At 41.9% G+C, this 57671-nt stretch carries 48 protein-coding genes, 1 tRNA gene, 1 other RNA gene and 1 pseudogene (2 of these 51 cut by a window edge); 10 read left to right on the top strand and 41 right to left on the bottom strand.

Annotated elements, in window-relative coordinates:
* On the top strand, positions 1-2323 hold the 3' portion of the coding sequence (locus tag NKI27_RS08850) for a LuxR C-terminal-related transcriptional regulator (protein ID WP_265049299.1). It extends 386 nt beyond the left edge of the window; the window shows 2323 of its 2709 coding nt (coding positions 387-2709); its start codon lies beyond the left edge, outside the window; the stop codon is at positions 2321-2323.
* A gap of 242 nt (positions 2324-2565) precedes the next feature.
* Here the strand turns inward: NKI27_RS08850 and dinG are convergent, their stop codons facing one another.
* From dinG to NKI27_RS08810, 8 genes are all read right to left on the bottom strand, one after another.
* Positions 2566-4734, bottom strand: a complete 2169-nt coding sequence (gene dinG, locus NKI27_RS08845; protein ID WP_265049298.1) for an ATP-dependent DNA helicase DinG — start codon at positions 4732-4734, stop codon at positions 2566-2568.
* A 53-nt stretch (positions 4735-4787) separates the two neighbouring features.
* Positions 4788-5768 (bottom strand): general secretion pathway protein GspB, encoded by a 981-nt coding sequence (locus NKI27_RS08840; RefSeq protein WP_265049297.1) that lies wholly within the window; start codon positions 5766-5768, stop codon positions 4788-4790.
* Between the two features lie 19 nt (positions 5769-5787).
* A complete protein-coding gene (locus NKI27_RS08835; RefSeq protein ID WP_265049296.1) occupies positions 5788-7473 on the bottom strand; it encodes an ExeA family protein in 1686 nt (561 codons plus the stop codon).
* A 252-nt stretch (positions 7474-7725) separates the two neighbouring features.
* On the bottom strand, positions 7726-9192 hold the full coding sequence (locus NKI27_RS08830; RefSeq protein WP_265049295.1) for a DUF3336 domain-containing protein: 1467 nt from the start codon (positions 9190-9192) through the stop codon (positions 7726-7728).
* Between the two features lie 178 nt (positions 9193-9370).
* The gene (locus NKI27_RS08825; RefSeq protein ID WP_265049294.1) at positions 9371-10120 is read right to left on the bottom strand and encodes an MlaA family lipoprotein; all 750 of its coding nucleotides are present in this window, start codon (positions 10118-10120) and stop codon (positions 9371-9373) included.
* 124 nt (positions 10121-10244) lie between these two features.
* Complete coding sequence (locus tag NKI27_RS08820) at positions 10245-11366, bottom strand: beta-ketoacyl-ACP synthase III (protein ID WP_265049293.1); 1122 nt, start codon at positions 11364-11366, stop codon at positions 10245-10247.
* Positions 11367-11479: 113 nt separating this feature from the next.
* Positions 11480-15376 carry an ATP-dependent RNA helicase HrpA gene (hrpA, locus tag NKI27_RS08815; protein ID WP_265049292.1) on the bottom strand — a complete coding sequence of 1299 codons (3897 nt, stop codon included), beginning with the start codon at positions 15374-15376 and terminating at the stop codon, positions 11480-11482.
* A gap of 99 nt (positions 15377-15475) precedes the next feature.
* Positions 15476-17152 (bottom strand): AMP-binding protein, encoded by a 1677-nt coding sequence (locus tag NKI27_RS08810; protein WP_265049291.1) that lies wholly within the window; start codon positions 17150-17152, stop codon positions 15476-15478.
* Between the two features lie 368 nt (positions 17153-17520).
* Between NKI27_RS08810 and NKI27_RS08805 the strand changes: the two genes are divergently transcribed.
* Together NKI27_RS08805 and NKI27_RS08800 are read left to right on the top strand one after the other, a co-directional pair.
* Positions 17521-18444, top strand: a complete 924-nt coding sequence (locus tag NKI27_RS08805) for an alpha/beta hydrolase (protein ID WP_265049290.1) — start codon at positions 17521-17523, stop codon at positions 18442-18444.
* Positions 18445-18702: 258 nt separating this feature from the next.
* Positions 18703-19188, top strand: coding sequence for a MaoC/PaaZ C-terminal domain-containing protein (locus NKI27_RS08800; RefSeq protein WP_265049289.1), 486 nt, complete (start codon positions 18703-18705; stop codon positions 19186-19188).
* 54 nt (positions 19189-19242) lie between these two features.
* Here the strand turns inward: NKI27_RS08800 and NKI27_RS08795 are convergent, their stop codons facing one another.
* The 11 genes from NKI27_RS08795 to NKI27_RS08745 form a co-directional block, all read right to left on the bottom strand.
* Positions 19243-20205, bottom strand: coding sequence for an AgmX/PglI C-terminal domain-containing protein (locus tag NKI27_RS08795; protein ID WP_265049288.1), 963 nt, complete (start codon positions 20203-20205; stop codon positions 19243-19245).
* A gap of 1 nt (position 20206) precedes the next feature.
* The gene (locus NKI27_RS08790) at positions 20207-20716 is read right to left on the bottom strand and encodes an ExbD/TolR family protein (protein WP_265049287.1); all 510 of its coding nucleotides are present in this window, start codon (positions 20714-20716) and stop codon (positions 20207-20209) included.
* Positions 20713-21231 carry an ExbD/TolR family protein gene (locus NKI27_RS08785; protein WP_265049286.1) on the bottom strand — a complete coding sequence of 173 codons (519 nt, stop codon included), beginning with the start codon at positions 21229-21231 and terminating at the stop codon, positions 20713-20715. The genes NKI27_RS08790 and NKI27_RS08785 overlap by 4 nt, the downstream gene beginning before the upstream one ends.
* A 57-nt stretch (positions 21232-21288) precedes the next feature.
* Complete coding sequence (locus NKI27_RS08780; protein ID WP_265049285.1) at positions 21289-21933, bottom strand: MotA/TolQ/ExbB proton channel family protein; 645 nt, start codon at positions 21931-21933, stop codon at positions 21289-21291.
* A 101-nt stretch (positions 21934-22034) separates the two neighbouring features.
* The gene (locus NKI27_RS08775; RefSeq protein WP_265049284.1) at positions 22035-22391 is read right to left on the bottom strand and encodes a hypothetical protein; all 357 of its coding nucleotides are present in this window, start codon (positions 22389-22391) and stop codon (positions 22035-22037) included.
* Positions 22388-23101: a tetratricopeptide repeat protein gene (locus NKI27_RS08770; RefSeq protein ID WP_265049283.1), complete on the bottom strand. Its 714-nt coding sequence runs from the start codon at positions 23099-23101 to the stop codon at positions 22388-22390. Before NKI27_RS08770 ends, NKI27_RS08775 begins: the two co-directional genes overlap by 4 nt.
* Positions 23076-25967: a tetratricopeptide repeat protein gene (locus NKI27_RS08765; protein WP_265049494.1), complete on the bottom strand. Its 2892-nt coding sequence runs from the start codon at positions 25965-25967 to the stop codon at positions 23076-23078. Before NKI27_RS08765 ends, NKI27_RS08770 begins: the two co-directional genes overlap by 26 nt.
* A complete protein-coding gene (locus tag NKI27_RS08760; protein ID WP_265049282.1) occupies positions 25967-27862 on the bottom strand; it encodes a tetratricopeptide repeat protein in 1896 nt (631 codons plus the stop codon). The genes NKI27_RS08765 and NKI27_RS08760 overlap by 1 nt, the downstream gene beginning before the upstream one ends.
* Before the next feature lie 10 nt (positions 27863-27872).
* Positions 27873-28472: a hypothetical protein gene (locus NKI27_RS08755; protein ID WP_265049281.1), complete on the bottom strand. Its 600-nt coding sequence runs from the start codon at positions 28470-28472 to the stop codon at positions 27873-27875.
* A 367-nt stretch (positions 28473-28839) separates the two neighbouring features.
* The gene (locus NKI27_RS08750) at positions 28840-30018 is read right to left on the bottom strand and encodes a vWA domain-containing protein (protein WP_265049280.1); all 1179 of its coding nucleotides are present in this window, start codon (positions 30016-30018) and stop codon (positions 28840-28842) included.
* An 88-nt stretch (positions 30019-30106) separates the two neighbouring features.
* Positions 30107-30949: an AAA family ATPase gene (locus NKI27_RS08745; RefSeq protein ID WP_265049279.1), complete on the bottom strand. Its 843-nt coding sequence runs from the start codon at positions 30947-30949 to the stop codon at positions 30107-30109.
* 273 nt (positions 30950-31222) lie between these two features.
* On the opposite strand from NKI27_RS08745, the gene cysK reads away from it, so the two are divergent.
* The gene (gene cysK / locus NKI27_RS08740; protein WP_265049278.1) at positions 31223-32185 is read left to right on the top strand and encodes a cysteine synthase A; all 963 of its coding nucleotides are present in this window, start codon (positions 31223-31225) and stop codon (positions 32183-32185) included.
* 95 nt (positions 32186-32280) lie between these two features.
* On the opposite strand, the gene NKI27_RS08735 is transcribed toward cysK, so the two are convergent.
* From NKI27_RS08735 to NKI27_RS08675, 13 genes are all read right to left on the bottom strand, one after another.
* Positions 32281-33051, bottom strand: a complete 771-nt coding sequence (locus NKI27_RS08735; RefSeq protein WP_265049277.1) for a class II glutamine amidotransferase — start codon at positions 33049-33051, stop codon at positions 32281-32283.
* A gap of 32 nt (positions 33052-33083) precedes the next feature.
* Positions 33084-35633 (bottom strand): VWA domain-containing protein, encoded by a 2550-nt coding sequence (locus NKI27_RS08730; RefSeq protein WP_265049276.1) that lies wholly within the window; start codon positions 35631-35633, stop codon positions 33084-33086.
* A gap of 180 nt (positions 35634-35813) precedes the next feature.
* Positions 35814-36065: a DUF1653 domain-containing protein gene (locus NKI27_RS08725; RefSeq protein WP_265049275.1), complete on the bottom strand. Its 252-nt coding sequence runs from the start codon at positions 36063-36065 to the stop codon at positions 35814-35816.
* A 14-nt stretch (positions 36066-36079) separates the two neighbouring features.
* Positions 36080-36424, bottom strand: a complete 345-nt coding sequence (locus NKI27_RS08720; RefSeq protein WP_265049274.1) for a hypothetical protein — start codon at positions 36422-36424, stop codon at positions 36080-36082.
* Positions 36421-36876, bottom strand: coding sequence for a YcgN family cysteine cluster protein (locus NKI27_RS08715; protein WP_265049273.1), 456 nt, complete (start codon positions 36874-36876; stop codon positions 36421-36423). The genes NKI27_RS08720 and NKI27_RS08715 overlap by 4 nt, the downstream gene beginning before the upstream one ends.
* Entirely contained in the window at positions 36877-37185 is a 309-nt protein-coding gene (locus tag NKI27_RS08710; RefSeq protein ID WP_265049272.1) for a YcgL domain-containing protein, read from the bottom strand.
* On the bottom strand, positions 37178-38332 hold the full coding sequence (gene rnd / locus NKI27_RS08705; protein WP_265049271.1) for a ribonuclease D: 1155 nt from the start codon (positions 38330-38332) through the stop codon (positions 37178-37180). The genes NKI27_RS08710 and rnd overlap by 8 nt, the downstream gene beginning before the upstream one ends.
* 22 nt (positions 38333-38354) lie before the next feature.
* Entirely contained in the window at positions 38355-38957 is a 603-nt protein-coding gene (gene recR / locus NKI27_RS08700) for a recombination mediator RecR (protein ID WP_265049270.1), read from the bottom strand.
* Positions 38958-39066: 109 nt separating this feature from the next.
* Entirely contained in the window at positions 39067-39393 is a 327-nt protein-coding gene (locus NKI27_RS08695) for a YbaB/EbfC family nucleoid-associated protein (RefSeq protein ID WP_265049269.1), read from the bottom strand.
* 62 nt (positions 39394-39455) lie between these two features.
* Positions 39456-41621, bottom strand: a complete 2166-nt coding sequence (gene dnaX, locus NKI27_RS08690) for a DNA polymerase III subunit gamma/tau (protein WP_265049268.1) — start codon at positions 41619-41621, stop codon at positions 39456-39458.
* Between the two features lie 139 nt (positions 41622-41760).
* A complete protein-coding gene (locus NKI27_RS08685) occupies positions 41761-42801 on the bottom strand; it encodes an aldo/keto reductase (RefSeq protein ID WP_265049267.1) in 1041 nt (346 codons plus the stop codon).
* Between the two features lie 407 nt (positions 42802-43208).
* On the bottom strand, positions 43209-44198 hold the full coding sequence (cydB, locus tag NKI27_RS08680; RefSeq protein ID WP_265049266.1) for a cytochrome d ubiquinol oxidase subunit II: 990 nt from the start codon (positions 44196-44198) through the stop codon (positions 43209-43211).
* 1 nt (position 44199) lies between these two features.
* Entirely contained in the window at positions 44200-45600 is a 1401-nt protein-coding gene (locus NKI27_RS08675) for a cytochrome ubiquinol oxidase subunit I (RefSeq protein WP_265049493.1), read from the bottom strand.
* A gap of 324 nt (positions 45601-45924) precedes the next feature.
* Here NKI27_RS08675 and NKI27_RS19410 point away from each other — a divergent pair.
* The 3 genes and pseudogenes from NKI27_RS19410 to NKI27_RS08665 all read left to right on the top strand — a co-directional run.
* Positions 45925-46581, top strand: a pseudogene (locus NKI27_RS19410) (histidine kinase N-terminal 7TM domain-containing protein); the annotation flags it as partial.
* Positions 46582-47124: 543 nt separating this feature from the next.
* A complete protein-coding gene (locus NKI27_RS19405; RefSeq protein ID WP_406803139.1) occupies positions 47125-47838 on the top strand; it encodes a sensor histidine kinase in 714 nt (237 codons plus the stop codon).
* Positions 47838-49226: a sigma-54-dependent transcriptional regulator gene (locus NKI27_RS08665; protein WP_265049264.1), complete on the top strand. Its 1389-nt coding sequence runs from the start codon at positions 47838-47840 to the stop codon at positions 49224-49226. The genes NKI27_RS19405 and NKI27_RS08665 overlap by 1 nt, the downstream gene beginning before the upstream one ends.
* Before the next feature lie 527 nt (positions 49227-49753).
* Here NKI27_RS08665 and hmpA read toward each other — a convergent pair.
* Entirely contained in the window at positions 49754-50992 is a 1239-nt protein-coding gene (gene hmpA / locus NKI27_RS08660) for an NO-inducible flavohemoprotein (protein WP_265049263.1), read from the bottom strand.
* Positions 50993-51096: 104 nt separating this feature from the next.
* On the opposite strand from hmpA, the gene NKI27_RS08655 reads away from it, so the two are divergent.
* Positions 51097-51531, top strand: coding sequence for an RrF2 family transcriptional regulator (locus tag NKI27_RS08655; RefSeq protein ID WP_265049262.1), 435 nt, complete (start codon positions 51097-51099; stop codon positions 51529-51531).
* A gap of 277 nt (positions 51532-51808) precedes the next feature.
* On the opposite strand, the gene NKI27_RS08650 is transcribed toward NKI27_RS08655, so the two are convergent.
* The 4 genes from NKI27_RS08650 to rlmJ form a co-directional block, all read right to left on the bottom strand.
* Positions 51809-52180: a hypothetical protein gene (locus NKI27_RS08650; RefSeq protein WP_265049261.1), complete on the bottom strand. Its 372-nt coding sequence runs from the start codon at positions 52178-52180 to the stop codon at positions 51809-51811.
* A gap of 161 nt (positions 52181-52341) precedes the next feature.
* Positions 52342-52743: a hypothetical protein gene (locus NKI27_RS08645; protein WP_265049260.1), complete on the bottom strand. Its 402-nt coding sequence runs from the start codon at positions 52741-52743 to the stop codon at positions 52342-52344.
* A 240-nt stretch (positions 52744-52983) separates the two neighbouring features.
* An RNA gene (ffs, locus tag NKI27_RS08640) (signal recognition particle sRNA small type) lies at positions 52984-53080 on the bottom strand.
* A gap of 106 nt (positions 53081-53186) precedes the next feature.
* Positions 53187-54029 carry a 23S rRNA (adenine(2030)-N(6))-methyltransferase RlmJ gene (gene rlmJ, locus NKI27_RS08635; protein WP_265049259.1) on the bottom strand — a complete coding sequence of 281 codons (843 nt, stop codon included), beginning with the start codon at positions 54027-54029 and terminating at the stop codon, positions 53187-53189.
* 207 nt (positions 54030-54236) lie between these two features.
* Between rlmJ and NKI27_RS08630 the strand changes: the two genes are divergently transcribed.
* Positions 54237-54324 (top strand) — tRNA-Ser (locus tag NKI27_RS08630).
* A 28-nt stretch (positions 54325-54352) separates the two neighbouring features.
* On the opposite strand, the gene NKI27_RS08625 is transcribed toward NKI27_RS08630, so the two are convergent.
* Genes NKI27_RS08625 through NKI27_RS08610 form a run of 4 tightly spaced genes read right to left on the bottom strand, consistent with a single transcriptional unit; the run spans position 54353 to position 56866 of the window.
* A complete protein-coding gene (locus NKI27_RS08625) occupies positions 54353-54721 on the bottom strand; it encodes a putative zinc-binding protein (protein WP_265049258.1) in 369 nt (122 codons plus the stop codon).
* A gap of 43 nt (positions 54722-54764) precedes the next feature.
* Positions 54765-55265 carry a YqiA/YcfP family alpha/beta fold hydrolase gene (locus NKI27_RS08620; protein WP_265049257.1) on the bottom strand — a complete coding sequence of 167 codons (501 nt, stop codon included), beginning with the start codon at positions 55263-55265 and terminating at the stop codon, positions 54765-54767.
* Positions 55266-55303: 38 nt separating this feature from the next.
* Complete coding sequence (locus NKI27_RS08615) at positions 55304-56440, bottom strand: PQQ-dependent sugar dehydrogenase (protein WP_265049256.1); 1137 nt, start codon at positions 56438-56440, stop codon at positions 55304-55306.
* A gap of 30 nt (positions 56441-56470) precedes the next feature.
* Entirely contained in the window at positions 56471-56866 is a 396-nt protein-coding gene (locus NKI27_RS08610) for a hypothetical protein (RefSeq protein WP_265049255.1), read from the bottom strand.
* 224 nt (positions 56867-57090) lie between these two features.
* On the opposite strand from NKI27_RS08610, the gene NKI27_RS08605 reads away from it, so the two are divergent.
* Positions 57091-57671: the 5' end (the start) of an acyl-CoA dehydrogenase family protein gene (locus NKI27_RS08605; RefSeq protein ID WP_265049254.1), read on the top strand. Its footprint extends 1186 nt past the window's final position; only the first 581 of its 1767 coding nucleotides appear in the window; its start codon is at positions 57091-57093; its stop codon lies off the right edge, out of view.

Raw genomic sequence — 57671 nt, 5'->3', positions numbered from 1 at the left:
TGATGACTACCACCGTATAACAAATACAGAGATTCATCAGTCCATTACATTTTTGATTGATTATTTACCTCAAAACATACAAATGGTAATAACCAGTCGTGTTGAGCCAGCACTGCCTATTGCACGTTGGCGTGTGAGAAATATAGTCGATGAAATTCACGCCCATGACCTTGCCTTTTCGATAGACGAAAGCAGGCTTTTCTTTAATGAATATATGAGCCTGAATTTATCAGATGAAGATATTGCGCTTGCAAGAGAAAAATCAGAAGGCTGGGTCGCTGCCATGCAACTCGCAGCCATATCTACTCAGGGTAACCCGACTGCAGCATCTAGCAGCGATGTATTTAGTCATTATTCGGGCGAGCATAAGTTAATTAGCGATTATGTACTTAGTGAGATACTTGATTCACAGCCAGATAACATCAAGTCTTTTTTACTTGAAACCTCTTGCCTGATCAGACTGAACGCTCAGCTATGTGATGCACTACGCCAAAGTAATGACAGCCAGAGCTACCTAGAAGAGCTCAACCGAATTAATTTATTTATTATTCCTCTAGACACTCAAAATAACTGGTTTCGATATCACGACTTATTTCGTGAATCTTTATTACAGCGCCTCAAACAAAACAACCCAAAAGACCTTGTGCTATTTCAAGAAAGAGCCATTAACTGGCTACTTCAACAAGGCCAATTACATGAAGCAATCAACCAGCTTATTCAGTTAAAAGATTGGTCTTGGCTCGCAAGAGCACTTGAAGTACATGGCAACAATTTAATCCATGAAGGTTATCATCTTCCTGTTTTAGAATGGCTGTCTTATATTACTGACGATACCCTAGATGAACACCCTCGACTCATCATGCTAAAAGTCTGGGCGCTCTTTTTTAGTAATAAAATTGAAACCACACTGCCTCTGCTCGATCGACTTGAAGACATTCTTGATAAAAGGGTTTGTGACTCACACCCCGAAGCACAAGACGCACTGGCGCTTCATAGTGAAATTTCGCTCATTCGCTCTTACCTAGCAAGATCTCAAAGCGATTTAGCAAGTGCAACTGACCTGACTCAACAAGTGCTTGATGACTTAGATAACTCCAACATGCCATTAAAGTCAGTGACCTATTATGGCTTAGGAATGGACTGTTTTGCACAAGGCGATTTATCATCCGCCCGCTCAGCACTACAAGCCTCTATAGAGTATGGTAAAAATGAAAAACGATTCACTACGGTCTTATCAAGTACTGGCTTGCTAGGCTGGATACTGTATTACCTAGGTGAACTCGATCTAGCAAGAGAAATTTGCACGAGCAATCAATCGTGGATAGACGGCTATCATGATCCATCTCAACCTAAATTAATTTCTTGCTGGCAAAACTGTGCCCTCGCACAAATTTATCGTGAGAAAAACCAGCTGACTACAGCAGAGTCGTATATCAACCCGCTGTTAAACCATCTAGAAGTTGGAACAGAACCTGGTCAACATATTCTTATTCAGTATGTTCGAGCCTACATGGCTTTTTCTGTCGGTGATTATAAGTCGGCCATTACTTGGCTCGATGACGCTATTAACGTCTATGAACACAAGCAAGATTCACTCATGTTTGAACCCCCTTCACTCGATGCATTAAGAACTCGCTGTTATCTTGCCTTAGGCGAAAACATAAAAGCTGAACACTGGGTTAAAACAGTCGAAAAAGCCGCTGTCTCTATCTCTCAAGTCAATAAAGAGCAGCAAGATATCACCGTCGCACGCGTATTGATATCTCAAGCTCATTACCAAAAAGCAATTACTAAACTGACTGCAGTTTGTGAAGAAGCAACAAAAGACCACCACATTAAACACTTGATAGAGCTTTGGATTCTACAAGCGATTGCATATTCAAAGCTGAATAATATCGAGCAATCTCGCGATGCGATAACAGAGGCCATGATTCTTGCTTCAAAAGAAGGCATCATCAAAGCTTTTTGTGATGAAGGCAGCCTGGTAAGGGACTTAGTCATATTAGGTAATAGCGTGAGCATTCCAGATAGCTATAAAAATGAACTTAATGCTGCTCTCAATATTAGCACTCAAGACAAAGAGGTTAAATTAGTTGAAACACTTCCGACTAAAACAACGGCTACTTTGCAAGAGCCGCTAAGCCAGCGAGAGCAAGAAGTGCTTACATTGATTAATGAAGGCTTAGCAAATAAAGTTATCGCCAGTCAGCTATTCTTAGCCCCTGCGACAGTAAAAGCACATATTCGTAATATTTATGGAAAAATCGGCGCAAAAAGCCGAACAGAAGCGCTAGCAAAAGCCCGAGAATACGGTTTATTGTAGCTTTTGACGGTACAAATGTTCAATTTACGCCCTTTGGACGATTACACTACGCCCCCCTAAGCCTTATTATTAAACCATGATGAATTGAGTTGAACAAAACACGAATTCAGGCCTTGTGTTTTCTTTATCAACTAACCATTTGTACTAATGATAGAGCGCTGGCCTTACAGCCTCATACAATAAGCGGTAGCAGTCGAATGATTGTTACCGTTTTTTTTTGATAAAATTTTAGTTCGCGCCGTTTAATCGTACCGACGCTTAAACGGCGGCAACGAATCAATAATCATCTTACCATACCGCCGATTGACCAATCGACTATCAAATAATGTCACTTGCCCATAATCACTTTCTGCTCTTAATAGCCGTCCACACGCCTGTATTAGTTTCGTTGAGGCCTCTGGCACTGTTATCTCCATAAAGGGGTTTCCGCCTCGTGACTCTATCCACTCACTTAAGCCCGCCTCTATAGGGTCATTAGGAACAGCAAAGGGTATTTTTGCAATTAACACGTTCGTTAAGTAATCACCGGGCAAGTCTATTCCTTCTGCAAAGGAGGCTAATCCAAAAATAACGCTTGTCTCCCCTTCATCTATTTTTCGCTTATGTTCTTTTATAACCTCTTGCTTACTCATTTCATCCTGACTGATAGTTTGTGTTCTTAACGCTGTGGGTAGCCCGTCTAGTACTTCATTCATTTGTTTTCTAGAACTAAAGAGCGCTAAAGTGCCTTGATGACCTTCTAAGAATTGAGGAAATAGCTCAATAAGCTCTTCAGTATGTGCAACACTATTGCCAGGGTCAGACTTCATCGAAGGCAAACGCAAGGTCGCCACTTCGCCATAGTTAAACGGGCTGGTAACCGCTAAGTAGGCACTTTCATCTGGTAGACCCGATTTATTGGTTAAACGATTAAAGTTGCCCAATGAGGTTAATGTTGCGGACGTAATAAGAGCCGCATAGCATTTAGACCATAACCGAGAATAAAGCAGGCTATCAGCCATTAACGGACTTCCAAATAACTCAATGTCTTCAAAGTTATCGAATACTTTTTTAACTGCCCAACGAGCAGAAGGTGGCTGACCTTTAATGTCATCAGTAGAAAAAAAACGCCATAGGTCTTGATAAGACTGACCGCGCGATAGCGTTGAACCAATAACAGGAAACCAGCTTTCACCATCTTCTTTACTTAAACTTGCATCCGGTTTCTCATCCATTGATCGAATAATATCGTTGTTTATTTCATCAACTAACCGGCATAACCCTATAAACAATTTAAGCAGTTCTGATGATATGGATTTTAATTCATCAGGTACAACGCCCTCAGCAAAACGGTATACGATCTGGTTATCTCGTTGCTGCCCCATAGGCGATGGCCGCTGGCCATACCGATCGTCACTGGCATTCCAATCTAATGATTGCTCCATTCGAAGATAGAGCGCTTCAATTTGATCGTGAATAGACGGTGTCAGAGTGGTTATTTCTTCAGCTTTTGTTCTTAACCGAGAGGAAGGCTTAATATACGGCAGTAATTCAGTGAATACTTTTGACGTTTGCTTTAACCAATTTTGGCAGCCTTTAAGTGGCGAGTGCACCGCGAAGTGCCCTAGTGCTTTATCAGCCAAGTGGTGAGCCTCATCAAACACATAAATAGCATCTTCAGGAGCCGGTAGAACAACCCCGCCCCCCAATGACAAATCTGCCAAAATTAAGTCATGATTAGCCACTATCACGTCTGCATCTTCGAGTAACTTTCTAGATTCATAGTAACTACAACTGTGAAAGTAACTACAGCGTCGATTAGAGCATTGTTGATTATCGGTTGTGACTAGACTCCAAGCTTTATTTTCGACATTGTCTGGCCATTTATCTCGATCACCATCCCACTGTTGGTTGGCGTACGCTGAAAACATATTTTGGTACAGCGGTTTATTATCAGGAGACCCCAATCCATTATCAAGCATAAACAGAGGCAGACTATCTTGAACTGACCCATCATTCGCTAACTGTGTTTCGAGCTTACTTAAACAAAGGTAGCGCCCACGCCCTTTTGCTAATGCAAACTTAAATTTTAGCCCACTATTATTTACAATATCTGGCAAGTCTTTAGCCACGATTTGTTCTTGCAACGCGGTTGTAGCAGTAGAAATAATGAGTTTTTTATTATGACTTAATGCTAGCGGAATCGCTGAGATGCAGTACCCTAATGTTTTACCTGTACCAGTACCTGCTTCGACTACACATACTTTATGCTTAGACTTTCTAATTCCTTTTGAGTCAGACTCTATCCCCCCTAAATAGCGAGCGAATTCAGCAATCATCTGACGTTGCCCATATCGAGACTTATAGTCTTTTTTGGATAAGAATTTTGAATATGCAGATTGAATTTCTGCTTTTACGTCATCTGTTAGCATGTTAGGTCTACGGAATATGGGATATTTTAATAAACTCAGCGAATGGCGCTGTACTACCTAGGCGAATACCAATCTCTCAGCACACCCATCTTGAAAGGGTCGCCATCTATTGAAAGTATGATGCCATCTTCTATAATTTTCTCGACCTTCATACCCGAGAACGTCTGGCCTTCTCTTAAATAGATATTATTGATCATGACCCTTCGGGCGCTGGGCGTATCGGTATAAATGTGGCTATTAAAGGCCATGTCAGGAATCTTGATTTGAAACTCGTGAGGTTTTTCAGATACGCGAGGCACCGAAGACAGATCTACGATGGGACGTTTATCTGTGTAGCCGCCTGTGTCTTGACCCGCGTTAGCGTGCCTGTTCACTGCAGTATTTTCGTCGGCCGTTTCATCAACTACAGCCGTGTAAGCGGGCCCAGTATAAGGTCGAGATTTGCCTTTAGGTGTTATAATCGTCGGCGCTTCTTGCACCCGCTCTTGAGGTACACCCCTTTCTTGTTCGGTTCTATATCGTTGATAGCCACTGCTTGGCGTGATCACTTCTGGCGACTCAACCGCCGTATATACAACACTTGGCTGTTGCTGGACCCGAAACGGTTCAGGCTGCATTTCTTGTTCAGTTAATGCCTGCTGGTGCGGAACACCTGACACTGACCCATGCACAAGTGGCTGCACATTAGAGGCAATAACGACAGCATTACTATTCACGTTTGCTACCGTTTTAGACTCAATAGACGTATTAGTCGCGCTATTCGTGCTATCTAACTCATCACTGTGGTCTATCGCGCCAACAACATCAGCAGACACTGAGTCTTCAACAGGTGTTTTAGCTACAGGCTTTTCTGTCAAGACCCAAAACCCAACAAAGCAAACATTGAGCACCAGCAGTGCACCGATCACCCACAACCAAAGAGAAGATTTTGATTTAGGCATATGAATCAGTGTTGAGTTTGAGCCCAAATTGGGTAGCTGGCCTTGATGCCTTTCTTCTTCAGACTTCTTAAGCGCGTCTAGTATGTATGACATTAAATAATCTCGTTAACCATTACGACTTGGGTAACTCAAGCGGATTTGTATCCTTAAACAGTTTAGGAATACCCGGGTTTATATAGTTATTAAGGTGAATGAGTGTTAATGCACCAGCAATTCCATCAGGCGTTAACCCCACTGATGTTTGAAACCACTGAACCTTTTCTTCAAGTGATGAGTTATCATCTCTTTGAAAAACGCCCTCGTCTGAAGACCCAAACTGTGCAGCTTTAACCGTAAGAATTTGGCCGTTTAGCCATTTCGCAGGGTCATTTATAGCGCCCGGCTTTATGACTCTAGACTTGTAAGGCGGCAACCTCCAAATGACAGAGTAATCTCCAAACCATTGTTTATCTATGGCTTCTTTGGACGTCCATATCGTTTTTTGTCCTAGAGAGATTTTCGCAAAGTCCCCGTCTATTTCAAGCAAACCTATAAAAAACTCTTGTCCTTTTTGATTCGTCAACCGCATGACGACTGGTCGGTTTATTTGAATCAAACTACGCCAATTGCCCTGCTTATGGAGACAACTAAGACCTTGAGATTCGGCAAAATCACACACGAGTTTATTGTTCTCTGCAGAATATCGAACCCCCCATTGAGATAAGACGGCTTCGTACGCCGACAGCTTATTATTAAAGGGCGGAGCCGTATATTTAAGGCTGCTGACGTACCGACTGCCATAACGTTCTTTAGGGTCTAACTTTTCGTCTTCACCATCTGATACTGTGTCGGCCTCTGTCAATGAAGCCGCTATCGACTCACCTTCTGTCAACACTGCATTATCTTCGATACTTAGGTCAGTCTCTTCGACCTTAACAGCCTCTTGTTCAATACCTTGTGTAACCAAAGGCTTATTGGCACTTAACGCAGCTAAAATGATGATTAACACTGCCCCAAAAACTGCACCAATACTTGTACCGGTTACCACCCAACTCGGCACGATAGTAAATAACGATTTACGCTTATTAGCGCCAATCTCTTTAAATGCTTGCTTTATATTACGGGAAGACACCGTCATTGAGTTTTCAGCATAAGCACCGAGTAATGCCCTGTCGCAAACAAGGTTTATAAGGCGAGGTATACCACCACTTTTTCGGTAAATTGTTTTGATGGCGGAGGCTTGAAAAAGATCTTGTTTCTGCCCTGCTACGGCTAGCCTATAACGAATATAGGCTGTTACTTCTTCTTTATTTAACGATCTGAGATGATATCTTGCCGTAATACGCTGAGATAGCTGACGTAGCTCTTGCCGTGAAAGCATGTCATGCAGTTCGGGTTGACCAAGCAAGATAATTTGAAGTAACTTTTTCTCGGACGTTTCAAGGTTAGTAAGCAACCTAAGCTGTTCTAACACATCTATACGGAGGTTTTGCGCCTCATCGATCACCAATACCGTATGCCGCCCCTCGGAGTGGGCCTGTAGCAAATAGTGACTTATTAGGTCGTTATAGATCTTTATAGAAGCGCCAGCAGGATATTGAATACCGAATTCATCGCAAATATTTGCTAACAACTCTCTGGCAGATAGTTTTGGATTAACAATAAACGCGACATCAGTATTTTCAGGCACTTGCTGCAAAAAGCAGCGGCAAATCGTTGTTTTACCGGTACCGACTTCGCCCGTCAGTACCACAAAGCCACCCTGGCCTGAAACACCGTATAACAAATGAGCGAGCGCCTCTTTATGACGCTCACTCATATATAAGTAACGTGGATCAGGGGCTATTGAAAAAGGTAACTCTTTCAGACCGAAATAGTCGCGGTACATAGATTATCTAAGACGCCGTTTGATTAAAATAGATTAAGTCCAAGACTGCATGCTCAACACTTGGTGCGACCAAATAGTATATACGGTGATGCTCCCGCAGTCTTAATTTATATGAAAAATGATAATAACGATGTCTAAGGACAAATAAAACTCTCTTTTAAAATAGTTTAAAACAAACGGCAATTAACTCGCAATGATTCTTAACTCTGCTTTTGACCGTGTGGCTTTAACTTTTAATCTCGAAATGCAGTTTTCAAGGGTTTGACTAATTTTGGCGTGGGTTCGAATCATCGCGAGTTTTGGCCAAGTAGCCCTTTCACCCTGAAGTATGAGCTCTTTAACTAGCTCTTGAGAAGGGTTTCTTAATATATTCATATAATGACGTAAAGTATAATGCGGTGCGACAGTAACATCACCATAATAGTTCTGAGCCAGTATGGAATACATATGACCTGAAACCTGCCTAAATAGTTCGTTATTCACATTGTTCCTAAGGTAATCAAACGTGGCCTTACCATGAAACTGAACTTCAGACTTTAAAATTCTAGCCGGTAGCGATAGAGGGCCGCTCTGCTTGACCTTATTGTTCATTTCCATAAACGGGACAATATGAGGGTTGGTCTGACTCACGATAGAGAAATTAACATCATATAGGTGCATCAACCGCTCTACGGGTAAATCACTAACCACTGAACCATCAACCCAACGTAGACTGGACATATACGGTACAAGGTTGCCATCAATATCTTTTTTCATCAGTTTAACGGGGGGAAATATTCCTGGCACAGAGCAAGACGCCAGACTTGCACTCCACACCGACAAATACGGTGATGTGAAACCACTTAATAGGCGTTCTTTTTGGTGTTCATGTACTGGCGAAACAGTAATATTAATACTACGCCCTGTTCGCTCATAGGCTTCCTGAAAAGAATATTCACCAATATTAGTTCTCAAGCAGTTTTCTAACTGCTTTTGATCCATAAAGCCTTTTCCCTTCAGGCCACTCATGATGCCCAGCCACTTCCACGCTTTAAGATTGTGGCGATTAGGGTCTAACATTTCTGGTAACTCTGCATCTGTATGCGTACCCAACATCGCAGCAATAATAGACCCAACACTTGAGCCTGCAACAACCTGTGGCAGTAAACCACGCTCCCACAACGCTTTAATAACACCGATATGGAACATGCCTAAAGATGCACCGCCACTCAACAAGAGTGCTGGTCGACCATAACTTAGCAGCGTATCTTTAAAGAAATCGAGTTTTTCTTTGTCTGTTAATTCAGGGATTTTTTGGTCACAGATATAATTTAGCGATTCACAGACTTGGTTAATGTATTCTTCAATTAAATGCTTTGTGCCTATATTACTTCGATTATAAAGCTCACTATTACCCATATTACCTAAATCATGGTGCAAACCTTCTCTTAGGCAGCGCAACATCGTGTCATGGTCTTTTTTTCGACTACATTCACGCAACTCACTTAAACGGTCATATATTAGCTCATAGTTATAGAGGTCGGATGCAAACGCTTCTTTCCACTCAACATTTCGATCGATGTAATCAAGCTCAAGAGCAGCGTCTTTCCAAGTGTCATAATCTCGGGCTTGAGCCATTTGTTTTTTATATTTTTTAGCTTTATTAATCATTAGTACTCGGCCAACTAAACAGCGGATTGATTAAATTCCATACATTATTAACTATAGGCAGATTTAAAGGTTTTTGCTGTGAACAAATGTAACAGGAGGAAAGGCTTAAACATAAGCCGCTCTGAGAACGGCTTAGAAACATTAGTACAAGATACAATACCTTAAAATTAATTACGTGCTAGAAATCATCGAAATCATCGAAGCTTTCATCTGCAAATGGGTCATCAACAACGCCATCATTAATAAGAAATCCACGGTACTGAACATACGCATTTCTAAGAAATGTATATTTATCACCCATAATAAGGTTTTCTGACGCTAGCAAATCTGCTCGTAAGTCGATAAACCAGATTGTCTTTTTAGCCACAAAAACACCAAATGAGTCAGACTGGTAGAATTGAGGATCAAGAAATATATCAACCGCAATACCGGTCGTATCTCTGATCGTTGAAGGGCCAAGAAACGGTAAGACAACATACGGACCTGAGTTAACACCCCAGACAGCTAATGTTTGACCAAAATCTTCTTTTTTCTTCTCTAGTCCAAACCCAGTCGACACATCAAAAAAACCAGCAAGACCAAACGTCGTATTAAACATCACACGCGTAGTCATTTCTATCGCCTGCCCACCTTTGGCCTGAAGCAACGAGTTACTAATACTAACAACATCAGCAATATTGCCAAAGAAGTTGGTAATGCCCTTATCGATAATTGAAGGTGTAATGGTCTTATACCCAACAGCGACAGGCCTAAAGATATATTGATCTAGCGTGTCATTAAACGAAAAGACCGCACGATTGTATTTTTCCCAGGGGTCTATTTCATTTTGACCATAGGAAAAAGCATCCTCATTAGCAAACGCAGCGCTTTGCAATGTAGAAAGCGAAAGAATAAGTAAGAATAAACTCCTTGTGAACGATGCTTGCATTAACCTTTGATTCCTATTTCTCATGATACTATTAAAAACGTCCTTGTTTTATCAATATAACGGGGCGGTTAGTTCAATGGATATATTAAAATGGCTTATTGTTTTAACGCCAAGTGAAAGCGGCTTAACACTTTCGTAACAATACACTGCCGACGGAGTAACCTGCACCAAATGAGCATATAACACCGATATCGCCTTTTTCGATATCACCTTTATACTTATGGTAGGCAATCACTGAACCCGCTGAGCTTGTATTAGCATACTCATCTAGAATAACCGGTGCCTCTAGGCTCGTTGCCTCACGCCCCATTACTTTTTTAGAGATCAGCTTATTCATACTCAAATTAGCTTGGTGTAACCACATTCGCTTAAGTTGCTCAGGTGCTAAGTTATTTTCTTTTAAATGATCACCGATAATGCTGGCCACCATGGGTACAACATCTTTAAAAACCTTCCGGCCTTGCTGTACAAATAGTTTATCGGCCTTGCCTACACCTGCCTCATCACAACGATTAAGGAAACCAAAGTTGTTTCTAATATTGTTAGAGAATACGGTTTTAAGTTTTGTGCCAACGACTTCATAAACATCGTTACTGCTGGCTGTGGCCATCTGCTCAACGACAATCGCGGTACAAGCATCGCCAAAGATAAAATGGCTATCGCGGTCACGAAAGTTTAAGTGGGCAGTGCATATCTCAGGGCTTATTACTAATACAGCGCGTGCAGTACCATTCTCGACGGCATTAACAGCTGCTTGCAAGCCAAATGTTGCCGAAGAACAAGCGACGTTCATGTCATACGCAAACCCGTCGATACCCATACGACTTTGCACTTCGACAGATAATGCGGGGTATGCTCTTGGCATATTAGAACAAGCGACAATCACTGCATCGATGTCAGCGACTGTTTTTCCCGATTGTTCAAGTGCTTCGTTGGCAGCTAGAACCGCCATATCACACTGGATACTAGGCTCATCGTCACGTCTTTCAGCGATATAGGGGGCCATTCGTTCTGGGTCTAAAATACCTGACTTATTGATAACTCGACGATTTTTAATGCCCGATGCTTTCTCGATAAATGCGGCAGATGATGCTTGTAAGGGTTCTACGGTTCCATCTGAGATATCAGAGGCATGCTGCTTGTTGAAATTGGCAACATACTGATTAAACGCCTCAACTAACTCTTCATTAGAGATTTTCTCTGGAGGGGTGTAGAGTCCTGTACCACTGATTGCTGCTTTAATCACCTTTTACCCCACAATATAAATATATAAAATTCTGATTTTAGTAAAGAAAGTGAAATATTAACACAATATTATTAAGATCGCGTATAAACGATGGTCTAACAACCATACGAAACTTACTTTCTCACCAATCCCCATTGCTTATTCAATCGTTTCTCAGAGATGGTCATCGCCGTACCCAACTTTTGAGAAAACCAAGAGACCCTAAGTTCCTCAATCATCCAACGATAATTTTGTAACTCAAGGTCAAATATACCTTGCTGCTCGTGTTGTTTTTTAAGGTTCTCATATTGCTCCCAACAACCGTCTATCGCCGACAAGAATGTACGTTCGTTACCCATTTCTCTCGCCATTTTTTCAAAACGATCAACAGCCGTCTGTAAGTACCTTGGATAGTGCTGCAACCACTCTTTTGGCGTTTGAGAAATAAAGCCACTATAGACCAAATGATTTAACTGAAACTTTAAATCGGCCATTGAATGCGCTAAAGCTAGATTAATTTTACCTTTTAATTGTTTCATTAAATTATGGTGTTGATGAGCAATCTCATTCAGCAGTAACGCCAACTCACAAGTATGTTCATGTAACTCAGCTCGACATTCTGTTAGCCATGCTGAAAACTGGTCTTCGTTTCGTGGAATATCACGTGTAGATAACAGCTGTATTAAACTTCCCATCAATAAATCATCAGCAAGGTCTACCGCTTTAATATAAGGCGCAAAGAGTAAGTTTGTTTGCTGTATTTTAGGTAGTTTACTCAGAATAAACTTGATTTGATCAGGTAGTGCCAGCAGTGAAAGTCTTGCTATCGCTTTGATGGTATTTTTATCAGCCGTTAAACGATCATTAGACAGTGCTAGTTTTACAAATCGTCCATGATCTTCCAGTGACGGCATCAGATTTAGTTTAATTCCGCCTTGTTCAACTTCTTTGTTGAGTGCTAGCTCACCGAAATCCCAATGAATATATTCTGTCTGATATTGCTTTTGCTCCTGACTGCTCCCGACCGAAACATCAAATTCAACATCTTTGAACTGCTCCATCAAGCCGAGCACATCCCGACTCTCTTGATCAACCTTACCTTTTTCATCTACTACTTGGATGTTAAATTTAAGGTGTTCATCAACCGCTTCAGTATTCCAACTTTCTTCGGGGATTTTAACACCCGTAATGCGTGTCAGTTGCTGCCCTAATACGCGTGTTACCGGCTCGTTGCTCGGCCTAATATTTTTAAGTGCTTTATCAACATAATCTGGGACCGGTACAAGCTGCTTACGAATAGATCTGGGCAACGACTTAACTAATTGAATACACTTTTCACGTAATAGACCAGGCACCATCCACTCCAGACGATTAAGAGGTAATTGCCTCACAGCCCCCTTTGGTACCAAAATAGAAACTCCGTCTCCTTCCTGGCCAGGCGTAAAATTATAATTAAGTTTAAAGTTAATATTATTAAGAACAATCGTATCAGGGTAGCTAGATTCATTAACTTCATCAGCCTCCCGCTTCATTACAAACGCTTTGGTTAAACGTAGTCCTGATAGCCCAGCTTGATCGAGTTTTTTCCACCACGACTCAAAGTACCGTCCACTTACAATATCCGTTGGTATGCGCTCAGAGTAGAAGTCGAACAATGTTTCATCGTCGATCAAAATGTCTTTTTTACGTATGCGCGTTTCAAGCTCGTCGACTTGCTCAATAAGCTGACTATTCTCTCTTAGAAAAGGGGCTTTGGAGCGAAACTCGCCTTGAACTAATGCGTGACGAATAAATAGTTCGCGAGAAATGACCGGGTCAATAGTACCGTAGTGGACCTTACGCTTAGGGACGATATCAAGGCCATATAAAGATATCCGTTCATAGGCAACGACTTGACCTCGCTTTTGCTCCCAATGGGGTTCAAAATGCGTGCACTTAGCAATATGAGCGGCTAAAGGTTCAATCCATTGAGGCTCTATTTTGGCATTGATGCGGCCATATACTTGTGAGGTTTCGACCAGCTCAGCACTCACCACCCATTTAGGTGGTTTTTTATAGCATGATGAACCAGGGAATAAATGAAAGTGCCGATTTCGGGCCCCTTTGTATTCCTTCTTGTCCTCTTTCTCACCGATATTATTTAATAACCCTGACAGCATTGCGCGATGGATTGACTCATAACTTGAGGGGGTTGGATTCTCAGTAAACTTAAGCTCTTTACAAATTAAATGCAGTTGTCGGTGTACTTCTCGCCACTCCCGCATACGCATAAAAGATAAATAATGTTTGAGGCAATGCTTTTTAAGCTGATTACTTGACAGCGCCTGCCTTTCTTCTTCATAACTGTTCCACAGATTAATAAATGAAATAAAATCTGAATCAGGATCTTTATAAGCCGCATGCGCTTGATCTGCCGCTTGTTTTTTTTCTGCTGGCCGCTCCCTTGGATCTTGGATACTTAGCGCGCTCGTAATAATCAGTGCTTCGGTTAGACTGCCTTGATTATTGGCTTCAATTAACATTCGCCCTATTCTTGGGTCAGCAGGTATCTTCGCGAGTATTTTCCCTCTGTCAGTCATTTGTCGCTTTGAATCAACAGCTCCTAATTCGAACAGCAGTTTAAAACCATCATTTATTAGTCGCTTATCTGGACTATCAACAAAGGGGAATTCATCAATCTGCCCAAACCCTAAATCAATCATTTTCAAAATAACGGATGCAAGGTTGGTTCTCAGAATTTCAGCGTCAGTAAACGCTGGACGGTTATTAAAGTCTTCTTCGCTATATAATCGATAACAAATACCTTCTGCGACTCGTCCACAGCGCCCTTTACGTTGATTTGCACTGGCTTGAGAAATAGCTTCTACCGGTAAACGCTGAATTTTTGAACGATAACTATATCGACTGATACGGGCTGTACCAGGATCAATAACATACCGAATACCCGGTACCGTTATCGATGTTTCAGCAACGTTTGTCGATAATACAATTCGTCGACCTCTATGAGGCTTAAATACCCTTAGCTGGTCAGCTGCGCCAAGGCGCGCATACAGAGGTAAGACCTCTGTGTCTCTTAATTCATAATCTCGAAGATATTTAGCTAAATCTCTGATTTCCCGTTCACCGGGTAGAAAAACCAATATATCTCCGAAAGGTGTTTTAGATGTTTTTTCTTCATCTATGATTTCTAAAACAGACTGGGCTACAGCCTCATTTAGCGTTCGGTCATCATCACCATCTTCACTTTCATATAACGGCCTATAACGCGTTTCAACACTATAGGCTCGACCGCTTACTTCTATTACAGGGGCATTATTAAAGTGTTTAGAGAAACGCTCTACATCAATCGTTGCGGAAGTAATGATGACTTTAAGATCAGGACGCTTAGGTAGCAGTCTTTTTAGGTAACCTAATAAAAAATCAATGTTAAGGCTTCGCTCATGAGCTTCATCAATGATGATAGTATCGTAAGCATTAAGAAAGCGATCTCGCTGAACTTCGGCTAACAAGATGCCGTCTGTCATCAGTTTAACTAGCGTATTTTCTGACACTTTATCGTTAAAGCGTACCTGATAACCGACTATGTCGCCCAATTCACTGTTTACTTCTTCTGCAATTCGCATAGCCACAGAGCGAGCCGCTAAACGTCTAGGCTGAGTATGACCAATCTGACCTTTAACGCCCCGCCCTAATTGCATACAAATCTTAGGTATTTGGGTGGTTTTCCCTGAGCCTGTCTCGCCGGCAATCACAACCACCTGATTGTCTTTGATCGCCGCCGCTATCTCTTCACTTTTTTGGCTAACGGGTAAGTCTGCTGGAAACTGTATATTGGGAACAGCTGCCAACCGTGACTGAACACGAGATTTTGATCTGTCAATTTTCGACTGTAGCTCTTCAAGCGCTTTAGTGAGTTTTTCAAGGTCTTTTATCTGACCCACATTACGTAAGCGACGGCGCACAAATACCTGATCCTTAACGAGACAGTCATTAAGTTGCGCTTGTATGGTGTTCTGATTAATTACAGTCATATAACAAGATCTGGGGTGAGTTAATACATTTAAGCAAAAAACCCCACTGTTACCAGCAGGGTTTCGATCGAACATATCGCAGCTTAGCGGTCACTAAACTTACTTATTAGCATCTTCATCACGAAGTTCACGACGAAGCACCTTACCGACGTTCGTTTTAGGTAAGTCATCTCTAAACTCGATAACTTTAGGTACCTTATAAGCCGTTAAGCGTTCACGACAGAACTCTTTTAGCTCACTTTCTTTTAAATTAGGGTTTGTGCTTACCGCATAAACCTTAACCGCTTCGCCCGCTTTAAGGTCAGGAATGCCCACCGCTGCACACTCAACAATGTCTGGATGGCTGACCACTACGTCCTCGATTTCGTTAGGGTAAACATTAAAGCCTGAGACTAATATCATGTCTTTCTTACGGTCAACAATTTTTATATAGCCATCATCTTGAACTAGACCAATATCACCCGTCATTATCCAACCATCACTGGTAACCGTTTTGGCTGTTTCATCTGGACGCTGCCAATAGCCTTTCATTACCTGAGGGCCTTTTGCGCAGAGTTCCCCAATTTCGCCAATGGGTAAGTCATTACCATCATCGTCGATTGTCTTAACCAGTGTCGAAGGTATCGGCATACCGATAGTGCCGATTTGGATATTGTTTAACGGGTTAATCGTCACAACAGGAGAAGTTTCAGTCATACCGTAGCCTTCTGCAATGTCACACCCTGTAACCCTCTTCCACATCTTAGCTGCATCATTCGTGAGCGCCATTCCACCTGAAGCAGTGACCTTCAAATGGCTGAAATCTAAGTCTTGAAACTCTTCGTTATTGCAAAGAGCGACAAATAACGTATTCAACCCTAAGAAACAGGTAAAGTTCCAGCTTTTCAGTTCTTTTACAAACCCTGGAATATCACGTGGATTCGGAATCAAAATACTATGATTTCCCGTTATAACCATAATTCCACAATTAAGTGTAAACGAGTAAATATGGTATAGCGGTAGTGGCGCAATAACGGTTTCTTGGCCTTCGCTTAACTTAGCTTCTAGTATCGGTTTAAGCTGCAGCATATTACACACTAGGTTGTGATGAGTAAGCATTGCACCCTTTGCTACACCCGTTGTGCCACCTGTGTATTGTAAAACAGCGATATCTTCACGTTTAACTTCAACACGATTAAATGTGTTTTTTGAGCCTGTGCTTAGCGCCTTAGTAAATGGAATAGCACCCGGTATATTGTAAGGCGGGACCATCTTCTTAATATATTTAACCGCGGCGTTCATAACCGTGCGTTTGATAGGCGAGTGCATATCTGCAATTTGAGTTACAATTACATGCTCAATGCTGGTATGAGGTATTACCTCTTGCGCTAGGCCTGCCATATTAGCCAAAACAACGAGTGCTTTAGCTCCAGAGTCATTAAACTGATGTTCAAGCTCTCTTTTGGTATAGAGTGGATTTGTATTCACAACAACCAAACCTGCACGCATCGCACCAAATACAGCAATAGGATACTGAGTAAGGTTAGGCAATTGTATAGCTATTCTGTCACCGGGCTTCAAGCCAGTTTCATTTTGTAGAAAAGCGGCGAAGTCTTTAGTAAGTTTATCTAACTCACCATAGGTCAGCGTTACACCAATCGCCGAGAAGGCAGGATTGTCTGAAAACTTCTTGCAGGATTTTTCAAAAACATCGACTACACTGCTGTACTCATTAGGGTCTATCTCTGCTGGCACCCCAGGAGGGTATTTATCCTTAAAGAAATTCTCTAATTCCATCACATGTCTCCTATCCAAACATTTTAAGGTTATTATTATGTTCTGGCTGTACAAAAAGTAAGATACCCTACGTACCTTAAACATTAACGCTGATACCAGCAGCCAAAACGTCTACAAAACAGATTTAGAATACCAGTTTTAAGCTTTCGTATATAGAAAAAATTAAATCAACTCAATGCTTATTATTGATTAATTTTGTTTATTAGCCTTTGCATTTCTACTTAAAGACCTCTTCCCGTTCTTGGTATGCGTAATATGCACATCCGTTCACAATTGAACATTATTATTCTGTTTCGAACAACGTTATTTTAATACAATATTCAGTAGTACTCAGCCGAGCAGTTTGGACGACTTAAAGGATGAAAAATATGAAGAAGGATGAATTCATCCTCTCCACAGATGATGGACATAGTATCTTTGTAAGAAGCTGGAAGCCTTCTCGTAAAAAGCCACAAGGAATCGTGCAAATTTCGCACGGAATGGCTGAACACTCTGAAAGATATACCGATACCGCACAACAATTATGCGCCGCAGGATTTATTGTTTTTGCCCACGATCACAGAGGGCATGGACAATCGATGAATGGATCACCTGCGGGCCATTACGCTAAAAAAAATGGATGGGCGCTTGTTAAAAGCGATCTAGACTTGGTTAATAAACACATATCCGCAAAACACCCAGAACTGCCGCTGTTTTTGCTCGGCCACAGCATGGGCTCTTTTATATCCATGTCCTACCTAATTGATCAAAACCCAAAACTCGCTGGGGTTATTCTTTCAGGCTCTAATTATGACCACCCCATTCGTTACCAAGCCCTCAAACCAATCATTAAAGCTGAGAAACTTAGAATCGGCGCAGAAGGTAAAAGCCCCATTATTAACTTTCTTACCTTTGGCAGTTTTAACAAGGGAGTACCCAATCCAAAAACCAAATTTGATTGGCTTTCAAGTAATACCGACGAAGTTAAACGTTATATTGATGATGATGCTTGTGGCTTTATATGCACAAACCAGTTTTGGGATGATCTGACCGACGGGTTAATTAGCATTTCATCAAATACTCAACTAAAAAAGATAGCGTCAAGCCTTCCTATTTACCTATTTGCAGGCTGCAATGACCCTGTCGGAAACAATAGCAAAGGTGTTAGACGTCTTGCACACAAACTCATTAGCAGCAACCATACTGATGTTTCTTGCAAACTATATCCCGGTGGCCGACATGAAATGCTTAATGAAACAAATAAGGTAAACGTCGTTGATGATCTAATTGCTTGGCTAACAACTAAAAGCTGACACGTAAATGAACTAATACAGAGATATAAACACAGTTTATACAATACGTTACACAATTCGTCTTGTCTGTTTTATACTTTGATTTATTCTATTAAGTATCAATTAATAGTTTATTTAACGCTACATATAAACGCATAACAGCGTTTGAATAGCGATGATTGAAGGACGAGGCATTACCTCTTCAGTTGGCTGATGGCAACTCAGCTAGCGAAATGTACAAGTAATGCCGTAATAATAGCGAAACGAATTGGCGAGTTTATGGAAGCTTTAGAAAATATTACCTATGACGAACTAAATATCGGGGATTCAGCAACCTATACCCGTACACTAACAGAAGAGGAGTTAGTGCTTTTCGCTGCAGTATCAGGCGATGTCAACCCTGTTCACTTAGATAAAGAGTATGCAAGTAAGTCATTATTTAAAGAAAGAATTGCACATGGCATGTGGTCAGGGGCGCTTATATCAGCCTCTCTAGCCACCGTTATTCCAGGCCCCGGAACGGTATACCTTGAGCAAAGCCTCAATTTTAAACGCCCTGTTAAGCTTGAAGATACACTAACAGTTAAGCTAACTGTTTTACGCAAAGAAGACCGCAATCGCGTCGTGTTTGATTGTGAGGTTATTAACCAAGACTCAGATATTGTAGTAACAGGTGAAGCTAAAGTAATAGCGCCTTCTGAAAAAATGTCACTTGAACGCCCTATACTACCAAAGATTACGATTGGTGAGTTACCTGACGCTTAAACAGTTAGATAGCATTACCGTTCTTATTAAAGCCTTCACTTAAGAAGGCTTTTTTTATGACTGAAAGAAATCAATAGGATAAGTAATCGTTTTTGAAGCAACTGACTGCGCACCAAAATTAAATAATTTAACTCTGGATACAATCTTTCGCTCTAACGAAGATGAGTTTAAGTCCGAGGACACAACTTCACAAGATGAAACCACACCACTCGGCTCTATCGTGAGTTTTAGAACTAACTTACCTTCAAGAGAAGGGTCTTTTCTCAACTCTCGATGATATAACGTAAACAGCGATGATTTATTTTGATCAAACACACGTCTGATATTACCGCTACTTCTATCATTCCCTTTTTTCTTAGCTTCAGCTGTGAGCTTTTCAACTTCATTTTCTTCTAGTACTGTCCCCTCACGCTGAGCCAATGCGACTGTTTCGGCTGGAACCGACATACCTGTTGTATCTACACCTCCGCTACCTCTAAGCGCACTGCTTGCATCAACAGCGGATGCGCTAGCGGCAATCGTTTTTGCAACCATGTTAGGTGTTGAAGTTAATGACCCAGTATCTAATGTTGCACGCATATCGGCTAAGTCATCTTGCAATGCTAACAAACCACTCGATTCTGCAACCTTCCTCGCTTCTTCAACAACCTTTTTAGGGGGTGTCTTTTTAATTTCAGGCTTAGGCTTAGGCTTAGGCTTAGGTTTTGGCTCAGGCGTTGGCTTGGGTTCTTCTTTAACCTGCTCTGGTTTTTTCTCAGGCTCTTCTTTTTTAGGTGGTTCAGGCTCTTCTTTGGGCTTGGGCTCCACCTTTTTTTTCTCGATAATAACCTTTGCGAGTTGAGGAGGCAGCGCCTCTAACTGAGAACGCTCTTTTTCAGGAAGCTGTATATTTGGGATAATAAGCGCTACAGGTAACACCAAAATAAACAGTAATAAAACGATCGCCCAATAACGCTTAGATTCGCTAGAAACTTTACTCCAAGGCAGCACAAGGTTATCGGCATAGTGTTGGCGCATACTATCCCTCCTCCTTACGTGACATTCTAGAAACGGCTAACGAGATATTGGTATAGTTAGCAGCTACACAGCTTTCCATAATCTTTTTAAGAGACGCGTAAGGGATATCTTTATCACCCATAATAGTTATGGGTAGACCCGCAGGATTGCTATCTGCGTCTACTAGGCGCTTATTGCGCGATGATTGATACTCTAGCTCATTTTTAATACCTGCTATGACCTGATCATCACCTGAAAGCGTCAATAAATTAGCCACCTTTCGCCCCTGAATAAGAATATCATTCCCTACAACTGTTAAAACAAGCGTCTCTTTAGTGTCGAGGTTGGCAGTAGACTCAGGAAGCTGGATAGAAGGATTCTGCTGAAGTACTTTTACATCAGACGAATTTACCATTAAGAAAAATACTAAAATAGTAAATATATCCATTAGCGAAACCAGGTTAAGCCCCCCAGTTTTATGCATTCGTCCATAATGCCGCTTCATACGATTTGCTCTTCTTGAAACCTTCATTGAGCACCTCCTATGTTGCTATCTTTAACGCTTAGATCAGGGGCATCTCCAATAGAGATGTCTGGAAATAGCTCTGCATCCACCAAACTTACAGCCACAACCGCAGGGTAAGAACGCACGGTATCCATCACCGTTACCAGTGTCTGATATGATGTATCCTTCTCAGCTAATAACGAAATATCTTTTTTATCAGGTAGGCGCGCCTTTAGTTGCTTTAATAAATCTCGCAGCGCTTCAAACTGATACGCTTCATCTTTATTATCAATGCGCTTTATTAGCCCACCTTTAGAGTCTGCAACTACCAATGCATCAGACCGAATTACAACTTGAAGCTGAAGATTTTCATCGTTCAACTCAAGGTCTGAAGGCCCTGACGGGAAATTCAAGTCAAGTATGCTGGTATGCGCAAATACCATACTAAGCAATAGCACGGGAACCAGCACGATCATCAAATTCATAAAGGCAGTGATGTCTAGCTCGGGTTCAACGTGTAATTTTCTATGTTTCCTTCTCATACAACCTTTCTTTTAACCTATTCCATTAACCACAGGTATTCATCAAAAATTAGAGTGTTAATCTCTGTTTATTGAAGGTTGCTCAGAAATGATATTGAGTAATTTAACGCCGGCCATTTCAAAACTATCGACTATCTCATTAGTTTTGGTTTGCAGTACTGCATGGCACAACAAAAGAGGAATAGCGGACATCAATCCAAATGCTGTAGTGTTCATCGCGACAGAAATACTTTGCGATAGTAATGACGCTTTTTCAGCGGGGTCTGCATTGGCGACTGCCGTGAATGCTGCGATTAGACCAATAATAGTACCTAATAACCCAAGTAACGTTGATACATTCGCTAAAGTGGCAAGATACTGAGTACGCTTTTCAAGCCTTGGAAGTGTTTCCATCAAGCCTTCTTCCATGGCGTATTCAATATCTTCTCTCTGCTGCTTGTTAATCAATCGACTTAAGCCTGCACCCATAATTGAAGCGATAGCGGTTTGTGAATCGTTTGAAAATTCTAGAGCACGTTTGTAATCACGCTTTTTAAGTAGCGGCAATATTGCTTTATCAAACGCATTTCGGTTGGCGCTTTTTGCTAGACTAAGATAAACAAACCTTTCAATGGCAATGGCGACACCCAACACTAGTACGATAGCAATCGGGTACATGAACAACCCACCTTCCTGAAAAAACCGAACGACCGTATCAGTCATATCCTTTAATACTCCATAATTTAAACGTTGAAATAATTATATTGCTTAGTTTTAATTTAATTAATGTGTATGTAGCGCATAACGCTAACTAGTCACGAGCCCTATTTACGACCATTTAGCGCTTGAACCTTCACTTCTAATTTTTTTCTAAAATGGTAATCTTCATTATGAAACGCGGGTTCTATTGGTTTTATAATGCCACTTAACTCTGTTTTAGGTGGGTGCTGGGCTCTTTTCTGATAAGCCGGTGGTTGCCAAGGAATAATATACAATACCTGAGGCAGCTCATTACTACCGGTCACACTGATGCCTTCAAAACCTGAAGTGTCTTCATTGCCTTTTGCCTGCGTGCCCATTGAAAATGATACGAGCAACACTGTCACTATGCATTTTTCAGCGATACGGTAACGCTGTCTCCATCGTCCATCAAACAACAATTCGCTCACCAAGGGCTTCATTTACTTCGCCTCTTCAGATCTTTTATCCAACTAACGACATTCTTATCGGGCTCACTCACACTATTATCATCAAACGATGCCAGGTATTGTTCATAATATTTAATTGCAGCCTTATAATCATGCAAATAAATCTCATTCAAAACCGCCATATTGTAATTCAATTCAGCATTATAAGGGGCTGCCTTCAAGCCAAGCTTGTAATAACTTAAAGCCTGATCAAAATCCCCTTTTGAGCGCGAAATAATCCCGAGGTTGTTATACGCCAAATAATACTTTTTATCTGCCGCTATCGCTCGATTATAATACTCAACAGCACTGTCTATATCTTTTTGGTTTTCTGCGATAACACCTAAATTGTACAACGGCGCAGCTAAATCAGGGTATTTATCAGCCACCTTTATGAGTAACTTATCTGCATCTGCTAGCTTACCATGTTCTATCAAATCAATGGCTTGCTGGTAACTTTGCAAAGTGATCGTATCTATCACCTGAATAGCGGCAATATCAGCTCCCGCCTGTTCACTCGGACCAGACGCTGTCTTTTTCGCCACGCCTGAGCAAGCTGACAACACAAACATGAACACCGCAACACAGAACAATTTACTTAACTGTAAACAGAAGCGACTCGCGCTTAATGGCTTAACCTTTATGCTTTGTTGACTATTCATGTTAGATAATAATCGACTACTGAATATTGCGATCGAGGCCAACAGACTTCTCCCCTCTTAAATAACGTGCAGGAACAATAGTACCTAATATCTGATAACTTTCTTTAACCCAATTATCATAAATGCCACCTTTTGTTCGACTAATGTTAATTTCGTGAACTTCAATAGACTTCTCTTCAAACGGGTAAGCCTGCTCTTCAAGCAGTATTTCATATTGTTCTAACTGAAGTTCATTTAACGTGGAGGGTCGTTCAGACACCATAATGTCTTTACCCAGTTGACGATACACCTCACCAAGCTTAAACGTTGCCTCTGTTGTCAATTGAGCGACACCATACTTTGGAATCGTTTGTAATTGGTCTACAGCCTTCTTCAGTAGTGCACTTTTCTTTTTAAGTGACTTTTTAAGTGGTAAATTTAACTTAGCTGCTTGAAACTCATCAAGACTCTCTTGCACTAGCTGCATACTTGCAGAAGCAGCTAAAAACTTAGAACGTGTATTCCTATCAGAGCCTGCACCAGCATCCGCTTTAACAATCTTTTGTAACCACTCGTCACGCTTTTTGAGCTCTCCGGCTTCACCGTAGTATTGAGATATCGTTTGCAGCCCCTCAATGTATAGATCAAACGGTTTCGGGTACTTATTTACATACTGGGTGAGTAATAAGATAGATTTATTTTTAACGCCTGCAGATGAATAAAGGTCAGCCGCTTGATAAAGTGCCTTACGAGATTTCTCTGTATTAGGGTGACGCTTGCTTAAAGCAATTAATTGATTCGCGGCTTCAAGTTTATTGCCACTTTCTAAATGCGCATAAATCAATTTATCTGGAATATCCTCTGCTAGTGCATTCTTAGGATAGTCTTTCTGAAAGCGCGCTAAAACAACGATGGCTTTTCGCCATTGTTTTAGCTCAAGCATCTGCACAGCTGCATCATACTGAGCATTCGCAACGAGTGCGGAGGCTGGCACAATGCGACCTAATCTTAAAAACTGATCGATGCCGCCCTGACGATCACCAGAAGAAACTGCAATCTCACCCTGCCTGTAAATGGAGGCAGCCATACGTTCGTTTACCGCAGACAGTGTGCTGGTGTCATTCCCCAGTAATTCAATAGCCATAGCATAAGCATGTTCAGCCGAGGCATAGTCAATAAGCTCGAAGTTTGAGTGACCGTTAACCAGCCAACTAGAACGTTTTAACGCTTTAGTGGCTAGAGGGTGCTCAATGACCGCGCGAGAACTATCCCTGGCTTCAATATATCGGCCTGCACTTAAATGTTCATTAGCCAAGTCATTTAATACAGCCGGTACTCGCTTATCTGCAGGGAAGTGTGTTGTAAACAGGTTAATGCTGCCAAGCCGATGACGTTCCTCCCCCCGCCCATTTTTCTTCAATTCATTATGTGTCAGTATTGCAGCATAACCAGCTTCAAGCGCATAGGAATGACTACCGGACTTATATGCTGAGTATTCGTAATCCACTATGGCCATATTGAGATCATTTGACTTGTAAAACGACTCGGCCGCCAAAAAGCTATATTCACCCACATTCTCATCCGCCGGAAATGCAGCCACTAACAAACGGTAATATTCGCCCGCCTTGCGATATAGTGCATCCGATTCATGGCTATTTTTAACCTTTGAATGAATAGCCGCTTTGTTAGAAGTACCGGTTTTTTTCTGAGCTGAAACATAGTAATAGTGAGAAAGCTCTTGTAGGTACTGCCGCAACCATTGCGCCACTTCCACTCGGTTCTCGGCTGTAACAGCACGAGCATTAAGTGATAATGATGACTGACTCGCAGAACCTCGACCCGACACCACATAGGCAGGGCTATAGTTAGATACAAACGTCTCCTTTTCATCCCATACTTTTATGGGGAACCCGCCTTTTGTATAAGCATTTATAATAGAGTGGTGCATCATTGGCGATTTACTATCGCCACCAAATCTATTGATATAAGCTCTGGCCGCGCTCGCACTATCTTCGTACCGCTGCTGAGACAGGTAACGTTCTGCCAATTGCAAATACAATAGATACCCATAAGGCTTATTGCCTACTTGATCTAAAAGAGCATCAACACCCGAAGCACCTTTTTCGTATGAGAAAGTAATGCTCAAGGCACGTAACGTGTCACGCGCAGTTTCCCCTTGGATGCCATCAAGTTTAAGAAGGTTTGTTTTTTGCTCTACTGCGTGTTTATTTAATCGATCCAAAACACCTATAAAGGTCTTACCCGACTCATCATATTTATTCTGTTTGAACTGAGACCACCCCATCATAAAAAGGGCGTTATCATAAAACTTTGAATCTTCACTGTTTACCAATGATTTCTTATACGCTTTTTCTGCTTTTTTATACTGCCCTAGCGAAAAATGGGCTTCACCCACTCGAAACTGAGCCTCTACGGCTAGGTATGAGTTTGGGTACAACCCCACTAACTGCTCAAGACTTTTAAGAGATTTTTCATGCTGACCAGTAAAATCGTATGCCTTGGCAGTTTGATACAAAAGCTCATCTATACGGTTAGAGTAAACCCCTGTACCCACGATCATTTCATAACTATCAAGTGCTTTTTTATAGAGCTCCCGCTCTTCTTCTAGCGATCGCTCTTTTGGGTCGCCATAAATAGCTTCAAGGTTCGTTAACCGATGTAAGACATCTATTCTTACTTCGGGAACCGAAGTGTCATTAAATAACTGACGGTAGCGTCGAATAATCTCTTTGATTGGGACAGCAGGCAGTGGTTCCTGGTCAAAATTGAGAAAAGCAGGCTTGATATCCCCTATTACTTCTGGCTCTGCATCAAAATCTATTTGAAAAGAGTTTTTTGCTGCCCCTAAAGCAACCCCAGAAACAACGGTTAAAATCCCGACTAATGACCAACGCAATAATGAAGGCATCACTTTTCACCTCCTTTAGTACTTTTATTTTTAATTGCATGCTGGGTCATTGCTACAAATTCGTACAAGTGAACAAGTCGCTGTTGCGCGGTTTCGTGATGAGCAACAAACTCAGCTTTTTTCTCAGAAAGCATTGTAAGAACTTGCTCGGTTAGCTTTTTGTTTTGTTGTTCTCTAAAGCGACTCACATCGTGCTTTATTTTTTTAACCTTTTCTTTATAGCTCGACACTTTCAACTTAAATGCTTGAAGCTTTTTTGGACCTTTTGATATCATCACTTCAAAATTTTTTAGACCTTGCTCATATCGCTCAATTTCTTTAGCCAAGGACATGAGTGTTTCTTCGTTCAACCGTAAGTTACGTTCGTATTGCTCTTTTGCTTCCCACTTCACCAGCCCCTGAAGTCGCTGAACCCTCTTACTAAGGGTTTGATACTCGCCTAACGGCAGTGTCTTTTTGAGCTTTTTAAGGCGCTGATTTAACGCATCGACTGAGTCAAATCGTCTTAACGTGGTTCCTGCGGAGACAGCCATTAAGTCTTGGTTTTTACTTGCCTCAGAAAATGATTGCTTTAGCACTTCTGCCTGATGAGCAATAGTATTAATGTGCTTGGTTCGTTTAGCGGTATTGGTTTTTTTGATCCGCTGGTGATAGCCTTTAATGCGGTCTTTTAACATGTCGTCATAAACGGACAAGTTATACTCCCAAAGCTTTAGGTTTTGATACAACCGTTCAAATTCAATCGATTGTTTTGCCTGATGATGTAACCGGCTATCAGACATAATCAGTTTGAAATAAGCTACTTTAGGAGTATTCGTCGCGATGCTATCAGATAAAAACCATTCAATATCATCTAGCGAACTGGTCTCAAAAAACACATGACTTGCCCCATCTTTTGAGACGGCATCAGTTATCTTTTCAATATTACGAATTTCTTTATCAAAAACAGAAATGGCTTCGAGATAAGTCGAAATTGCCTTGCTACTGTAGCCTTCTTTGTCATAAGCATAAGGAATCGCTAAAAACGCGTCTGCTACCCCCGTATTAATAAGGGGATATTTCTTTACTCGATACCACGATTGAATTGCCGCTCGATACTGATCTTTACTGGCGTTTGCAACACCGTGCATATAAAGCGCTTTAGCCGCTAGGTCGCTATTCACTCGGACCTGATTCAAAAAACTCAACGCTTTATCATAATCCTCTGCCTGGACTGCAAGATAGCCAGCAGATAGTGCTATCTGATCTTTAAGCTCTATGAGGGTCGCTGAATCTTTTGGGTTGAGCGCATCAGCCACACGAAGCGAAATAATTGAGCGTGTGGGTTCGCTATCCATTGCTGCATAGGACATTGCAAGATTATAGTAAGCATACGACGCCCAAAGCCCAGCACTCATCTGGCCGAGTATTTTAGCTGCCGTATTATGCTTTTCTTCATGTATATAAACATTCGCTTTATAGTATTGCAGCTCTGGTAATAATGACTTATCAATATTTCTTTCTGCTTTTTTAAACCATTCAAGCGCTGAAGACCAATCAGATTGATTGTAAGCCATGACCCCAAGCTGAAAAAAAGCTGTGGCTCTTGCCTTGTCACTGCCTGTAGCGCGAAGGTGATCATACTGTTCTTTTGCTTGATCGGTTAAACCAAACCTTGATTCTGAGAGAGCTAAATGAAGTACCATCTGCTCATCAGTTAAATTGGATGACCGTATAATTGCATCGAAGAAATTATCTTGATGAAGCTCATAGAGCATCATCCCTGTCGCCAATCGATCTGGTAATTTTGAAGTTGTGGAGTCGTTTGCTTGAACAGCATTCGGTGAAATAGCTGTAAATGAGATAAGTACAGCAAACACTCCCGCCACATAATGAGGCGACAATAGCCTAATCATTGAACTTACCTTAATGCCATTCTGTAAACTTGAATTCGGGTTCAACACCCGCTGAATCAGATAGTCCAATCTCTATAAATTTTGATCGGTTAGATTTTTCAAAATTAAATGATTTATCTTTTCTAAAGTAGTGGTCATTAGCACCTTGACCATTAAACACAGCCGTTAATTTATGTGGGCCTGATGATATATTACCCATATACAAGCGCTGAATACCGCCCTGCTCTAGGGCTTTTAGCTCTGACGCCGTATATAAATACGTAGTGGCAATCTTACCGTCAATCTTAATTTCGACAGAATCTAGCAAGAATTTATTTTTTGTCTTTACTGACAAGAACAACGCAACTTGTGTATCAGCGGGATATAACAACTCTTCTTCTAATTCAAAAAGCTCTCGGTTAAGCTCTACCACTTCAGATTTAAGTTTTTGAGCTTGCGCTTGGATAGACCGCTCTGCAGCATAAACGGAATGTTGCCCGAAAATAAATAACAAACATGCTGTCAGCGCTAGTAAAATATACTTGTTCTTTTGTAAAAACGCGTATTGCTTGGAAATCGGTTGTTTACAAACTTGTCGTTCAAAATCCTGTCGTTCGAAAAGCAGTGCCATACATCCTTACTCTTTTTATAATGGTACAAATCTTTACAAATACTACCATCAATAGTTAATCCGTTTACGATACCTATTTCACCTATTTAGCATTTTCTAAGGTAAATAACGTAAAGGTGCAATAATTTCTTGAACTCAAGAATCATATCCGCTTAGGAGAGGCATTCATGACGTCGAGTTTATTTACATATCAGTGATTTTAGAACTAGAACAAGTGACAAGTTTGTCACTTAATTGATTGTTTTAAATAAAACACGTTTTTTATTGGCAGGGTTTCTGTATAGGTATACGTGATTCAAAAATATGCCGAGTTTAACCGATGAGCCTCAACCTCATCGGTTTTTTTATGTCAGCGGTTATTAAGTGCTTACTTTGTAAGCTCCTTCATTCCCTTTTCGAGCCCTTCAATGGTTAGCGGGTACATTTTGTCTTCCACCAATTGTTGAGTCATACCCAGCGAACCGCCACTCCCCCAATACGATTCAGGCATAGGGTTCAACCAGATAACCTTGTCGAAATGCTCTACCACTCTTTGCATCCAAACAGCGCCAGCTTCATCATTCCAGTGTTCAATACTTCCACCTGGCTGACTAATTTCGTAGGGAGCCATAGACGCATCACCGACAAAAATAACCTTATAATCAGATGTATATTTATGCACTAAATCCCAAGTATGGGTGGTTTCGCTCATTCGTCTTATATTGCTTTTCCAAACACTCTCATAAATAAAATTATGAAAGTAGAAATATTCAAGATGCTTAAATTCAGTTCGGCATGCTGAAAAAAGTTCTTCACATACCCGAATATGAGGGTCCATCGACCCACCTACATCCAAAAACAACAATACTTTGACAGTGTTATGCCTTTCGGGGACCATTTTTATATCAAGATAACCGGCATTTCTTGCTGTAGAGCGTATAGTGTCGTCTAGATCGAGTTCTTCAACTGCTCCCTGCCGTGCAAATTTTCGCAACCGTCGCAATGCCATTTTGATATTTCGAATACCAATAGTGACGCTATCATCGAGGTCTTTATAACCTCTTTTTTCCCATACCTTTACTGCTCGGCCATGCCTAGACTTATTCTGACCGATTCGAAATCCCTCAGGGTTATACCCGTTAGCACCAAATGGAGACGTTCCTCCTGTGCCTATCATTTTGTTCCCACCCTGATGCTTTTTCTTTTGTTCTTCTAGGCGTTTTTTGAAAGCTTCGATGAGTTCTTCTAAACCACCCATACCGTCAATTTTAGCTTTCTCTTCTTCTGTCAGCTGTTTTTCAAACTCAGCCCTCAGCCATTCATCCGGTATCGCTTCTGCCATTAGGTCATCAAGATGTTCGATCCCTTTAAAATAGCTTGCGAATGCTCTATCGAACTTATCGAAGTGCCGCTCATCTTTAACTAAGCAAAGTCGACTCAAAAAATAAAAGTCATCAATATTAGCAAACGCTAAATGCTCTTTAAGCGCTTCAAGCAGATCCAAGAACTCTCTAAGAGTTGCTGGAACTTTAGCTTTTCGTACTTCTAGAAAAAACGCTATTAACATTACAAACACCTAAACTGATAACTAAAAACACAACCCCTTGGAGCCTCGTATGCGCGAGGATGACAAGCTGTGTCGATTACAAGCAGCCTTACCCTTTTCTGCGACTCATAAACGCAAGTCTTTGGAGCAAGTGAACATCTTGCTCATTTTTAACTAAAGCACCGTATAAAGGCGGTATAGCTTGAGCCGGGTCATGTTCTTGTAATAGCTGGTTACCCAACTCATCTGCCATTAGTAGCTTTAACCAATCAATCAATTCAGATGTTGATGGTTTTTTCTTAAGCCCAGGTACTTTGCGCACATCAAAAAAGATATCGAGTGCTTCTTTTACCATGTCTTTCTTAATATTCGGGAAGTGAACATCCACAATTTTGTTCATCGTTTCTTCATCAGGAAAGCTAATGTAATGGAAAAAACAACGACGTAAAAACGCATCAGGCAGTTCTTTTTCATTATTACTGGTTATAATAACTATTGGGCGATTCGTGGCCTTTACGACCTGCTGAGTCTCATAAACAAAAAACTCCATTTTATCGAGCTCTTGCAGTAAGTCGTTTGGAAACTCTATGTCAGCCTTATCGATTTCATCGATCAGCAATATGACACGCTCGTTAGCTTCAAAGGCCTCCCAAAGTTTACCTTTTACAATGTAATTACCAATATCTTTAACGCGAGAGTCACCCAACTGCGAGTCTCTTAGACGAGAAACAGCATCATACTCATAAAGACCCTGCTGGGCTTTACTCGTAGACTTGATATGCCAAGGGATTAATTTTGCATCTAGTGATTTAGCCAGTTCTTCAGCCAGCATCGTTTTACCTGTGCCGGGCTCACCCTTAATCAAAAGAGGACGCTGCAGCGTAATTGCCGCATTGACAGCCATTTGTAAATCATCTGTAGCAACGTATTGTTCAGTACCTTTAAATTTCATTAAGCGCCTCTAATAAATTAGAACTAAATTCTACGCGCGAGTATATTATTTTAAATTCCGCATAACAAATTTCAGGTATAGTTATTTGAAGGCTAAAATTACTTATAAGCTTCATAACTGTTTTCAAACAAACGGTTTTTTCTGTGTGAATGATTGTTATTTAGCGGTGAACAAACTACGATTTGACTAGACTTGTAACCTTGTTATGCACAACGAGTTTGCTTTACAGCTAATAGACCACCTATATCATCCAGATTAAGGAGACAAACACTCATGGCTCGAATCTACAACGACAATACACTTTCGATAGGCAACACTCCGCTTGTTAAGCTAAACCGAGTGACCAAGGGTAACGTATTTGCCAAAATTGAAAGCAGAAACCCTGCCTCTTCAGTTAAGTGCCGTATCGGCGCTAGCATGGTTTGGGATGCAGAACAGTCTGGTAAATTGAAGGCAGGTATGATACTGGTTGAGCCAACTAGTGGTAACACTGGCATAGCGCTCGCGTTTGTAGCGGCTTCACGCGGGTATAAGCTGATATTAACAATGCCATCATCTATGAGCTTAGAGCGACGCAAGGTGGTGAAGGCACTGGGGGCTGAGGTTGTCTTAACTGATCCAGCCAAAGGCATGAATGGCGCAATCGCTAAGGCCAGTGAAATTGTGGCAGCTCACCCAGACGATCACCTCATGCTCCAACAATTTGAAAATCCCGCCAACCCAAGAATTCATGAAGAAACAACAGGGCCTGAAATTTGGAATGATACTGACGGCGGGATTGATATTCTTGTTGCCGGTGTAGGCACTGGCGGTACCATTAGTGGAATATCTCGGTATATCAAAAAGACCAAAGGTAAACAAATTATATCGATAGCCGTTGAGCCTGAGTCTTCTCCGATTATTTCTCAAACACTAAACAGTCAAGCACTCACACATGCACCTCATAAACTTCAAGGAATAGGCCCTGGCTTTATACCTGCAAACCTTGATCTTGAAATGATAGATTCTGCGGAGCAAGTCAGTAATGAAGACGCGATGACCTATGCCCACAGATTAATGAAAGAAGAAGGTATACTTGCGGGTATTTCATCGGGCGCAGCTGTTGCTGTTGCATGCAGAGTTGCTGAACAGCACCCTGAAAAAAACATAGTCGTTATCATACCTGACTCTGCGGAACGCTACCTATCTAGCCCACTATTTGAAGATTACTTTAGCGAAAACGAAACAGTGCAGTAATTTAGTCGTTCTTATTTTGGCTAAGCCCCTAACCTCATTGAGACGGGGGCTTAGTTTTTGATCATCAGATATCTAACATCGAACTACATTCACATTTAAGTGTTAACCAACTCACCTCGTTCAAATACAGCCAACTCACCAGGTTGCATTTTCACCCATTCTTCATTTGTTGTTAAGGGCTCTGTAGCCACAACCGTGACCACATCATTGACTGTCGTTTCTTCACCAAAGTTAGCAGAAATGTCATCATCATGAAGCGTCGCAACACCGAAGGGTGCTCTTCGCGTGATCCAGTGTAATTTTGTACTGCAATAAACATACAAACGATCTGCGTCTGAAAGCAGCATATTAAATACACCAAGCCTCGCCAACTGATCCGCACAGGATTTAATCAAACTTTGACGCTCTTCGGGTGATTGGCCTCGCCCTTTTGCTAACTGACTCATTAACCAACAAAAAGCCGCTTCGCTATCTGTATCCCCAACGGGCATAAAGCGTTCACCATTGGGGTCAATCAATAATTCTAGGCCTTTTAATTGTCCGTTATGTGCAAAACACCAGTAACGACCTTCGAGCTCTCTTATAAAGGGGTGGGTATTCTCCAAACTTACCTTTCCAACGTTTGCCTGCCGGATATGACTAATCACCACGGTACTTTTGATCGGAAAGTCTTTGATAAATCGTGCTATTTCACTATTAAACCCTGGCTGAGGATCTCGAAACTCTCTAACACCTTTACCTTGGTAAAACGCAATCCCCCAACCGTCTCGATGAGGACCTGTTCCCCCACCTCTTTTGATCAAGCCTGAGAATGAAAAACAGATATCGGTAGGAACGTTAGCGCTCATCCCTAATAACTCACACATTACTCCCTACCTCTATTTGAACCCTATACGTCTTAAGTCTTATCCTGCTTCTCATCATCATCTTCTGCTGTTGGAAGGTCTTCTGTATCGGCAATGTCAAAATCTTCTAAGTTAAACTCTTCCAGAGGGTCGTCTTCATCACCCTGCTCATTATCAGCAAGAATATCATCTACAAGTTGATCTGCTGATTTACCTTCTGGCAGGTCAGTATCTGAGTCTATTGCCTCATCTTGAAGCTCGTCTAAATCAACAACAAGTGGGGGCTCCGCTTTGTCTAACATCTCTGTAATGGCATCATCATCGAGTGAAGCACTGGCAATCAAGTCGTCTATGTCTTCTAGATCCGAAACTTCGTCTATTTCTAAATCTGCTGTTGGCTCTGTTACCGGCTCAGGTTCCGTTGCAGGCTCAGGCTCTGCTACCGATTCAGGTTCTGTTGCGGGCTCAGGCTCTGCTACCGGTTCAGGTTCTTCAATTACTTCAGCAACAGGATCCGCCTCTGTTAAATCTTCAATATCATCAACAATATCAAGTTCTTCAATTAGCGGCTCCGGGTGCTCTTCCGTTAGTTCTTCAGGTTCCGATGCATCTTCATCCGGCACGTCTTCAACCGGCGCTACTTCTTCTGGCTTTTCAACCTTGGCTTCATCTTTTGCGGGTTTAGTGATGTCTTCTGACTCATCCGGCTTATCAACGTTTTTACGTTTCTTAAATAACCAATAAGCAATCCCTCCCACTAAAGCAATAACTAAAGCAGAAGCGCTTGCAATAATACTCCATAACATCGTATCAGATAACCCTTCCTCCTCCACAGGCGATTCATTCTGTTCTAGAGTCTCGGGCACTTCTATAGGGGGACTAATCACTTCCGCTGGCGCTTCGGGCTCAGACGGAGGTACTTCTTCAGATTCTGCTGGAAGCACGCCCTTTTCAGCGATGACTTCAGGCTCTGATGGTAATTCATTCTCTGTTGATTCTTCAGGGTCTTCAGTAATCGCCACATACTGCGCTTTGTCTGACATATCTCTTGGGAATTTTGCATCAAATGATTTTGGTGAAAACTTAAATAAATTACCTTCGCTATTAACGCCTTTTACTTTTAGTGATACCTGATAAATGCCATCCCCTTTTGTGTTTTCAATAGGTAGCTCCCACCGCTGAGCATCGTCAGAGAAAGGTATAGTACGAATAATACTTGAATCATCAGGTGCTTTAATTTTTGCTACGATAGATGATGCTTTGATATCAATATTTTTACTTCTAGGCGAAATAATAACGGAGTACTCAGTCTCTTGGTTATACCCGTTAGCTGTTAGCTCTATATCGAACGGCGATCTAAGGTTAATCACTTGCCGGTGCTTACGTTTAAACGTTTTGCCATCCACCAACACATTAACTTCGTATTGACCGACCTTATGAAGTTTTTTGATTGCCGTACGAAACACACCATCCTCTGGAGGGAAATCAGGATCTGATATGGTTTTGGTTCCCGATTTATTATCTTCTGTCTTGATATTTAACTTAACATCTAGCAGTGATAAGAACTCTTTACCCGTTACTATCTTACCGTCTTCTAAAAAATTAACCTCTACATCTAAGTGATCACCCGCATAAAAATTTGTCGGCAGTGGACCCACTTTCATACTGAGATTACTCACGATGGTTACACGGCTATCAGGTTCCAGTTCCGCGTCAATCGTCCACTCACCTTCTAAAGGCTGCTTAACCGTTATAAGGTCATAACCTTCATCACGATACCACTTCACATATTCCGAGTGATTTTCAAATCCTTGTTTCTTTTCGTCAGGACCGACAAGCGTCGTCGCTTGACTGCCTGCTTTTCTAAAAATAAGCGCAGTAAACTCTTCAATGCTGGAGTCAACATCAAATTTATTACCTTCAAGCGGCACTTCTTCTGCAGGTACAGCCTGATTAAACGCTTGTAGAAATGCTTTAGTTAGCGCTTCCGGTGTTTCTGCAACAGCTGAGTTACCGCCAGTATTGACTGCCATCCGCTCCAATAGAGGAATATCTGCATTTTCTGAGAGAGCAATAGTGTGAATTTTTGCACCTCTGTCTTCAAAGCCTTTTACGATATCGTTTAGTATCCGCTCTCTTTCTTGTACGTTTTTAGAAGGGTCGCGGTCAATATCGACCATACCGTCAGTCAGTAAAATAAAGTGCGTGTTAGGAAATGTTTTATCACTTAAAAAGTCATCACTAGACTTTTTAAGTGCCCCTCCAATATTAGTATAAAGCGCAACGGAGTTAATTTCTTTAGCTTTAGATTTGGCATTTTTACGCCATCTATCATTCACTTCATCATGCTTAACTAGCATATTAACGTATTGTCCAAACGTCCATATACCCGCTTTACTCCCATCCGGGATAATTTCGGTCAGTAAATTTACGGCAGGAATTCGAAGGTTGTTAGGGTCATTTTTTTTCATGCTGCCCGATATATCTATTAAGACACGAACATCACCTTGCGCGGATGCAGCACTTTCTGCAGCAATAGCGGTAGGCAGGCTAACAGCCACACTCACTATAAAAACCAAACAAAATCGGAAAAAGGGGATCATGAGAAACCTGCTATAGACTATTAATAAGGTATTAATAAATATTTATAGCAGATTTAACAATAACAACAATGTAGATTTAAATAAGATGCCTGAATAAAGCGCTATTACTCATTGTATTTAAAGTAATATTACTATTTTTAACGAGAATAATTTAGTTGGGCGACGGTCAACTAAGCGTTGCTATTCATTCACTTGAGCAAATCTCGGAACGTCTTCTCCGTTCACGTTGACTAACTCTGCAAACATACTCATAGGTCTTACCCATAGCTTGCCTTCACCATAGAGAGGGCGATAAACAACCAATGTTTCTAATGTTTCACTATGCGTTGCAGTACCATATACTTGATATAGATTACCTTTATAGTGGCGGTATTTTCCGGTAGGTAGCTCACTAGTGGCTTCAGGCAGCCCTGAAATGTTTTCATCATTCATGCACGTAAGCTCGCTCATGCTTGTTGTAAGTGAAGTAGCTTTCTTACAATATATTCTAATGTTAATAATGCTGTTAGCAGTGTAAGTGCACCCAACAGGTGAATGCCTGCTTTAATGGCTAAGTGACTGTTCCCTATTATCCACTCATACCCGCCTACCAAATAAGCTGGAGCAAACCAAGTAGCCTCTAAACCAAGGTCAACGGGCGTCAGTAATAGTACAACCCCAACAAGCCTTAACACCTTCTTAACGTCTTTGAAAGGAATAGACCGCGTCATCCGCCAAAAAACAATAATTAAACCAAGCGCAGAAAGCAGGTAGATTCCCCACGCTATCAGATAGCTTTGACTAACAATCACAAGTTAATAACTCCTTCGATGATATGATCTTCCCAGTTCTCTTCAGGAATGTCTCGTTCACATACTACGTTATTTCTCACCGAGTTACCTGATTCATGAACAGACTCCTGCCTACCGGTAATCAACGGATGCCATTCTGGCAACGGTTTACCTTCTAACAATAAACGGTAAGCACAACTTGAGGGCAACCAAGCGAATTCATCCAAACGGCTTAAACTAAGCGTGATGCAACTTTCAACTTTAGACTGCCGGGTTTCATATGACGTACAGCGGCAGCTTTCATGATCAAGATACTGGCAAGCAATATCAGTGTAATACAGATCGCCCGTCTCTTCGTCTTCTAGCTTTTGTAGGCAACATTTACCACACCCATCACATAGCGACTCCCATTCTTCTTTAGTCATCTCAGGAAGCGTCTTAACTAACCAGTAAGGGGATACTTGTGCAATCATTTACTGATCTTCATCGTTTTTAAGTTTTTTATTAAACTCAATAACACCCGGCATGAAGTTGTCTTCAACAGGTGGCATCTGCAATAGAAACCCTTTCTCAGCTATCTCTGATAATACTTTAGCTGAATCGACCCGAGACAATTTTTTTTCTGGCGTTAACAACATATCAAATACATGAATAGGGGTACCAAAAAACGCCAACAATTCTTCAGGCAATACGTCTAACCCGTTTTTCTTATCGATATAGACATACATCTCAGATTTTTTTGAGCTTTTGTAAACAGAACAAATCAGGCGTTTCTCAGTCATTAAACTTACTCTTTACAATTTTTTTAAAGGCGTTACTTAGTAGTTTGATTCTCCACTCCCCGAAAACTTCAGGAAGCGCCACTTCTTCTTGTTTAACGTTTTTAGCAAATATGAGTGCGACATATTGCTCCAATAAACGTTTTTTTCCTAACAATTCAGGGGCTATATTTAACGATTCAGCAATAACCTCTACAGATTTCTTCAGCGAACGATATAAATCTAACTTTTGACCACTGAGAGAACGAGGTATTGGCTTAAAATCAGCACTAACCTGAGGTGGGTTATTAATGACCGATATGACATACTCACCATATCTTCGCAGCTGCCCAGAATTAAACACTCTGGTTGCTTGTAGCGTGCTAACATTTTTAGGCATGCACTCTAAAAGCTCTAGAAACTGCTTATCACTAATAATTCTACCTCGAGGCTTATTCCTTTTTCGGGCTTCGCGCTCTCGCCATGATGAAAGCTTTTTAAGTATCGCCTGATGTGCCACCGGAAACTTCCATGCACCTCGGATCTTTAAATAATAATTATCCATGTCTTCCTCAGTATCTGTCATACCGAGGTTTATCAAATGACATTCTTGCTGGACGATACCAGTTAAATTGCGTTCTTCAAGCTGAGCAACAAGCTGTGGATAAGCCTGATAAAGGTAGTGAGCATCCTTTGCTGCATATTCTAGTTGAGAGTCGCTCAACGGGCGCTTTAACCAGTCCGAACGGGTTTCACCCTTGTCTATCTCTAACCCTAAATAGAGTTCAATAAATTTCTGATAACTTAATGATATGCCCTGACCTAACAAGGCACAGGCAATTTGGGTATCAAATATATTCTGCGGCATGCAGTCCGCAATGGTCTGAAACAATACGATATCTTCACTCATTGAGTGCATCACTTTTATAGTGTCACCGATTAAAAGCGGCTTAAGAATCGTAAGTTCGTCAATATCGAGCGGATCTATTAGGTATATCCCCGTGTCATCAGCGACCTGAATCAACCCTGCTAATGGGTAAAAAGTGTCTACACGTACAAACTCAGTATCAATCGCAATAAAAGGCAAGCGCTGCCAGTAAAGTAACTTTTCTTGTAGGCGACTGGTGTCTCTGATTATCTCAACCTTAAACGAACACCCAAAATTACTCATATATTGCTCTGCTTTCTGTCTACTAATTATCAATGGGTTTACGGCCTGTCAGGGCATGACCGAGCGTACCACCGTCAACGTAACCTAACTGTCCGCCAACAGGTATGCCATGTGCAATACGGGTAACTAAAACGTCTTGCTCTTCTAGTAAATCAGCTATATAAAAAGCCGTTGCATCGCCTTCTATAGTGGAATTTGTTGCTAAGATTACCTCTTTAATAGCCGCCTCAGATACCAGTCGCATTAGTTTATCCAGCCCTATTTCTTCAGGCCCGATTCCATCAATCGGAGATAAGTGCCCCATCAAGACAAAATAGCGTCCTTTAAACGTGTCAGATTGTTCTAATGCTAATAAGTCTGAAGGTGTCTCGACAATACAAAGCTGGCCATTATTACGGCGTTCATTCGAGCACAACTTACAGACGTCTACCTCTGTTAAGTTTTGGCATTTTTGGCAGCGGCCAACACCCACAACAGATTCACCTAATGCATTGGATAATCGAATAGCGCCATCACGATCTCTCTCCAATAACTGTAATGCCATTCGTTGGGCTGATTTGTGCCCGACACCCGGTAAGCATCGAAGAGATTCAATAAGTTCATCAACTAGAGGGCTAAAACTCATAATTAAAATTTCATATCTAAAGAAGGCAGAATTATTCTAGCAAACTGATGTTTTATTAGTCGTTATACACTCACGCGTTAGACACATCAGTCGCCAAGAATAGTAGTGATTAAAATGGCATTTTAAAACCAGGAGGCATTTCCATACCCGAAGTCATACCTGAAAGCTTACTTTTACTGTTTTCTTCAACCTTTCTGACAGCATCGTTTACGGCCGCTGCTAATAAGTCTTCAAGCAATTCTTTATCTTCTTGTAGTAAAGAGGGGTCGATGGTGACCTTTTTAACATCGTGGCGACCGGTCATTACAACTTTAACCATGCCAGCACCAGACTCGCCAAAGACTTCTGCATTTGCGAGTTCTTCTTGTGTCTTTTGAAACTGCTCTTGCATTTTTTGAGCTTGTTTCATCAGCTCACCCATTCCACCTTTAATCATAACAACCTCGTACGCCTGTAATATCTATTTCTTACCCAGAGTCTTTGATTTACATATAAGTGTTAATCTAAAGGCTCTACCGTTGATGTTAATATGGTTGCATCAAACTTATTTACAAGAGTGACCACGTTTGGATCTGTCTCAATTGAAGAAATCGCCAGCGCTAAACGCTCTTCTTTCTTCCTATCTTTCCATTCTGCGGGTGTTTCAACCTCTGTACGGCCTAACGAAAAATCGACGTTAAAATTATCGCCAAACAACGACTTAAATGCTGAGATAATTCGTGACTTATGTGTATCGGTCAGTAGCTTATAGTTACCCTCTGCAGCACATAGCTCCGCCCTATTTTGCTCTAGGATCAAACTGGTATTAGCCGCTAAATTTTGTGTCATACCGGTTAATTTAAGCAACGGCAATATATGTGGCCAAGGGTTATCCATCGGCAAAAAAGCATTGATATCGTTTGATTCAGGGGCTAACTCTTCGATAGCAGCAGACACAGAGGCCGCAATAGTGTCTTGCTGGCTTACGCCTGGTTCTGGCTCAGGCGACGTTGAAGCCTGCTGGCTAGGGGCTACTTGAAGTTCCGCTGTTTTTTTTTGAGTTAACCCGTCGCTAGACTGCGACTGCAAATAATGATCATCTAAGCCATTATCGTCATAGTCGCCACCCGCATAAGTGCTATCTTCATAAGTGCTATCTTCATATGAGCCCTCACCAACAAACTCATCAGACGCGGGGTGCCCTTCAGGCGGCTGAGAGGCATTGTCTAACGAGGCTTCTTCGACGTGGGAAGGTGCTGACTCTACAAGCGATGACTCTGAATACGCTGGTTCACTAGCGACTGTCTGTGCTTGTTCTAGAGGTGCCTGCTCTAACGCTGCTTGTTCTTCGGTCGCGCCCTCTACTGTATTTGACTCTATATTAGCAGACGCTTCAGTCGCCCCCTGATTGACAGATGCGTCTTGCACGTCAGAAACACTTGGCTTGCTAGCCTGTTCGTTTGTTGAAGTGAGGTCTGAACCTTGATTAGCGAGTTCTGAGTCAGTACTGGCAACATCTGATTCAGGTTTTTCCTGTATAGAGGGGCTATTAACTGGAGAGTCATGATTGCTAAGCTTAACTTTTGGAATATTACAGTCAATATTGGGCTGAAAGGCCAACATTCTTAGCAAAACCATTTCTAGTCCCGCTCGCTGATCAGGCGATATAGGTAAGTCGCTACGCCCTACTAGCGCAACTTGATAAAAAAGCTGTACGTCTTCAGCCGTCAATGCCTTTGCCAGCTCGGCAATTTGCACCTGATCGCCCATAGAGTTATCGGTACTACCCGGCACGACTTGCTCAACTGCGACTCGATGTAAAACAGAAATAACATTAGCTAACACCGCACTATAGTCAGGAGAAAACTCAGCAAGCGCTGAGACTTCCTGCAATACACTCGCCGCATTCGAGTTTGCTACCGCCTCAATGATTCGATATACCTGCTTTTGATCTATCGACCCCAACATCGCGCTAACATCGCGTTCAGCAAGTGTATGGTTACCGTAAGCAATCGCTTGGTCCGTAAGACTTAATGCATCTCGCATACTGCCATCGGCTGATCGAGCTAAGAGCCAAAGCGCACTATCCTCAAAGTCAATTTGCTCCTGCCCTAGAACATTTTTAAGGTGGCCTACAATTCTTTCAGGTGGCATATTCTTCAAATTAAATTGAAGGCATCGAGATAAAATAGTAACAGGAAGCTTTTGCGGGTCAGTGGTAGCAAAAAGGAATTTTACATGCTCAGGCGGCTCTTCAAGTGTTTTAAGTAATGCATTAAAACTGGATGATGAAAGCATGTGGACTTCATCAATCAGATATACCTTAAACCGCCCTCTTGTTGGAGAGTACTGGACGTTATCCAGCAACTCACGCATATCTTCAACCTTGGTACGAGAGGCTGCATCGATTTCAATTAGATCGACAAATCGGCCCTCGGCAATTTCTCTGCAGGCACCACACTGACCACAAGGGACAGACGTGATTCCGGTCTCGCAATTAAGACACTTAGCTAAGATACGCCCAATGGTCGTTTTACCAACACCGCGGGTGCCAGTAAATAAATAAGCATGGTGTAGTCTTTGTTGGTCAAGCGAATTTATTAACGCCTTAAGAACATGCTCTTGCCCCACCATCTCTTTAAAGCTCTGGGGGCGCCACTTTCTTGCGAGAACCTGATAACTCATTTGTTTATTTTACCTGAGAAAACGACAACGCAAGCTTACCATGTCTTGGCGAAGATTCAGAATAATTATAAGATAAATTTGCTTACCAAAAGCCCGCTTAATTATAAACGGGCTTGGTAATACTTTATGACTATATAGGTTAAAACGGCACTGGCAATGTACGTCTAATATGCTCAATTCCTGCCAGCACCTCTTCAGAAAGTGTCACCGAGATAGAATCAATGTTCGACTTTAACTGCTCCATGGTAGTGGCGCCAATTAAATTAGAACTCACAAAAGGACGACTATTCACAAACGCTAGCGCCATCTGACAAGGATCTAGATCATGCTGATTCGCGAGCTCAATATATTGCTTTGTCGGATTATCAACAGATGGCCCCTTACGATGCTCTGGTCGAGTTTCTAGTGTTAATCTTGCGCCTTCAGGTTGTGCCCCATTCAGGTATTTACCACTTAAAATACCCCGTGCTAGCGGCGACCAAGCCAATAAACCACAGTTTTCATGCAGCGCGACTTCACTTAGGTCTGGTTCAAAGTGGCGACACAGTAGAGAGTATTCATTCTGAATAGACGCCATACGTGGAAGACCATTCTGATCAGCTAACTGTAGCCATTTACTCATGCCCCAAGCCGTTTCATTAGACAAGCCTATATGACGAATCTTTCCTTCTTTGATTAACCCTTGAAAGGTATTCAACACCTCTAGAAAGTTTTCTTCTTCAGCCTTAGCGTCAAAGGCTGGATCAAACGCCCACGTTTTACCGAAGTGATAAGACCCCCTGTTAGGCCAATGCAGTTGATAAAGGTCGATATAATCGGTCTTTAATCGTTTAAGACTCCCTTCAACCGCATCTAAAATATTGGTTTTATTGATTTGATTGTTACCCTCTCTCAGCCATGTAAACCCCGGCCCTGTAATCTTTGAGGCCAAAATCACTTTGTCCCGATTTGATCTCGATGCAAACCAGTTTCCAATAATCGTTTCGGTAGTACCAAAGTGCTCCTCACTCGGCGGTATAGCATACATTTCTGCAGTATCAAAAAAATTAACCCCCTGCTCCAATGCATAATCCATCTGCTCGAAACCTTCATCTTGGGTATTTTGCCAGCCCCAAGTCATCGTGCCTAAGCCAATAAGACTAATATCAAGGTCGGTTTTGCCTAATTTTCGGTATTTCATTGAACCCTTCCTAGCATTGAACGTATCGGTACCATCGACTTGGTTCGTCATGACTGATTAACTTCGACGGCATTGTGAATCAAATTATCATTAGTCTATTACAAAACGGGGAGGGACTGTATCTAAAGATGCCGCGAAAGCATGGCAGATAGTCAAAAAATTGAGCGATCAAATAGCTTTACTTATCAACAACCTACCTATAACAATGTGAGGACTGCTATAAAGGGGCTCATGCTCAGGCTTAATTTGTAACGAGACATGGTTATTAGCACAATGAATTAATCCACTTTGGCCGATACCACGAAAAACAGAATCCCTTTACATGAGCAAAGGGATGAGTGCTGAGCAAGGTACAACAACGTGATGAATCATTTATTTAACAACCTAATTAATCACGTTAAAGATAATCAATAACCATCCGCCTCATTGGTTTTACCCCAAAAAACCCGATAAGCAAACGCGTTATATAGCAAGATGACAGGTATGAATATCATCACACCGACAAACGCAAACGATAACGTGCTATCAGGTGCAATGGCTTGCCAGATGGTTACCTCTCTAGGAATAATATATGGAAAGGTCCCTACGACAAGCCCTACCAAGGCTAATGCAAACAGTACGATAGCCAGTAAAAGCGGAACTAAATGATGCTTTTCAGGCTCATTGATGGCTTTTACTAACGCAATAGTCACTACCGCAGTTAACACCGGTATTGGCATCAAGAAATACAGGTTGGGCGTACTGAGCCAGCGTTCTGCTACCGTCGGCTCTTTTACCAGCATCCATATCGATACGATGACCAAACCAACTAACACACAGGTCAACAACGGCAACGCAATCGCTCTTGCTTGTCGCGCCAGATCACCTTCAGATTTCTGAATCAACCAACAACTTCCTAATAAGCCATACCCTGCTAATAACGACAAAGCTGTAATTGCACTAAAAGGAGTAAGCCAAGATGTTGAGACACTAGGATCAACCTTAATCCCCTGCACTAACGTTCCCAATATAATCCCCTGACAGAGTGTTGCCAGAGTGCAACCAAACGCAAAGCTAAAGTCCCACCAACGACGACTGCTTTCGGCTTTAAAACGAAATTCAAAAGCAACACCCCGAAATATTAACGCGATCAACATTAACATTACCGGTAAATAGAGCTTCGACAACACCACAGCATAGGCTTGCGGAAAAGCAACGAACAGCACAACGCCACCAAATACAAGCCACGTCTGATTACTATCCCACACATGAGAAAGTGAGCGCATGGCAACCCCTCGCTGTTGCTCACTTTTCAACCATGGGAAAATGATACCAACGCCTAATGAAAATCCATCCAGAATCACATACATCAAGACCCCAAACCCTAAAATCATCAACCAAGTAATTGCCCAATCCATATCAAGTCCTCACCTTATCAGCATCCAACCCAATTACAGGCGTAAGAGTGGCCAATTGAACACTATCATCTGTCAGATGATTATCATCGTCGCCCAAAAGAACTGGCGGCCCTTTTCGAACCAGCTTACGAATAAAATAGAGATAGACAGAAAACAATAGCCCGTACACAACAACAAACAAGCCCAAAGTAAACGCAATATTTTCAGCCGGCAATATCGATACTACATCCTCGGTACGCACCAACCCCTGCACTAGCCAAGGCTGTCGTCCCACCTCAACCACATACCACCCGGCCAAGGTCGCAATAATGCCTGAAGGAATCATAAGTGTTGCAAAAGTTAAGAACGGTTTATAAATATAAAGCCGACCCTTCACTCTCAACACTACTCCCAGCACAGCCAACAACAACATCAGCCCCCCTAAACCCAGCATTACTCTAAACGAGAAAAACACAACTGCCACAGGCGGTCGCTGATCCTTAGCGACGGACTTTAACCCTTTAATTTCTCCTTCCGAATCATGCGTAATAATTAAGCTCGCGAGTTTAGGAATCGAAAGCTCAAAATCGTTCCGTTCGGTTTCGCTATTTGGCACCGCAAATACCCGTAAAGGCGCACCTCGCTCAGTTTCCCAAATACCCTCCATTGCGGCTAACTTAATCGGCTGATGTTCTGCCACATTGAGCCCATGAAAATCACCGATCAGCACCTGAGTAGGCGCTAGTATTAGCAAACTCCACATAGCAAAAGAAAACCCAACTCGGGCAAATTCTTGATGCTTTTTTTGCCTTAGATACAAAGCATTAACTCCCGCTACGATCAAACTCGCAGAGAGCAAACTCGCAATCACCATGTGGAAATAGCGATATGGGAATGATGGATTAAAGATCACTTCGAGCCAGTTTTCAGCTTCAAAACGGCCATCTTGAAAAATATAACCCGCCGGTGTGTGCATCCATGAATTGGCCGCTAAAATCCAGAAAGCCGACATTAGAGTGCCTACACAAACTACCACTGTAGCCATAAAATGAACCTTTGGAGAGACCCGCTTCCAGCCAAACAACATAATACCAAGAAACCCCGCCTCTAAAAAAAACGCGGTTAACACTTCATAGGCCAGCAACGGACTTAGAATCGGCCCGACCACTTCTGAGAACCGACTAAAGTTAGTACCAAATTGATAAGACAACACGACACCTGACACAACCCCCATACCAAATGTGATTGCGAACGGCTTTAACCAAAACTTTACTTGCTGCAAATACTCAGGTTTTTTAGTTCTTAACCACAACCCTTCCATGACCGCTAGATACACCGAAAGACCAATGGTGATGGCAGGGAAAATTATGTGGTAACTGATAGTAAAGGCGAATTGCATTCTAGACAGTATTGCGGGATCCATCATTGTTCTCCTTGGCTATCTTTGAACCTAGCCATATGCACAGGGAGCAGAGTCAGCATTCCAGCAACTCCCACCAACACTAGCACACCTAATATAGAATAAAACCACTCAGCCATTTTGATCTCCTTGAGTCAGCTTAACGTTAGTTAATATGAGTAAAGCAATAACCTAGCCAACCCACAAATATCAGCGTTAAGCCTTGATCTAGCTCAATTCGGCTAAGTCAGTTATACTCAACCGACACCTCCGTTTACACCACAACAACAAACAACTGTAAACAAAATTTACAGTTTAAACCTAAAAAGTCGCACTGAGATACTTGAAATGAACTCAATGACTGCATTTTCTCTTTCAATGTGGGCCACTATAGCCAGTGCCAGCTTGGTCGGTGTTTGGCTCTGGTATAGAGCTAGCGAATCGGTATCGTTAAGGGCTCTAGCGGCCTACTGTATTGCGCTGGCTTTTTGGTGTACGGGTCACTTACTCGCCATAAAAGGCGCATCACAGTGGGCTATTCCCCTATTGTTAAGCAGCCCTCTACTCCCCACCGCCTTTTTACATTTTGTGCTGGCGTTTTGTACGGAGTTTATTCCTAAACTTAAACGGTATCAGAACAAGTTCTGGCTGCTTTATGTCATAGCAGGCATTGTGACAGCAGGCAGCGTTGCACTAACAGGCGCGGAACTTAAACCCTGGCTAACCTTTCCTCACTTTATTTCACTTCACTCACCGGGCTGGATTAACTTAGCCTATACGGCATTGCTTGGAGTCATCGCACACCTCATATTACTGCAGGCATTACGCGTTTGCCCAGCCAACCAGCGACGATCAATAACGGCCATGTTCATTGTTGGCGGACTTGGTTTTGTTTTAGCTATTAGTTTTATATCTCCTTCAATCGGACTGAATACATACCCTTATCCAATGTTAGCGCTGCCTACCTACAGCTTATTACTGGTTTACGCAGTCGTGCGCTATCAACTGGTCGAAGTCAATCGACTGGTCAACAGAGCAGTGGTCTGGTTGGCCCTACTGGTCATCACCATGTTGGTCATGTCAGTATTCCTTGCAATATCCACCCGCTGGGGCCTTACCGAATTATCCGAAATCCCTCTTTGGCAATTGTTAATCTATTCATCCGCCTTATTATTAATAGCGGGCTTACTTTATGGCCCTGCTCAACAATTTGCTAACCGCCTGGTGTACCCAGAAATTCGATTCGACCAGCTTAAACTTGACCAGTGGGGATACAAACTCGACCAGGCGAAAGACTGGCTTGAGCTAAGCGATACAATTAAACAACTCTGGTCACGCAACAGCCCGACCCTCATAGACGTTGCTATCAACCAACCTCTCCTCACTACAGAGCATCCTGCGTTTATCATCAATCAAGTCAACACTAACGATAATGAGCACTGGCAATGCAAATTGGTGGGCTGGAGAAACGCAACACCCAGTGAGCAGCACTTAGCTGAAATAGTCACTAGCTTGCTACCCACAACCTGCGCCGCGTTGGATAGAGGCATGAAACTAGCTGCCGCAGAACGTCAAAAACTCGCACAAGAACATTTAGTAGAACTAGGCGGCCTCACCGCAACCATTGCCCACGAACTACGAAACCCTCTGAATATTATTAATATGGCCGCAGTTCAAACTGACCCTTCCATTCAGACACACATTAGCAATCAAGTGCAGCGAGCTGAACAGTTGATTCAGGATGTATTAAGTTATGCAGGCCAGATTCAACTACGCTCCGAAAACATTCAAATAACCTCGCTTATTGAAAACGTGGCTCGCCAGACTCAACAGTTATTCAACGTTAAGATTCATGTCAACATAACTAACGAGCTCAATACCTATGCTGACCCTCAAAAACTCCATCAAGTCTTGACTAATTTATTAGAGAACGCAGCAGCCTTTGTTAATCAAACACCTGAAGGGCTTATTGAGGTAGACGCTCACACAAACCAACAGCAGATTCAGATCAATATTCATAACAATGGGCCCTCCATCCCGCAAAACATTCAGGGTCAGTTATTTTCACCATTTGTTAGTAATCGCAGCGGAGGAAGCGGCCTAGGTCTTGCCATTGTAAGACGCATCATAGACGCCCACCATGGCCGAGTTTGGCACCATACAGATGCTGGATGGCCTGTTACTTTCTCCATTGAAATACCACGCAGCATCGATCGACCTAATGCCATTATTATCCACCCAAGTACACATAGAGCCTCATAATGAAAAAAGCCCGCATATTACTCATTGATGACGAAGCCGCATTCTGTGAACTCTGTAGTTTATGGTTAACACAAGCAGGCTATGAAGTCGTTAGCTGCGGAGATGGGAAACAAGCCCTTACGCTATTTACTGCTCAGTCATTTGATTTGGTCATACACGACCTCTCTCTCCCCCCCAGTTTTTTGCCTGAAGAAGGTCTGCAGCTACTTCCACACTATGGCGAAGTACCGGTAGTCGTCATCACCGCTCATAACGAAAAGGCACTGGCACTCGATGCAATGCGTTTAGGCGCTTGGGACTTCATCAGCAAACCCATTGACCCCGACCTTCTTCTAATCGTGGTGCAACGAGCCATTAACAAACGCCAACTACAACAAGAACTTAATACACTTAAAGAACAACACCCCCCCACCGACGATGACATGGGGTTACTCGGCGTCAGCCCTAGCGTAATCAACACCCGCAACCTGATTAAACGCATTGCCAACACTGAGGTTCCGGTACTCATCCAAGGCCCCAGCGGAACTGGAAAAGAAATCATCGCTAAAGCCCTGCATCAACATAGTCAACGAAAGAACCAGGCGTTCATTTCAGTACACTGTGGAGCGATCCCTTCCGAACTTTTAGAAAGCGAACTATTTGGCTATAAAAAAGGCGCTTTCACCGGAGCCGACAAAGACCGCAAGGGCTTACTTAGCATGGCAGACCAAGGCACATTGTTTTTAGATGAAATCGGCGAAATGCCGCCATCAATGCAAGTTAAATTACTAAGAGTGCTTCAAGAGGGGTGCTACTTTCCGGTAGGGGGCCGTGAAATGGAACACATCGATGTACGCCTAGTCAGCGCCACTAACCGAGACCTCCCCTCTGCTATTGAACAAGGTCACTTTAGAGACGACCTCTTCTATCGCATTAAAGGGGTCACCATTAAGACACAAGCTTTAGTCGAAAGACCCGAAGACCTTGCCATTCTAGTGCACTCAATTATTCAGAAAGCTCAACCAGAAAAATCCACTTTACACATCAGTGCCGACGCAATGGCATGGATTAATCAACAAACCTGGCCTGGTAATGTACGCGAACTAAAAAACACACTAGATAGCCTGATCGCTTTAACAACAGGCGATACAATAGGCCTTCAAGAGATTCAATTTCTCACCGGCCAAGCGGAACCATCTCAACCACAAACGCCTGATACCAATCATCAAACACCTGACACCAATCATAAAACATTAGAAGCACAAGTCACCGCATTAGAAATAAGACTCATCAGCCAGGCATTAAATCAACACAACCAAAACCGAACAAGAGCCGCCGCACAACTTGGGCTATCACGGCAGGGATTACTGAAAAAGATTGCTAGATATGGGCTTAATAGTGACGTCTAGATTAACCATTCCCTTGATTCCAGTCGTTCCTCCTTTCATCACGGCTACAGCTCATATACAAGCCACTGCATTTTGTCTTTGTAGCCTTGATGCAGCGCAGCGAAATCAGGGTTTAAAGATTTAAGAATCCATGATTTAACGCATAATTGTTCAATACATATTTAGAATTAGAGGTATTAAAAATTGAAAAGTGAAATTTAGAATTACTATAGGTAGGTATGTTAACTTTTGCGATGATTTCAAATGTCGCCTTTCCTAAAAGATTACATAAGGTAGCGCCATTATCAATAAGTTATGGAGATATTTAAACCATATAATTACATAAATATTAACCATATGTTTACATAGGCTTTCAGCATCAATTTAATGTTAAAAACATCGAAATAACAATAACATAAATTTTTCATTTAATCATTTTATTCTAGCTTGGCTCTGTTAAATATATTGCTCTTTTAGATGAATACCTCCACCTTTATTAGACAGCGATAACTACAGAAGTAAGTTACCCCTGCTCTTTAAAGGCTTAACTAAACAGCAGCAGGCTTTTCTAACGCTTCCCTTGGGCCAAAAAATTCAAAGTGTACTTGTGACGCGGGAATCCCCCACATCAGTAATTCGTGATAGATATTAACCATGAATGGCTTTGGCCCACAAAAGTAATAATCGGCATGGCGTGATGGAATCAATGATTCGATCAATTCAGCATCAACAAACCCTGTAGATGCATTTCCTTCGCGTGAAACACCCTCTTTAACGGGATCACTATAACGGAAATGAACACTTAGTTTTGGGTGTTTTTCGCTGAGTGCTTCGAGCGTTGACTTAAACGCCTGAACGTCTTCGTTAAGACTGCCATGAATCACGATAACGTCTCGCTCAGGCATGGCTTCTAATGCGGTCTGTAAAATACTTAATATCGGGGTAATACCGATACCTGCCGCCATTAAGACCAACGGACGCTTATGTTGGTCGTGAGTATTAAGATAAAAATCACCACAAGGGGGTGCTACTTCTAACGTGTCACCCACTTCATACTCTTTATGCAATTTATTAGATACATAACCATCAGGGATACCTGGCTGTGGATCTGTTTCTTTTTTAACACTGATACGAAAATAATCGTTACCCGGCTTATCAGAAAGACTATAGTTTCTCATAGTAGTCCCTCCTTCAGGTGTAGATGTTCGTACCGTAATATATTGCCCTGCTAGATAAGACGGCACTTTACCACCATCTTCAGGTTTGAGATAAAATGAGGTAATAACACTACTTTCTTCGACTTTACGCTCTATTTTAAATGACCGAAAGCCTTCCCAACCACCCTCTTTAGTTGCATTATCTTCATACACTTGTTTTTCACGACCAATCATAATGTCAGCTAAAAAACCATACGCTTTAGCCCACGCGTCAATCACGTCATCTGTCGCCCCATCCCCCAAAACTTCTTTGATAGACGCCAGTAAGTTCTCACCTACAATAGGGTAATGCTCAGGCTTAATTTGTAACGAGACATGCTTATTGGTAATAAGCTCTATCGCGCCTCCTAATACTTCGAGATTATCAATATTTGCTGCATAGGCCGCAATTGCACCTGCTAATGCACGCTGCTGTGTTCCGCCGGACTGATTAGAGTTATTAAAGAGAGGCGCTACTTCAGGGTTGTGCGCGAACATTCGTTTGTAAAAGTGCTTTGTTAGCGTTTCCCCATGCTCTTGCAAGATAGGCACGGTAGATTTTACGATACGAATAGCTTTCTGATCTAACATAGATAATCCTATAAAAACCTAATATATATTTATAATACACATTATGATTTGTTATAGTAGAATTAGTCAATCAGTACAATAAAAAAATTAAGCCAGAGACTTTAATGCAAATTACACGATTTACAGATTATTCGCTTCGTACGCTTATGTATTTAAACACGCACTCAACGCGCTTGTGCACCGTTAAAGAAGTCGCTGAATACCACAACATCTCTCAAAACCACCTCGTTAAAGTCGTACACAACTTATCTCGCCTTGGATACATCAAGAGCACAAAAGGGAAAAATGGAGGCATCAGATTAACCGAAAACACTGATAAAACTCGATTAGGCGACTTAATAATGCAATTTGAACCTACCATGAATACGGCGGAGTGTTTTGACCCAGAGAGTAACACTTGCAACTTAACGGTTTCATGCCAACTAAAACACTACCTTCAAGAAGCCATGCAAAACTTTATCAACACTATGAATCAATACACGCTAGCCAATACCACACAAAACAGAATCCCCATGCGTGAACAAAGGGGCGATGGTTGATCGAAGAATATAAACTAGTGAATCATTAACACCGCTGCTCAAGCAGGTGTTACTAATTAAAATGATTAGATATGAACTTAATAGATGAGTAAATATACTTGATGCAGCGAAGCGGAGTCAGGGTTTCTTCGCCCTATTTAGCTAAAACAACCAGGCATTCAAACCATTAAGCGTATTGGAGACAAATAACATCATGACGCTGTTACGGCAAGGCTTAACATCGAACAGGGCTTACAAGAATGCAAACCCTAAACCCGCTGGCTCGTTAACTCTATAATTACTTACGCCAGTCAGCACCTGCCTGCACCCATTCATCACAGCTTTTCTGAATTTCAGTCTTGAAGTTTGGACCAGAATAAAATTCAGGAATATCATAAAACCAATCAACACCATCGCCTGATAGGTGTTTACATCCCCCAAATATCTCTTTTCCTTTAGCGTTTACTAAAGGGCATGCCCCCTTAGATACTTCCATCATTCCAGACATCATATCGTACATTTGTGTCGTCATTACTGTTTCCGAGCAGGCTTCTTCCGTTTCCCCGTGAACTACTACACCCGTTTCAGCATTGCTCGTTATAGAAAATAAGATTAGGTAAAGAGAAAACACAATGCGTGCGGAGGTCGGCTTAATCTGATAAAAATTCATTTGATAATCCCTTAAATGTTAAGTGTGCGGTAAAGGCAAACATTTTATTCCTTATGTACTTGCTTGTAACTAAAAAAGAAATTTTAACATTAGCTTTTCCCTAATTTAAAAAACCCTAGCAAGCTTAACACCTGATAGGGCTTCAAAACATTCTTCTAGCGTTATAATGCTGGTGGCGGAGGTGAGTCCCATTCAGTTTGGGGTAGCCAGTTATTTAAAGGTACCACAGTGACGCTGCCATCACTCGCAACAACAAAATCAAACACCTCCCAAACTACATTTGGTGCTTCACTTCCTGGTGGATAGACATCCCAATCAACATCTTCACCACCTTCACCCTCAGGTGGAAGAAATAATGTGATTTTACCATTAATATTCAATTCAACCCGGGCATCTGATATGCGCCTCAAACTAGGTATAAAACCCGACTCAACTTCATCAGGAATTCCGGGAAAGTACTCACTTAATTCATTTTTAACAACGTATCGGTATGAGGTTGCCACAGGGAACTGAACTACAACCAAAAGTTCTTCCCCTGAGGTTATACCGTAATCAGAAAACATATATCAAACCTAAGCAGAGACTCAATTGTAAAAACAGTCCCCATTTTAGAACTAGCAAATTTAAAGAAATTTTTTATACGAGAACATCCAACATTTTTCCCATACATAGCCCAGCCCAATGGATAGTCGACTTACTAACAAGGTAGTCTATGCAGGCATATGGTGCAAATTATGTAAACTTTTAGGGAAGTTATGTAAACTTTTGGTGAAGACTACAAAAGAAGAAATTATGGTGGCAACTTCCGCCAGCTACACCTCGGCACACAAGTCCACTGTTTCGGCTGCTCCCTTCCGGGCCTGACCGGGTCCACAGTTTATTGTTGCGTGGGAACCAACGAAAGTCACCATAACAGGGTTAAGTGCCTGAGCACCTATCCCTAGAAGACGCGCATAATAGCAAAGGTTTTTTGTTATTAAAAGCGCTGATTAACTCTAATTTGAAATCACGTTAATTCAACACGACTTTTTGCCTTAATAGAAGCCGGTAAACTACTTGCTAATTGTGATAATACAGACTCCAATGTATTTTTTATATCGTACCTAGGGTTAACCATTAAGGTACGCGATATTCTGTTTACCCCGTTACCACCTAGGCCTGTAAAATCAATAAACGCTAAGTCACTAACGATAAACTTAGAAACACCTGAATCTTTGAGTATTGAGATCACATACCGATCTTTTGCAGTACTACCGGTAACAGGCAAAGTCACCATTATCATGGCACTAGGCCACTTTGCTCGGCATTGAATAATTAAATTTGCGGTATCAGTAGCATCTTCATCAATGATGTAGTCAGGATCAATAAGAATCAGACCATCATCAACACCAACGGGGATATGCTTCACCACTCGATCGAATGCTGACCCGTGATCAATACTTACGTTTGAGCCTACCTGAAATACACGGCTCAACTCGCTAAATTCTTCTGTATTTAATTCTATTAGCGACATTGAGTCACTGGCTCTTATTAATTTACGCGCAATTATCGGTGAGCCTGGGTATTTCGTCAGTGGTAACCCACTATTAAACCCTTTAACGATTTCGATATATCGCTCTGTCATTTCATTTTTATTCGCATCCAGCAAACATTGAACCCCGAAACTTGATGAGCTAGTCGCCTCCTCGACATCTAAATCATACCCCCCCGCCCCTGCATGCGCATCTATATAATGAAAACGACGAGTGTTTTGTTTTAACTGCTCTAGAGCACAAATTAAAACTAAATGCTTATGAACATCAAACAAACTACCCACACTTGAGCGAGCTTTACCGTACAACTGATTCATGCTTAACAACACACCTTAGCGTAATTTTTATTGTTTTGAATAAAGGCCTTATATTTCGACCCGCACACCTACTCCTTTAAACCCTGCACATGGACTCTTTTCAGTACAAGGACTCTATTAAATATAGTGCACTAACGAGGTATGCGCCGATAAGATTGGCGTCTATTGATTTTAAAAGACATGTAGTATAGAGTACCGCCCCTTGCTGGAGAGGTGTCCGAGTGGCTGAAGGAGCACGCCTGGAAAGTGTGTGTACCGCAAGGTACCGAGGGTTCGAATCCCTCTCTCTCCGCCAATTAAGTCATAATGAACCGCCCAATATTTCAATTATCAATATCGTTGATAATCACCTTTTTAATTTCTGCGACATCTTCTGAAGAAAAATCCATATGGTATCTCTTCTTAACACCATAGTCGGTTAATGTGTAATGGTGTGTAGACTCGATAGCGTGCTGTGCCAGGCAATGTTTTACACAGTGCAAAGCACACCCATCTAGGGATATTATTTTCCGTCCAGACTGTGCTTTTTTTACCAACGGTTTGACACCGCCGCCCACCCCTGCAATACACGACATTTCTGCAATTTGTTCACGATCTAACTCAATTGCTATTTGGTTCGCCAGCTGGGCAATGTTAGAGCACCCTGAACATGAGTAAACTAAGGGCAATTCATCACTAGTGTCTTGTTTCATCTTCGCGAGTTCCAATATTAAGAGATTGCACGTCTAATTAAATCTAATCAGCCAAAATTGAGCAAATAAACTGATCAAATAGTTTAGAAACAGTATCTAAAGAACTATTCAGTCGGTGATCACCATCAATTAGGTGCAGAGAGCATTTCACTTCTTGGGCAAATCTAATTGAATGTTCAGGCGGTATTACATCATCAGACCAGCCATGAACAATATCTAGAATGGATGCGTTTTTCTCATAGCTCTGGCACTTATAAGTCGGTATATACAAGGCGGGCGCTAACAGAAAAACCCCTTTGGCATTAACCCGCTGAGAAACGACCTGTGAGACATACCCGCCCATACTAGAGCCGACTAGAGCAAAATCACCTTGTTCAGATTCAAGCAGTCTTAGCAGCCTTTCTACTCGCAGATCTGGGTCCATCATATCGGTATAGTCGATGCTATCTACGGCACAGCCGTGCTGCCTGGCAATCTCTGCGAGTTTCTTAATTTTACTACCCCAGGGGCCGCTTTCTTTGCCATGTGAGAAATACACTTTCATCGTTTTACCTCAGTGAATGTGAGTGGGTTAAGCACGCTTTATTTCGCAGGAATCAAACGCATAATTTTGCCACTATCTGTAGATAGATAAATAAAGCCTTCCTGGCTTTGAACGAGCGATCGAATGCGTTCGTTTAAACTCGCCAATAACCGCGTTTCTCCGATGGCTTCACCCGCGCTATTCAGTTTTATTTGGTTAAGATGTTGTAGCTTAAGCGCCCCGGCAAATAGATCGCCTTGCCAGCTAGGAAAGGCCTCCCCCGTATAAAGCAACAAACTACCTGGCGCGATTGAAGGGTCGTAATATTTAACAGGTTGTTCCATACCTTCTTTTGCTGTCGCCTCGCCCACATTTAAAGGCCCCCAATACTCTTTGCCATACGAAATAACCGGCCAACCGTAGTTCTTTCCTGCCTCTATAAGATTAAGCTCATCGCCACCTCTTGGTCCATGTTCAATAAGCCAAAGGCGTTTATTTTTAACATCATAGCTTAAACCTTGGGGGTTTCTATGACCATAACTCCAGGTTTCGGGTAGTACGTTTTCATTTTCAATAAATGGGTTATCTTTTGGCACCGTTCCATCTAAATTGAGGCGTATGACACTGCCTGCATGGGTTGATAAGTCTTGTCCGTTAGGACGCACTCCGCGATCGCCAACTGAAAAGAACACATGTCCGTTATGATCAAATGCGATACGGCTGCCAAAGTGTCTTGTGGTATCTGATAAAGATTTAGTAACGAGCAAGTCAATCCAGCCTTCTAAGCTAGTACCGTTTAATTTTGCTCTAGCAAAGGCCGTAACCCCATTATCATCAGCGGGTTTGCTATAGGTGAAATAGATCCAGCCCCCTTTTTTATAACCTGGTGACAAGGCTACATCGAGCAAGCCACCCTGACCTTTCGCAAACACAGGAGGAACACCTTCAACTATTTGAGCTTTCCCATCTGCTAGATCTAACAATTTAAGGGTGCCACTGCGTTCTGTAATTAGGATTTGATGATCACTAATAAACGCCATAGCCCAGGGGACTCTAAACCCATCTTTAACCAATTCTACTTGGTATTTAACGCCCTCAGTAATTCCGCTGTGTAGTGATTTACTATACCCAGTAAGCGGATAAATAAGCACTAACATTAACATCAAAACAATCACTTTCCGCATCATTTTATCCATCGTCATTACCGTTTTTTTCTGAGCAATTAATCAACAGTTATTACAAAAGTCCAATTCGGCTTGACGCCTTATCTTTATCCATCCAATCCATAACACAGCAGCAATAAGTGCCTCCAGTATCGCCATACTCAGCAATTCAGCATTACTACCATAGTAGACGATACCTAGAACTCTGAATATCAATAAGCTTGTTGAGAGAATAGCGGCAAAATAAAGCCCCCCCTCTATATAGCGTTCGATAAGTGAACTCATCACTAGCGCCGAACCAAGCCCCACCTGCAGGCCGCCATACACCGCGAAAAACTCAGCATAACCGGAATTTCCTGTAAAAGAAAAACCCAAAAAACCAGCTGCCAACGCTGGAGCAAAAGCGCACCACCCACCAGATAACATATATAAACAGCCCACTACCCTCAATATTGTCATGTCACACTCTCTAAGAAACTTAGTTCAATAAATAGCTCTATGGTTAACCCAATAACAGTGTATATACGCCGATTACATGCCAATGGATCTTTTCTTTTGATAAAAGATGATCCAAAACGCACATCGTTTACGTAGAACCTAACGCAAGACAGAGTATTTAGTCTTAAACGTTACTGAACAGGTCTTTTATTTCAGACCTATCCATGAAAGATACGAGGTTAAATGTGAGTCACTATAAAGCCCCTTTAGATAATATGAATTTCTTGCTATTTGATACCCTTAAAGCAAATCAAATAGCTGAGTGTGAGCGGTTCGAAGATGCCACTGAAGACCTTTTTAGAGCCGTAATGGATGAGGCTGCTAAGTTTTCAGAGCAGGTTCTGCTTCCCGTAAACACGCAAGGTGACAGAGAAGGTTGTCAATACGACCCTGCAACACATTCAGTTAAAACCCCAGACGGTTTTAAAGATGCTTATCAAACCTATATGCAAGGAGGATGGAGCGGGCTTTCTGCATCACCCGATTTTGGGGGCCAAGGCTTACCGCACTTGCTTAAAATGATCGTAGACGAAATGGTTTGCTCAACGAATTTGTCATTCGGTATGTACCCTGGTTTGTCTCACGGCGCTATAGACTGTCTTACAAAACATGGCAGCGAGGCACTTCAGAATGCTTACTTACCTAAATTAATCGCTGGTGAGTGGACAGGCACAATGTGCTTAACAGAGCCGCAGTGCGGTACTGACCTTGGGCTTATTGGCACCAAGGCTATACCCAATGGTGACGGTTATGACATCACGGGGAC

This window comes from Alkalimarinus alittae (assembly GCF_026016465.1).
Taxonomy (GTDB): domain Bacteria; phylum Pseudomonadota; class Gammaproteobacteria; order Pseudomonadales; family Oleiphilaceae; genus Alkalimarinus; species Alkalimarinus alittae.
The sequence above is the reverse complement of the archived record's forward strand: the minus strand, read 5'-3'. Positions and strand labels throughout refer to the sequence as shown.

Bases quoted from the DNA above. Each gene is read 5' to 3' on its own strand.
- dinG (WP_265049298.1), bottom strand. From the start codon at position 4,734: ATGCTAACAGATGACGTAAAAGCAGAAATTCAATCTGCATATTCAAAA.
- NKI27_RS08840 (WP_265049297.1), bottom strand. From the start codon at position 5,768: ATGTCATACATACTAGACGCGCTTAAGAAGTCTGAAGAAGAAAGGCAT.
- NKI27_RS08835 (WP_265049296.1), bottom strand. From the start codon at position 7,473: ATGAGTGAGCGTCATAAAGAGGCGCTCGCTCATTTGTTATACGGTGTT.
- NKI27_RS08830 (WP_265049295.1), bottom strand. From the start codon at position 9,192: ATGATTAATAAAGCTAAAAAATATAAAAAACAAATGGCTCAAGCCCGA.
- NKI27_RS08825 (WP_265049294.1), bottom strand. From the start codon at position 10,120: ATGCAAGCATCGTTCACAAGGAGTTTATTCTTACTTATTCTTTCGCTT.
- hrpA (WP_265049292.1), bottom strand. From the start codon at position 15,376: ATGACTGTAATTAATCAGAACACCATACAAGCGCAACTTAATGACTGT.
- NKI27_RS08810 (WP_265049291.1), bottom strand. From the start codon at position 17,152: ATGGAATTAGAGAATTTCTTTAAGGATAAATACCCTCCTGGGGTGCCA.
- NKI27_RS08805 (WP_265049290.1), top strand. From the start codon at position 17,521: ATGAAGAAGGATGAATTCATCCTCTCCACAGATGATGGACATAGTATC.
- NKI27_RS08800 (WP_265049289.1), top strand. From the start codon at position 18,703: ATGGAAGCTTTAGAAAATATTACCTATGACGAACTAAATATCGGGGAT.
- NKI27_RS08795 (WP_265049288.1), bottom strand. From the start codon at position 20,205: ATGCGCCAACACTATGCCGATAACCTTGTGCTGCCTTGGAGTAAAGTT.
- NKI27_RS08790 (WP_265049287.1), bottom strand. From the start codon at position 20,716: ATGAAGGTTTCAAGAAGAGCAAATCGTATGAAGCGGCATTATGGACGA.
- NKI27_RS08785 (WP_265049286.1), bottom strand. From the start codon at position 21,231: ATGAGAAGGAAACATAGAAAATTACACGTTGAACCCGAGCTAGACATC.
- NKI27_RS08780 (WP_265049285.1), bottom strand. From the start codon at position 21,933: ATGACTGATACGGTCGTTCGGTTTTTTCAGGAAGGTGGGTTGTTCATG.
- NKI27_RS08775 (WP_265049284.1), bottom strand. From the start codon at position 22,391: ATGAAGCCCTTGGTGAGCGAATTGTTGTTTGATGGACGATGGAGACAG.
- NKI27_RS08765 (WP_265049494.1), bottom strand. From the start codon at position 25,967: ATGCCTTCATTATTGCGTTGGTCATTAGTCGGGATTTTAACCGTTGTT.
- NKI27_RS08760 (WP_265049282.1), bottom strand. From the start codon at position 27,862: ATGATTAGGCTATTGTCGCCTCATTATGTGGCGGGAGTGTTTGCTGTA.
- NKI27_RS08755 (WP_265049281.1), bottom strand. From the start codon at position 28,472: ATGGCACTGCTTTTCGAACGACAGGATTTTGAACGACAAGTTTGTAAA.
- NKI27_RS08750 (WP_265049280.1), bottom strand. From the start codon at position 30,018: ATGTTAATAGCGTTTTTTCTAGAAGTACGAAAAGCTAAAGTTCCAGCA.
- NKI27_RS08745 (WP_265049279.1), bottom strand. From the start codon at position 30,949: ATGAAATTTAAAGGTACTGAACAATACGTTGCTACAGATGATTTACAA.
- cysK (WP_265049278.1), top strand. From the start codon at position 31,223: ATGGCTCGAATCTACAACGACAATACACTTTCGATAGGCAACACTCCG.
- NKI27_RS08735 (WP_265049277.1), bottom strand. From the start codon at position 33,051: ATGTGTGAGTTATTAGGGATGAGCGCTAACGTTCCTACCGATATCTGT.
- NKI27_RS08730 (WP_265049276.1), bottom strand. From the start codon at position 35,633: ATGATCCCCTTTTTCCGATTTTGTTTGGTTTTTATAGTGAGTGTGGCT.
- NKI27_RS08725 (WP_265049275.1), bottom strand. From the start codon at position 36,065: ATGAATGATGAAAACATTTCAGGGCTGCCTGAAGCCACTAGTGAGCTA.
- NKI27_RS08715 (WP_265049273.1), bottom strand. From the start codon at position 36,876: ATGATTGCACAAGTATCCCCTTACTGGTTAGTTAAGACGCTTCCTGAG.
- NKI27_RS08710 (WP_265049272.1), bottom strand. From the start codon at position 37,185: ATGACTGAGAAACGCCTGATTTGTTCTGTTTACAAAAGCTCAAAAAAA.
- rnd (WP_265049271.1), bottom strand. From the start codon at position 38,332: ATGAGTAATTTTGGGTGTTCGTTTAAGGTTGAGATAATCAGAGACACC.
- recR (WP_265049270.1), bottom strand. From the start codon at position 38,957: ATGAGTTTTAGCCCTCTAGTTGATGAACTTATTGAATCTCTTCGATGC.
- NKI27_RS08695 (WP_265049269.1), bottom strand. From the start codon at position 39,393: ATGATTAAAGGTGGAATGGGTGAGCTGATGAAACAAGCTCAAAAAATG.
- dnaX (WP_265049268.1), bottom strand. From the start codon at position 41,621: ATGAGTTATCAGGTTCTCGCAAGAAAGTGGCGCCCCCAGAGCTTTAAA.
- NKI27_RS08685 (WP_265049267.1), bottom strand. From the start codon at position 42,801: ATGAAATACCGAAAATTAGGCAAAACCGACCTTGATATTAGTCTTATT.
- cydB (WP_265049266.1), bottom strand. From the start codon at position 44,198: ATGGATTGGGCAATTACTTGGTTGATGATTTTAGGGTTTGGGGTCTTG.
- NKI27_RS08675 (WP_265049493.1), bottom strand. From the start codon at position 45,600: ATGGATCCCGCAATACTGTCTAGAATGCAATTCGCCTTTACTATCAGT.
- NKI27_RS19405 (WP_406803139.1), top strand. From the start codon at position 47,125: ATGAAACTAGCTGCCGCAGAACGTCAAAAACTCGCACAAGAACATTTA.
- NKI27_RS08665 (WP_265049264.1), top strand. From the start codon at position 47,838: ATGAAAAAAGCCCGCATATTACTCATTGATGACGAAGCCGCATTCTGT.
- hmpA (WP_265049263.1), bottom strand. From the start codon at position 50,992: ATGTTAGATCAGAAAGCTATTCGTATCGTAAAATCTACCGTGCCTATC.
- NKI27_RS08655 (WP_265049262.1), top strand. From the start codon at position 51,097: ATGCAAATTACACGATTTACAGATTATTCGCTTCGTACGCTTATGTAT.
- NKI27_RS08650 (WP_265049261.1), bottom strand. From the start codon at position 52,180: ATGAATTTTTATCAGATTAAGCCGACCTCCGCACGCATTGTGTTTTCT.
- NKI27_RS08645 (WP_265049260.1), bottom strand. From the start codon at position 52,743: ATGTTTTCTGATTACGGTATAACCTCAGGGGAAGAACTTTTGGTTGTA.
- rlmJ (WP_265049259.1), bottom strand. From the start codon at position 54,029: ATGAATCAGTTGTACGGTAAAGCTCGCTCAAGTGTGGGTAGTTTGTTT.
- NKI27_RS08625 (WP_265049258.1), bottom strand. From the start codon at position 54,721: ATGAAACAAGACACTAGTGATGAATTGCCCTTAGTTTACTCATGTTCA.
- NKI27_RS08620 (WP_265049257.1), bottom strand. From the start codon at position 55,265: ATGAAAGTGTATTTCTCACATGGCAAAGAAAGCGGCCCCTGGGGTAGT.
- NKI27_RS08615 (WP_265049256.1), bottom strand. From the start codon at position 56,440: ATGGATAAAATGATGCGGAAAGTGATTGTTTTGATGTTAATGTTAGTG.
- NKI27_RS08610 (WP_265049255.1), bottom strand. From the start codon at position 56,866: ATGACAATATTGAGGGTAGTGGGCTGTTTATATATGTTATCTGGTGGG.